Consider the following 57084-nt stretch of genomic DNA (forward strand, 5'->3'; position numbering starts at 1 on the left):
GACGTCGGTGAGCCGGTTGTCGGGAAGCATCGCGGCGATGCCGGCCTCCATCGACAGCCGCGTCGCCTCGCTCAGATCGGCGTCGGCCGGCTCCAGCCGCCACAAAGGCACACCGGCGCGAAGCGCACCGCTACTTCAGGGTGCTGCCTGCATCCACCGTGAGCGTGAGCCCGGTGACGTAGCGGGATTCGTCGGAGGCCAGGAACAACACCGCGTTGCTGATGTCCTCCGGTTCCACCCAGCCGATCGGCAGGACGTGCATCATCTGGGTGACGACCTTCATGTCCTCCGGCCCCGGGTTCTCGAGGTCGGGGCGGAACATCTTCATCGTCTCCTCGTTCATGAACATCGGGGTGTTCACGTTGGTGGGGTGGACGGTGTTGACGCGGATGAAGTGCTGTCCCAGTTCGACGGCGAACGTGCGCATCAGCCCGACCACGCCGTGCTTCGCGGCGATGTACGGCCCCATGGTCGGGTAGGCCTTCAGCCCGCCCACCGAACTGGTCAGGATGATCGAACCACCGTTTCCTGCCGCAATCATGTGCGGCACAGCGGCTTTCACCGATTTCCACACACCGGACAGGTTGATGTCCATCATCTCCTGCCAGTCCACCTCGTCGGTCTGGTCGAGGCTGAAGCCGCCGGTTCCGATCCCCGCATTGGCCGCGACGATGTCGAGCCGGCCCAGCTGTGCGACGCCGTCGTCGACCGCGGCCTTCAGCGCGTCGAAGTCGCGGACGTCCACCTGGGCGCTCACGATGCGACGGTTCAGGCCCTTGACGAGCTCCACGGTCTCGGCCATGTCGTCCGGGGTGGACGGGGCGATCAGCGCGCCTTCCCGGATCGGACCGCAGATGTCGATCGCGATGATGTCGGCGCCTTCCTGCGCCAGCCGCACCGCGTGGCTGCGTCCCTGCCCACGGGCCGCGCCCGTGACGAACGCGACCTTGCCTTCTACTCTCCCTGCCATGGAATGCCTTTCGTGTTGCGCCTCGAGCGGCCGCTCGAAGCGATGCCGGGGGTTTGCCGCTAGTTCGACGGGGTGAACTCGATGTGGAGTTCGGTGAGTCCGCGCAGCAGGAACGTGGGTTCGTAGGTGTACCGGCGGTCGGTCGCCGGCCCGTGCTCGGTTTCGGAGAGCCGGATCTCGCTCATCCGATCGAGCAGGCGATTGAGGGTGATCTGGCCTTCGATGCGGGCCAGCGGTGCCCCCGCGCACGTGTGGAGTCCGCGGCCGAACGCGATGTGGTCGTGGGCGTTCGGCCGGTCGAAGCGGAACTCGTTCGGATCCTCGAACTTGCGCGGATCACGGTTCGCGGCCGCGAGACTCAGCATCACCACGGTCCCGGCCGGGATGTCGACATCACCGATCGTGGTGGTCTTGCGGGCGAGGCGGAAATCGACCTTCGTCGGGCTGTCGAAGCGGAGGGACTCCTCGATGAAGGGCCGGATGAGGCTGCGGTCCTCACGCAGGATCTTCTGGTATTCCGGTCGCTCGCCGAGGACCCGCAGTGCCGAGCTGAGCAGCTTCGTCACGGTCTCCTGACCGGCCGCGAACAGGAAAGTCGCGGGCCGTACGACCTCGATGATCTCGGGGATCGAGCCGTCCGGGTAGGTAGCGGTGGCGAGGCCGCTGAGGATGTCGCCTCGGGGCTCGCGTCGCCGCTCGGTGAGGTAGCCGCTGAAACGATCGTCCAGGTATTCGAGCGGATTGATACCGACCGGCTCGCCGTCGAGGGCGCCGACCCGCGCGCCGGGCCGTGCGTCCGCACCCAGCGCCCGCCGGAACTCGTCGCGGTCCTCCTGCGGGACACCGAGCAGATCGGCGATGGCCAGCGTCGCAAAGGGTTTGGCGTACTCGCCGAGGAATTCACAGCGACCGTTGTCGATGAATTCGTCGAGTTGCTCGTTCGCGAGCGTCCACAGATACTCCTCGTTCTCCTTCAGGCGTTTCGGAGTGAGGAGCCGGCCCAGCAGCGCGCGGGCCTTCGTGTGATCGGGCGGATCCATCGTGACGAGGTGCTCGAAGATCGGGAACTGGTGACGGTGCGCTTCGATCTGCTCCGTGATGTCGTCGCCTTCGGGCATGAACGGTAGCGGGGGGAACGGCCCGCCGATCGAGTTGACCGCCGAGAGGGCGTCGCTGTTCTTGAAAGCCTCGACCACCTCCTGGTGGCCGGTGACGACCACGACGCCGTAGTGCGGTTCGCGGTAGACCGGGTTTCGGTCCCGGAGCTGATCGAAGTACTCGAAGGGGCTTTGTGCGACCTCTCCGTCGGAGAAGTAGTCGACTGATGCGAGATCGGTCATCGGAATGCCGGCCTTTCGATTCGGGCAGTGGCTATGTCTCGGTGAAGCTGATGGCCTGGCGAGGGCAGGCACTGGCGGCGGATTTCACCTTGGGCCACAACGCTTCCGGTGGTGATTCGTCGCAGTGGGCGAGGTCGTCGTCGCCGAGGTCGAAGACCTCCGGTGCGATCTCGGTGCACAGGGCGTGCGCCTCGCAGAGATCGTGATCGACGTGCAGTCGTATCGGTGGCATGGGTGCTCCACAGGGTGAGTGCGGGCTGGAACCGGCGGCGTGGGTGTTTCCGATCGCCCCGTCGCCGCGTCGGAGCCGAGTAACCTTGTTACTGGGCATACGATAACCGGGTTACCACTATGCGGCAAGGAAATTCACAAAATGGAGAATGCTGATGTGGAGGGCGGGGTCGACCGGACCTCGGACCGACTCCTCGACACCGTCGTCGAACTCCTCGAAAGCGGGGGATACGACGCGGTCCAGCTACGCGAGGTGGCGCGGCGCGCCCGCACCTCGCTGTCGACCATCTACAAGCGCTACCCGACGCGCGACGAGCTGATCCTCGCCGCGATCGAACGCTGGATGGCGGAGAACCACTCCGGCATCGTCAAGCAGAGCCGCGATCCCGGCGAGCCGTTGCACCCGGCGATGATGCGGGTGATGCGGGCGATCTTCGAACCGTGGGTGCAGCACCCGGCGATGCTCCTCGCCTACTTCCGGGTGCGGACCGCACCCGGCGGCGAAACCCTCGCCCTGCGGGGTTTCGACGTGGTCGTGCCGGTCGGCCAGGCGGTCCTGTCGGACGTGGACCCCGACTTCGTCGCCGAACTGGAATCGATCCTGTCGAGCCTCGTCTACGGGCTGGTGGGGCGATACCACGACGGGCACATCGCGATCACCGACATCATCCCCACGATCGATCGCACCGTCTTCTGGCTCACGACCGGATACGAATCGACGCTCCGGAACGGGAACCCGGTGCCCACGCGAGCGGAATGACCGCCGGAGCGAACGGGGTCGTGACGGCGGACACTGTGCTCCGACGTCGTGTCGTAGGGGACTCCGGGCACGTCCTACCCTGGTAGCCATGGCAGCACCCGAGCTCGCGCAGCCCGAATCCGAACCCACCTCCGCCCCACGATCGGGCACGACTGCCCTGTATGTCGTGTTCGGCGTCATTTCGGCGATCGTCGCGGCGATCGTGGTCGGACTGTCCGCGTCGCAGGCGCTCGTGCTGCTCGGTATCCCCGATCCCGGCCCGCTCACCACCTACGGGCTGCCGGCGGTCCGGGGTGTCGCGGAGATCGCCGCGGTCGCCACGATCGGTTCGCTGTTCTTCGCGGCCTTCCTCGTGCCCCCGCAACGCAGCGGCGTGCTCGACGTCGACGGCTACCGGTCGGTGCGGACCGCCGGGGCGGCGGCGCTCGTATGGGCCCTGTGCTCGGCGCTGCTGGTGCCGCTGACCCTGTCGGACACCTCCGGGCAGCCGCTCGGGGAGGCGATCAAGCCGGTGAACATGTGGCGGGCCGTCGGGCAGGTCGAGGTCGCGTCGGCGTGGGCGTGGACGCTCGTCCTCACCGTCGTGCTGGCGATGCTGATCCGTTTCGCGGTGCGCTGGGCGTGGGTGCCCTACCTGCTGCTGCTGTCCCTGATCGCGCTCCTGCCGATCGCCCTGACCGGGCACTCCTCCTCGGGCGGCTCGCACGACATGGCCACCAACAGCCTCGTGCTGCACCTGGTGGCGGCCGCGGTGTGGGCCGGCGGCCTGTTCGCGTTGTTCGTTCACGCGCGCCGCGGCGGTGACCACACCGATCTCGCGGCCCGCCGGTTCTCGGTCGTCGCCGGCATCGCGTTCGTGGTGATGGCGCTGAGCGGCATCGTCAACTCCGCCGTGCGGGTGCCGTTCGACGATCTCCTGACCACGACCTACGGACGGCTCGTCATCGCCAAGGCCGTTGCCCTGATCCTGATCGGCATCCTCGGCTGGGCGCAGCGCCGCCGCGCGCTGCCGGCCCTCGAGGCCGACCCCACCAGCCGCGGCGCCCTGGTCCGGTTCGCGGCGGTGGAAACGATCCTGCTCGCGGCGACGGTCGGCCTGGCCGTCGGACTGGGACGCACCCCACCGCCCGCCCCCGCGACGTCGCCGAGCGTCCTCGAGGTGGAACTCGGCTACAACCTCGACGGCCCGCCCACCTTCGCGAACCTGTTCTTCGGCCCGTGGCGGTTCGACCTGATCTTCGGCACCGCGGCCGTCGTGCTCGCCGCCGCGTACGCGCTCGGCATGTGGACGCTTCGCAAGCGCGGCGACTCCTGGCCGGTGGGCCGGGCGATCGCCTGGTTCAGCGGATGCTTCGTGCTGCTGGTCGCGACGTCCTCGGGTGTCGGGATGTACTCGCCGGCGATGTTCAGCGTCCACATGGGCGCGCACATGGCGATGTCGATGCTCGCTCCCGTGCTGCTCGCGCTCGGCGGTGCGATGACGCTCGCGCTGCGCGCGTTCAAGCCGGCCGGCCGCGACGGGGCGCCCGGCCCGCGCGAGTGGATCCTCGAATTCCTGCACAGCCCGCCGTCACGGTTCTTCACCCATCCGCTCGTGGCGTCGGTGATGTTCGTCGGCGGCTTCTACGCGCTGTACCTGGGTGGCATCTTCGAATCCTCCGTCGACAGTCACGCCGCGCACGTGCTGATGAACCTGCACTTCCTGATGAGCGGCTACCTCTTCTACTGGGTGGTGATCGGCGTCGACCCGTCCCCGCGGGACGTGCAGCCGGTGACGAAGCTGGCGATGGTGTTCGGTTCGCTGCCGTTCCACGCGTTCTTCGGCGTCACGCTCATGAGCATGGGCACGGTGATGGCCGAGACGTACTACCGCGGCCTGGCGCTGCCGTGGAACGAAGACCTGTTCTCCGACCAGAAGGTCGGCGGCAGCATCGCGTGGTCCGCGGGCGAGATCCCGCTGGTGCTGGTGATGCTCGCGCTGCTCGTGCAGTGGTCGCGCAGCGACGAACGCGTCGCGCGGCGCGTCGACCGGGCCGCGGAGCGGGACCACGACGCCGAACTCGCCGCGCACAACGCGATGTTCGCCGAACTCGCCCGCCGCGACCGCGAAGGCCGCTGAGAACCGGGCCCCGAACCGGTCCGCGTCTGCCACGCTGAGAGCGGCAGATCGGCGGACACGGGGGTGGGCGATGGGTCGGGTGCGGGTCGGGTTCGCGACGGTTCTGGGCGCGGTGGTCCTCTGTGCGGCGCTGTCACCGACAGCCGGTGCCGACCCGGTCCCCGGCTCGGTGATCGACGTGCGGCCGCTGCCCGCCGAGCTGTCGGTGCCGGGGGCCGCGGTCGCCGAGCGCATCGAATACCGCACGCAGTGGCGGTCCGGCGCCCCGGCCGTCGGGACCGGGGTGCTGTTCCTGCCGCCGGGCCCCGCACCCGCCGAGGGCCGTCCGGTGGTGGCGTGGGCGCACGGGACGTACGGCATCGCCGACGACTGCGCACCGTCGGTGCGACCGCGCGGACCCCGCGACACCGCCTACCTCGATCACTGGCTCGCGCAGGGATACGCGGTGGTCGCGGCGGACTATCCCGGGCTGGGGACCGAGGGCATCCACACCTACCTGGACGGTCCGAGCGCCGCGAACAGCATCGTCGACATCGTCCGCGCGGCCCGCGCGGTCGAACCCTCGCTGTCGGACCGCTGGGTGGTGATCGGCCAGTCCCAGGGCGGGCACGCGGCCCTGCACACCGCGCACGCGGCCACCGCCCGCGCCCCCGAACTGGACTTCCGGGGCATGGTCGCGACGGGCGCGCCGTCGAACCTCGAGCTGCTGTACCCGCTCGGTTTCCCCGGTTTCCCCGACCTCGGTCTCGAGGGGCTGACCGCCTACACCGGCTACCTGTTCGCGGGGCTCCGGGCGGCACGCTCCGACCTGGACGTGAACAGCTTTCTCTCACCTCGCGGTGTCGAGCTGCTCGAGGCCGCCGAGACGCTCTGCTACGAGGAGTTCGACGAGCGGTACGGAGACGTGAAGGTGGGGGAGTTGCTCTCCCGGCCGCTCTGGGACGAACGGTTCCGGTCGGTGTTCGCCGACTACGTGGGGGTTCCGACCCGCGGCTACGACCGTCCCCTGTTCATCGGCCAGGGGGTGCGCGACACGATGGTGCCGCCGCCGCTGTCGGTGAAGCTGGCCGCCGACCTCACCGCGGGCGGCGCCGACATGCGGTTCCGGCCGTATCCGGGCGATCACGACGACACGATGTTCGCGTCGCTGCCGGACACGACGCCGTTCGTGGCGGGGTTGTTCGCCGGATAGCTACTCCGGCCGTGCGTGCGCTCGCGGGCCGGGGAGAAAGTCCAGGATGTGGGTTCCCACGCCCGGCCCGATACGCTGGTACGCATGGCGGAGTTTATCTACACGATGAAGAAGGTGCGCAAGGCGCACGGTGACAAGGTCATCCTCGACGATGTCACCATGAGCTTCTACCCGGGAGCCAAGATCGGTGTCGTCGGACCGAACGGCGCGGGCAAGTCGTCGATCCTGAAGATCATGGCCGGGCTGGATCAGCCCAGCAACGGCGAGGCATTCCTCGACCCGGAAGCGACCGTCGGCATCCTGCTGCAGGAACCTCCGCTCAACGAGGAGAAGACGGTCCGGGGCAACGTCGAGGAGGGTCTCGGCGAGATCAAGGTCAAGCTCGACCGGTTCAACGAGATCGCCGAGCTCATGGCCACCGACTACTCGGACGAGCTGATGGAGGAGATGGGCAAGCTCCAGGAGGAGCTCGACCACGCCAACGCGTGGGACATCGACTCGCAGCTCGAGCAGGCGATGGACGCGCTGCGCTGCCCGCCGCCGGACGAGCCGGTCACCCACCTCTCCGGTGGTGAACGCCGCCGTGTCGCGCTGTGCAAGCTGCTGCTGAGCAAGCCGGACCTGCTGCTCCTCGACGAGCCCACCAACCACCTCGACGCCGAGTCCGTGCTGTGGCTCGAGCAGTTCCTCGCGTCCTACCCGGGCGCAGTGCTGGCCGTCACCCACGACCGGTACTTCCTCGACCACGTCGCGCAGTGGATCTGTGAGGTCGACCGCGGCAAGCTGCATCCCTACGAGGGCAACTACTCCACCTACCTGGAGAAGAAGGCAGAGCGCCTCGAGGTGCAGGGCAAGAAGGACCAGAAGCTCCAGAAGCGCCTCAAGGAGGAGCTCGAGTGGGTCCGCTCCGGCGCCAAGGCCCGGCAGACCAAGAACAAGGCGCGTCTGGCCCGCTACGAGGAGATGGCCGCCGAAGCCGAGAAGCACCGCAAGCTCGACTTCGAGGAGATCCAGATCCCGACGCCGCCGCGCCTGGGCAACGTCGTCGTCGAGGTCGAGCACCTGGACAAGGGCTTCGACGGCCGGGTTCTCATCAAGGACCTGTCGTTCACCCTGCCGCGCAACGGCATCGTCGGTGTGATCGGCCCCAACGGCGTCGGCAAGACCACCCTGTTCAAGACCATCGTCGGTCTCGAGCAGCCCGATTCGGGCACCGTCAAGGTCGGCGAGACCGTCAAGCTCAGCTACGTCGACCAGACCCGCGCGAACATCGACCCCAAGAAGACCGTGTGGGAGGTCGTCTCGGACGGGCTCGACTTCATCGAGGTCGGCCAGAACGAGATGCCGTCGCGCGCGTACGTGTCGGCGTTCGGGTTCAAGGGCCCGGATCAGCAGAAGCCGGCGGAGGTTCTTTCCGGTGGTGAGCGCAACCGCCTGAACCTCGCGCTGACCCTCAAGGAGGGCGGCAACCTGATCCTGCTCGACGAGCCGACCAACGACCTCGATGTCGAAACCCTCAGCTCGCTGGAGAACGCGCTGCAGCAGTTCCCGGGTTGCGCCGTCGTGATCTCCCACGACCGCTGGTTCCTGGACCGCACCTGCACCCACATCCTCGCGTGGGAGGGCAACGTCGAGGAGGGCAAGTGGTTCTGGTTCGAGGGCAACTTCGAGGCGTACGAGGCCAACAAGATCGAGCGTCTCGGCGCCGAGGCCGCCCGCCCGCACCGGGTCACCCACCGGAAGCTGACGCGTGACTGACCCGCGCGTGGCCGACCGGGGCGGCAAGGCGTTCGCCTGCGAGCTCGAGGTGCGCTGGGCCGATTCCGATCGGCTCGGGCACGTGAACAACACCAAGTTCGTCGAGTACATGCAGGAGGCGCGGATCAAGTTCTTCCGATCCGCACCGTTCGAGCCCCTGCCGGTCGTCGTGCGCAAGACCGACGTGGAATTCCTGCGGCCGCTCAAGGACGAGTCGGGTCCGATCACCGTCACGGTGACGGTGCTGCGGCTCGGCACCACGTCCTACACGCTCCGGCACGTCGTCACCGACGTGCACGGCAACGTGTGCGGACTCGGTGACGCGGTGCTGGTCGGGTTCGACCCGGCCACCGACTCCGCCCGGGCGCTCACCGACGACGAGCGCCGGATGCTCGGCGAATACCTGGCCGTAGCCGTCGGCTGACGCTCGTTTCCCTCCTCGGACGCCACGCCGCGGATAGGCTCGACTTCGGGCCTGTCCGCGGCGTTCGCGTTTGCGCAGCAGATCCGAGTGAGGAGGGTCATCATGGCCGAGTCGCCTGCATCGCAGCATGTTTCGTCGGATGTCGAGGTACTGGAACGGGCATATCGACAGGGCGGCGGCGAGCTCACCGATCTGCGCCGTGCGATTCAGGCGCATCTGGAACTGGGCCGGCACCGCCCGTCGGGTACCGCCGTGACGCACGTGTACCGGGCCGGGCGCCGCGACGGGATCGGTCCGGCAGTGCAGATCGTCACCGACGACATGCCGCTGTTGGTGGAGTCGGTGACGTCCCTGCTGGAGCGCCTGGGTGTCACCGTCGGCGAGGTCGTGCACCCGATCTTCGGGGCCCGGCGCGGACCGACGGGGGAGCTGGTCGCGCTGACCACCGTCCCGGCGGGAGCCGACGACGCCACCGCCGAATCGTGGATCCACGTGCAGCTGCACCCCACCACGACCGATTCGGCGCTCGACGCCGTGGACGCCGAGCTTCCGGTGGTGCTCGCCGATGTCCGCCAGGTGGTGACGGACACCGACGCCATGCAGGATCGCAGCCGCGAACTCGAGGCGTACCTGGAGGCGCTCGCCACCGACCCGCCGGGCGCGCGCACCGCCGAGGAGCTGACCGAGACGGCGGCGCTGCTGCGCTGGCTGGGGGAGGGCAACTACGCCCTCCTCGGCTACCGCCAGTACAACCTCGGGGACCCGGACGAGCACGGTGCGCGCCCGATCCACCCGGTACCGGGCAGCGGCCTCGGTCTGCTCCGCGACCAGGTGACACACGATCCGATCGATCTGCCGGCCGTCGCGGAACCGGCGGACCGTCCGCTGCTGGTGCTCACCGAGGGCTCGCTGCCGGCGACCGTGCACCGGTCGGTGTACCCGTACTTCGTGGACGTGGCGAACCTCGACGACGACGGCCGCATCGTCGGCGAGCACCGGTTCCTCGGGGTGCTCACGGTCACCGCACTGCACGAGAACGTCCTCGACATTCCGATGCTGTCGCGCCGGGTACGCGGTGCCATCGCCCGGGCGGGCGTGCCGATGTCCTCGTTCACCGGGCAGGCGATGCTCGAGATCATCCAGTCGATGCCGCGGATCGAGTTGTTCTCGATGAACACCGACAGCCTGTACCGGACCGTGTCCTCGGTCGTGGGGATGCGTCGTCAGGTCCGGCTGTTCGTGCGCGTCGATCCGTTCGGCCGGTACGTCTCGTGCCTGGTGTATCTGCCGCGCGACCGCTACACGACCCGCGTCCGCGTCGCGATGCAGCAGATACTGTTGCGCGAATTCGGCGGGGGGACACTCGATTACACGGCCCGTGTCACCGAGGGTGATCTTGCGCAGCTGCACGTGACGATCCGTTCGGCGGTCGGTGCACCCGACGTCCGGGTCGACACGACCGAAGCCGAACGGCTGCGCATCCAGGGTCTGCTCGCCGAGGCCAGCCGCAGCTGGGACGACCGGCTCGCCGAGATCGCCGCGGACGACCCGACCATCGATCCTGCGCTCGTGAAGCGCTATTCGGACGTCTTTCCCGACGCGTACAAGGAGGACTTCGACCCGGCGCACGCCCTCGCCGACGTGGCGCGCCTCGAGGCGTTGCGGGCGGACTCGATCGACATGCTGCTGTACCGCCCCGACGACGCCGTGCCGCGCCGGTGGCGTTTCGCGCTTTACATCGGCAGCGAGGGCATCACGCTGAGCCGGGTGCTGCCGGCGCTGCAGAGCCTCGGTGTCGACGTCGTCGACGAGCGGCCGTACCAGATCATCCGCGCGGACCGGATGAGTTGCTGGATATACGATTTCGGGCTCGACATGCCGGTCGACGTGGATCCGGAATCTGCGATGCCGCAACGCTTCACCGACGCCTTCGAGGCGGTGTGGCACGGGGCCGTCGTCGTCGACCGGTTCAACGAACTGGTCCTGCGTGCGGGGCTGACCTGGCGCCGGGCCGCGATGCTGCGCGCCTACGCGAAATACCTGAAGCAGGCGGGCTTCCCGTACAGCGAGTACCGCATCGCCGGGGTGCTGCTCGCCGCCCCCGCCACCACCGGTCTGTTCGTCGAACTGTTCGAGACGATGTTCGATCCGGAACTGCTCCCGGCGGTCTCGGCGGCCCGTGAACGCGACCTCGTCGCGGCACTCGAGCGGGCGATCGACGCCGTCACGGGTCTCGACGCCGACCGCATCCTGCGCGGGCTGTTCGCGCTGATCCGGGCCACCCTGCGCACCAACTACTTCGTTCCGGTCGACGACCGGGACGCGATGGGACGCATCCTGACGTTCAAGCTCGATCCCAGCGAGATCGACGAACTACCGCGTCCCCGGCCGAAATTCGAGATGTTCGTCTATTCGCCCGAAGTCGAGGGTGTGCACCTGCGGTTCGGTCCGGTCGCGCGTGGCGGGCTGCGCTGGTCCGACCGCCGCGAGGACTACCGCACCGAGATCCTCGGTCTCGCCAAGGCTCAGGCCGTCAAGAACGCGGTGATCGTGCCGGTCGGCGCCAAGGGCGGCTTCGTGGTCAAGAGGCCCGTCGCCCCCACCGGGGACCCCGCGGTCGACCGTGTCGCCGTCCGCGTGCAGGGCGAACGCTGCTACCGCCGGTTCGTCGGCGGCATGCTCGAGATCACCGACAACCTCGACCGAGGCACCAACCAGGCGATTCCGCCCGCCCGGGTCGTGCGCCGCGACGGCGACGACCCCTACCTCGTCGTCGCCGCGGACAAGGGCACCGCGTCGTTCTCCGACCTCGCCAACGAGGTTGCGCGCGAGCATCGCTTCTGGCTCGACGACGCGTTCGCCTCGGGGGGTTCGGCCGGATACGACCACAAGGCGATGGGCATCACCGCGCGCGGGGCGTGGGAGAGCGTCAAACGCCACTTCGCCGAATTCGGCCTCGACACGCAGACACAGGACTTCACCGTCGTCGGCATCGGCGACATGAGCGGTGACGTGTTCGGCAACGGGATGCTGCTCAGCGAACACATCCGGCTCGTCGCCGCGTTCGACCACCGGCACATCTTCCTCGACCCGGACCCCGACGCGGCCCGCTCCTACGCCGAACGACGCCGGCTGTTCGAACTGCCCCGGTCCTCCTGGGCGGACTACGACCCGAAGCTGATCGGTACCGGCGGTGGGGTGTGGGAACGCACCCGCAAGTCGATTCCGCTCGCGCCGGAGGCCCGGGCTGCGCTGGGCCTACCCGACGAGGTCACCGAACTGCCTCCGCCCGAGCTGATCCGCGCGATCCTGCGCGCCCCCGTCGACCTGCTGTGGAACGGCGGCATCGGCACCTACGTCAAGGCCCACACCGAAACGCACGCGGACGTCGGAGACAAGAGCAACGACGCGGTCCGCGTCGACGGCGACGAGATCCGGGCGCGGGTGGTGGGGGAGGGCGGCAATCTCGGTGTGACCCCCCGCGGCCGCATCGAATACGCCCGCGCCGGCGGCAAGATCAACACCGACGCGATCGACAACTCCGCCGGGGTGGACTGCTCCGACCACGAGGTCAACATCAAGATCCTGCTCGATTCGATGGTCGCCGCCGGGGAACTGCCGGAGTCCGAACGCAATCCGCTGCTCGAATCCATGACCGACGAGGTCGCCCGGCTCGTCCTCGCCGACAACATCGCCCAGAACGGGGTGCTCGGCGTGTCCCGGGCGTCGGCACCGGCGCTCCTCGGGGTGCACCAGCGCCTGATCAACGCCCTCGTCGCCGAACGCGGCCTCGACCGGACCCTCGAGGCGTTGCCGGACAACGAGGAGATCGAACAGCGGCTCGAGGCCGGTGAAGGACTGACCTCACCCGAGTTGTGCACGTTGCTCGCCCACGTCAAACTCGCCCTCGTCGAGGACCTGCTCGAGACCGACCTGCCCGACAGCGAAACGTTCGCCACCCGGCTGCCCGGCTACTTCCCGGAGCCGCTGCGGCAGCGGTTCCGCAACGGAATCAAGGCGCATCCGCTGCGCCGGCAGATCGTCGCGACGATCCTCGCGAACGAGACCGTCGACAACGGCGGCATCACCTACGTGTACCGGCTGAGCGAGGACGCCGGGGCGTCGAGCACGGACGCGATCCGTGCCTACGCGGCCGCCACCGAGATCTTCGGGCTGCCGCAGTTGTGGACGCGCATCCGCAGCGCCGACATCCCCACCGACGTCGCCGACGACCTGCTGCTCGAATCCAACCGGGTGCTGGACCGGGCGTCGCGGTGGCTGCTGTCGAACCGGCCGCAGCCGCTGGCCGTCGGCGCCGAGATCGCCCGCTACCGGGCGCCGTTCGCGCAGCTGGCCCCGCGGGTGGGGGAATGGATGCGCGGCCACGTCCGCGAGGACCTCGGCGACCGGATGGCGCCGCTGCTCTCCCGGGGTGCCCCCCGCGCACTCACCGAGGACGTGTTCCGGCTGCTCGACCAGTTCCCGCTGCTCGACGTCATCGACATCGCCGACATCGTCGAACGCGACGAGGAGATCGTCGCCGAGCTGTACTACGCGATGGACGCGCACCTCGGTGTCGACCGGCTGCTGTCGGCGGTCTCCGAACTCGACCGGGGCGACCGGTGGCATTCGCTCGCGCGGCTCGCGCTGCGCGACGAACTGTACGGATCGTTGCGGGCGTTGACCCGGGACGTGCTCGCCGGCGCCGAACCGGAGGAGACCAGCGTCGAGATGATCGAGGACTGGGAGCTGTCGAACGGGTCGCGGCTCGTGCGTGCGAGGGCGGCGCTCGAGGAGATATTCGCATCTGGAAACCTGGACCTGGCCACGCTGCTGGTGGCGGCACGGCAGATCAGGACCATGGTGCGCGCGGGTGCACCCGATCGGAGGTAGCACGTGAAGGATGCGGCGGAGCAGTTCGGGTTCCGGACCGAGGTGGTGGTGCGCTGGTCCGACATGGACGCCTTCCAGCACGTCAACCACGCGCGGATGGTGACCCTGCTCGAGGAGGCCCGCATCCCGTGGCTGTTCGCCGACGGCCGGCCCACCGTGAACCTGCGCGACGGAGCCGTCATCGCCGACCTGCACGTGCGGTACCGGGGCCAGCTGCGGCACGAGGACAGCCCGCTGGACGTGGTGATGTGGACCGAACAGGTGCGCGCCGTCGACTTCACCATCGGCTACGAGGTGCGGCCCGGTGGCGCGCCCGTCGATACGCCGCCGTCGATCGTCGCGTCGACGCAGATCGCCGCGTTCGACATCGACACCCAGAAGCTGCGCCGACTCACTGCCCCCGAACGAGAATTCCTGCAGCGGTGGCGCCGTGGCTGAGCCGGGACACGCCGAACGGCAGGTCCACATCCCGGACGCGGACGACCGGGCCGACCTGGCGACCTTCCTCGGGCGGGCACTGCGGCTCGACGAATCGACCGTCGTGCGGTTGCACCGCCGGCGCGACGGCCTGCTCGCGGCGTGGGTGCGCACCGGGTTCGACGCCCTGGCCGTGCGAGTGCTGCGCGGTACCGTCACCCCCGCCGACACGTGCGTGGCCGCGGACGGACTGCGTGCGGCACTGACCGCACCCGATGCGGGGGAGAACATCGACCCCGGCTGGGCGGTCGATTCGGCCTGGCGGGGGTCGCTGCCACCGGAGGACGGTTACGTCCACGTCGACGACGTTCCCGCGCGTGTGCTCGTCGATCTCGCCCAGCGCGGCGTCGCGGCGACCCGGGAACAGGGGGCGCAGGGACCGCCGGTGTCGTTGCTCGCGCAGGAGGTGCTCGAGGTCACCGGCGGCGGCCTCACGGTCGGGGTGCCCATGCGGCTGGTGTTCGCGCTCAACGGCATGGGTTTCGTGCCCGTCGGTCCGGCGGGCGCCACCGCGGAGATCGACCTCGCGCGCATCGACCCCGCCGAGGTGGTGCGGGTGCGGGCCACCGCGACGTGGCTGCGGCTCGACGCCCGCTACGGTTCGGTGTACCTGCGACGCGGCGGGGGAATTGGTCTGAACGTGTTGTGACGCAAAGCTTTTCGTAACCGTGGCGGCCGTTCCGGTGTCACAGCAACCAGGCCGCGCTGTTCGGCGGCAGGTGGGTGTCCGCACCCGGTGCGCTGGCGAGCAGCACCGCACCCGGGGGCAGCGGCACCGGATCGTCCGTGGTGTTGAGCGCGCACGTCAGCCCGCCCTGCCGCCGGAACGCCAGGCAGCCGGGTGGGCTTCCGTACCAATCGATCCCGCCGGACAACTCCGGGCGGCGACGGCGCAGCTCGAGCGCCGCCCGGTACAGCGACAGCATCGACGTCACGTCCTCGAGTTGGTGTTCGGCGGTCAGCTCCGCCCAGTCCTCCGGCTGCGGTAACCAGCCCTGCGCGGCCGAGGTGAACCCGAACGGCGGCCGGTCGCCCTCCCACGGCAGCGGAACCCGGCAGCCGTCGCGACCGCGGTCCGTGTACCCGGACCTCTTCCACACCGGATCCTGCAGGGCCTCGTCGGGCAGGTCGACATCGGCGAGCCCGAGTTCGGCTCCGTTGTAGACGAACACCGCCCCCGGCAGCGCCAGTTCGACGAGCAGCATCGCCCGGGCCCGCGCGATCCCGGCCGGACCGCCGCCGAACCTGGTGACCTCCCGGGAGACGTCGTGATTGGACAGCGTCCACGTCGGGGTTCCCTGCACCGGAGCGACCGCGGCGAGCGAACCCTCGATCGCCTCCCGGATCGCGGTCGCGTCCCACGCGGTCAGCGCGAGGTGGAAGTCGAATCCGAGATGCAGCTCGTCCGGGCGCAGGTACTCCGCGAACCGCTGCGGGTCGTGCACCCAGATCTCGCCGATCGCCACTGCGTGCGGGTACTCGTCGAAGACCTTCCGGATCCGCCGGTGGATGTGGTGCACGTTCGGATCGTTGAACCGCGGATCGGTGTCGAAGTGCGAGAGCAGCTTGTTCGACTGCCACCCGTCGTGGTCCGGCAGGCCGTCCGGTTTGGCCATGCCGTGCGCGACGTCGATGCGGAAGCCGTCGACGCCCCGATCCAGCCAGAACCGCAGGGTCCGTTCCAGATCCGCGAAGACCTCTTCGTTGCCCCAGTTGAGGTCGGGTTGTTCGGGGGCGAACAGGTGCAGATACCACTGGCCGGGGGTGCCGTCGGGTTCGGTGATCCGCGTCCAGGCGGGACCGCCGAAGATGCTCGGCCAGTTGTTCGGGGGCTCGTCGCCGCCGGGGCCCCGGCCGTCGCGGAAGTGGTAGCGGGCGCGTTCGCGGCTGCCCGGCGGTGCGGCGAGGGCGGCGCGGAACCACGGGTGCTCGTTGCTGGTGTGGTTCGGCACCAGATCCATCACGACGCGGATCCGCCGGGCATGCGCCTCCCGGACCAGCTCGTCGAAGTCGTCGAGATCGCCGAACAGCGGATCGATGTCCCGGGGATCGGACACGTCGTAACCGTGATCGGCCATGGGGGACCGCATCACCGGGTTCAGCCAGATCGCGTCGACACCGAGCAGTTCGACGTAACCGAGGCGCTCACGGATGCCGGCGAGATCGCCGACACCGTCACCGTTCGCGTCGGCGAACGACCGCGGATAGATCTGGTAGAAGACGGCATCGCGCCACCAGGGCACCGGAACAGGAGGTGCCGGGGACGACGTGCTCTGCGGCCTTGACACGCAAACATGGTGTCAAATCTCGGCCGCGGGTGTCGTGAGAGGCGAGTCACGAGGTCGCGGCCGGGGAACCCCGCGTGATAGGACGATCGGCATGAAACGGACATCCGTGGTGGCTGCCCGGCTCGACGACGTCGAGCTCGCCGACGACCCGATCGACCCCGCCTGGATCATCGCGGGCACCCCCCGCGCGCGCTGCGGCCAGTGGTCGACCAGCACGGATCGGACCACGACGACGCACGTGTGGGACTGCACCGCGGGCCGGTTCAACTGGTATTTCGCCGTGGACGAGATCGTGCACATCATCGACGGCGCCGTCACCGTCTCCGCCGACGACTTCCCGCCCCGCACGTTGCGCGCCGGGGACGCCGCCCTGTTCCGCGCCGGAACCTGGGCGGTCTGGCAGGTCCCGGAATACGTGCGCAAGCACGCGATCCTGCGCCGGAACCTCCCCGCGCCGATCGCGTTCGCGCTGCGCGTCGTGACCAGAATCCGGTCGGTGCTCGGCCGCGGCTGAGCCGCCGAACTGCGCCGGAAGGGGTCAGATCGGCGAGTTCATCAGCGAGTCGGCGGCCATGTCGATGTAGTCGAGCAACTGGCGGCGATGCGCGGCGTCGAGCGTGGTGTCGTCGATCGAGGCGATCGCGGTGTGCATGCACCGCAGCCACGCGTCCCGCTCGATCGGGCCGATCTTGAACGGGTGGTGGCGCATCCGCAGCCGCGGGTGCCCCCGCTCGTCGGAGTAGGTGCGGGGACCGCCCCAGTACTGTTCGAGGAACATGCGCATGCGGCGCTCCGCCGGGCCCAGATCCTCCTCCGGATACAGCGGCCGGACGACCTCGTCCTTGGCGACCTCTTCGTAGAAGCGCGCGGTGATCTTCCGAAACGTCTCGGCCCCACCGATCGCGTCGTAGAAGGTCTGCTCGTCACTCATCGTTGCTCACCATTCCCTCTCGCCCGCCCATTGTGCCTGCTTCCGCAGCAAGGGCGCCGGGGCGGTACGGGACGTTCACCATCCCGACCGCAATATGTCGGCGAATTCGGGGTGCGATGTCGCGGCATCCGTGGTGCACTATTGCCAGTCTTCCGGAGGTCGCATGAAGCACCGCAGCAGCGCACATCGACAACTCCCGCCCGCGGAGACCCTCGACGGGGTCCCGGGGGCCAACACTCTGCGGGTCGTGCGCGACCCCGGTGCCCTACCGGACTGGTTCGCGTTGCGGGTGCTGCTGCTCAACGCCACCTTCGAACCGCTGACCGCGCTGCCGGCGCGCCGCGCGGTGGTGCTCATGACCTGCGGCAAGGCCGACACGGTGCACGAGGACCCGCAGGCACCGGTCGTGCACTCGGCGGAACGGTCCGTGCAGCTTCCGTCGGTGATCCGGCTGCGCACCTTCGTCCGCGTGCCCTACCACGCGCGGGTGCCGATGACCCGGGCCGCGCTCATGCACCGGGACGGCAACCGGTGCGCCTACTGCGGCGCCAAGGCCGAAACCATCGATCACGTCGTTCCGCGCAGCCGCGGTGGCGAGCATTCCTGGGAGAACTGCGTCGCCTGCTGCGCGTCGTGCAACCACAAGAAAGCAGACCGGTTGCTCAGCGAACTGGGCTGGACGTTGCGGGCCTCACTGGTGCCGCCGAAGGGTCGGCACTGGCGTCTGCTGGCCACCCTGCCGGAGCTGCATCCGACCTGGTTGCCGTATCTGGGAGAGGGCGCCGCCTGAGCGCAACGGAGACATCCCGGGCCAAGTGCGCCGGGATGGTACCGGCTGGGCTACCGTTTGCGGTGTGAGCATTCTCGAGACAACCCTGATATTCGTGGGCATCCCGTTGCTGGTGGTCCTGATCGTCGCGGGGCTGGGCTACATCGGGCCGAAGTACGCGACCCCGAATCCGCCCGAGTACAAGCTCGGTGACAAGTGGGATCACGAGCCGGTGCTGTGGAGCGCTGTCGACGAGGTGACCGGACACGGACACCACGGTGGGCACGGACACGCCGGTTCGGCGACGGAACTGATCGGAGGTACCGCAAGTGGCAAGTGGTGACGTGATCCACGCCCCGGCGATCGCGCCGGAGAACCTGCCGTACGCCGCCGCACTGACGGCGAGCGGACGCATCTCGCGGGCCATCCCGGCCGGCCTCGACCACACGTTCGACGAGAACCCGCCGTTCGCCGAGCGGGACCTGATCGCGCTCGACGATGCACTCTCCGAGGCCACCCGCGCCACCAAGGTGCGGTTCAACGCCTACATCGGCGATGCGACGGACCCGGCGGCGGCGACCGACGCGGTCTTCCCGCAGACCCCCGAGGCGGCGCGTTCGGTGCTCATCGCCGTCTACCCGAACCAGCGGTCGATCCAGATCCGCAGCGGCGTCGACGTCGCGGATCGCGTCACGGACCGGGTCGCGCAGCTCGGCGTGACCGCCGCGGTCGCGTCCTTCGGCCAGGGCCACCTTCTCGACGGCCTGGTCAGCGCCGTCCGCGTCATCGCGAACGCGATCGTCGCGCCCTGATCTTCGGCGCTTCCCACTGAGGGGTGTCTCCCTGCTGTTCGGCAGCGGGGAGACACCCCTCAGTGGTTTTCTGGAGACAGCCGCTTTCAGGAGGCGTCGAAGGCGCGGGCCTTCAGCGACCGCACGATGCCAGCGCGGCCCTCGACGACGAGCCGGCGCAGCGCGGGCGGCAGGTCACCGGCGAGGAACTCGTCGGCCGCCGCGACCGACGCCTCCGAGATCGACCACGCCGGGTACAGGCCGACCACGACGGTCTGCGCGACCTCGCTCGATCGCCGCTCCCACACGCCCGGAACGTCCGCGAAGTACCGCGCCACGTACGGCTCGAGCAGTTCGCTCTGGCCGGCCGGGGCGAACCCGCCGATGATCGCGCGGGCGGTGATGTTCGGGACCGTGTCGTCGAAGATCACCGTCTGCCACACCTGTTCCTTGACCGCCGCCTGCGGACGGGCCGCCCGCGCGGCCGCCGCCTGACGGGCACCGGCGGCAGTCGGATCGCGCTCGGCCTCCGCGTCGATCACCGGGGACTCGACACCGTCGGCGTCGATCTCTCCGGCCGCGGCGAGCGCCTGCACGATCCGCCACCGCAGATCCGTGTCGACGACCAGCCCCGGCAACCCCACCGTCGACGGATCGGCGGCGAGCAGCTCGGCGAGCACCTCGGTGTGCCACGCCGACAACTGCGCCGTGGTCAGGGCGTTGACGAAGGCGAGCTGATGATCGGATCCCGGCTCGGCCGCGCGGGCCAGTTCCAGCACTCGGTTCGCGTAGTCCGCCCAGCCCTGGCTGTCCGCCCACGCCGGATCCGCGTAGCTGCCCAGCGCGGTGTGTGCCTGCATGAGCAGCCGTTGCACGACACCCACCTCGCTCTCGGCGGCCACACCGCGCTGCACGAGCGCCACGAACTCGCGGGCCTTGAGCTCGGCCTGCCGCGTCATCTCCCACGCCGCCGACCACACGAGCGTGCGGGGCAGCGGCTCGGCGATGTCGCCGACCCGCTCGATCACCGTGCGCAGCGACTGCTCGTCGAGCCGCACCGAGCAGTACGTCAGGTCGTCGTCGTTGACGAGCACGAACTGCCCGCGCGGCACCCCGACGAGCTCCGGCACGTCGGTGCGGGCGGCGGCATCGACATCGATCTCGACGCGGTGGGTGCGCAGCAGCTTCCCGGAACCGTCGTCGTCGTACACGCCGATCGCCAGGCGGTGCACCCGGAACTCGCCTTCACCCGGCTGCGCTCCCTCCTGCACGACCGTGAACCGGGTGAACTTCCCGTCGGCGTCGACCTCGAAATCGGGGCGCATGATGTTCAGGCCCGTCGTCTTGAGCCACTGCGCGCCCCACCCGGACAGGTCGCGGCCCGACGCCTTCTCGAGCGCGGCGAGCAGATCGTCGAAGGTCGCGTTGTCGTAGGCGTGGTCGCGGAAGTAGTCGCGCAGACCCGCCAGGAACGGTTCCTCGCCGACGTACGCGACGAGCTGCTTGAGCACCGACGCGCCCTTCGCGTAGGTGATGCCGTCGAAGTTGACCTCGACGGCCGCCAGATCGGGGATGTCCGCGGCGATCGGATGCGTCGACGGCAGCTGATCCTGCCGGTACGCCCACGACTTCTCGACGTTCGCGAACGTCGTCCACGCGTTGGTGTACTCGGTCGCGCGGGACTGGCACAGCACCGAGGCGAACGTCGCGAACGACTCGTTGAGCCACAGATCGTCCCACCAGCGCATGGTCACGAGGTCGCCGAACCACATGTGCGCCATTTCGTGGAGCACCGTCTCGGCGCGACGCTCGTACGACGCGCGGGTCACCTTCGACCGGAAGACGTAGTCCTCGAGGAACGTGACGGCCCCGGCGTTCTCCATCGCGCCCGCGTTGAACTCCGGCACGAACAACTGGTCGTACTTGCCGAACGCGTAGGGCACCCCGAAGTTGCGGTGATAGAAGTCGAAGCCCTGCTTCGTCTCGGTGAACAGCCGGTCGGCGTCCATGAACTCTGCGAGCGACGCGCGGCAGTAGATGCCCAGCGGAATCGTGCCGTGCTCGTCGGTGTACGCATCCGTCCACACCGAGTACGGGCCGGCGATCAGCGCGACCAGATAGGTGCTCATCCGCGGTGTCGTGCGGAAGATGTGCTTGCCGGGCGTGGCGGCGACGGTCTGCACCGTCTCGGCGTTGGAGATCACCGCCCAGTCCTCCGGCGCGGTCACCGAGAGGTCGAACGTGGCCTTCAGGTCCGGCTGGTCGAAGCACGCGAACATGCGCTTGGCGTCGGCCGTCTCGAACTGCGAGTACAGGTACACCGCACCGTCGGTGGGATCGACGAACCGGTGCAGACCCTCACCTGTATTCGTGTACAGGCAGTTCGCGTCGACGACCAGTTCGTTACGTTCGGACAGCCCGGACAGCGCCAGACCGGTGTCCTCGGTGTAACCGGACACGTCGATGGGGGAGCCGTTGAGCGTCGCCGAGTTCACCTTCTGCGCGATCAGGTCGATGAACGTCGACGCACCCTCGGTGGCGCCGAACGTGACCGTCGTGATCGAACGGAACGTGGTGGTGCCGGGTGCGCCCGCGCCGTCGGTGAGATCGAGTTCGATGCGGTAGTTGTCGACCGACAGGATCGCGGCCCGTTCAGCAGCCTGCTCACGGGTCAGATTCGGTGGTGCCACGAAGATCTCCTTCTACACGACGGGTTGCGACGAACCAATCCCACCACGTGCGGACGCCGTGGACCCGTCGGACCCGCTGCGGGCGGTGAAGCTCACCCCGCGAGATCGGCCAGCGCCACACCCGGATCGGCGAGCCTCGCCCGATCCACGGCGGTGCCGGAGCCCAGCAGCGCGCGGATCTCGTCGCCGGCATCCCAGATGTTGACGTTCATCCCCGCCCGCACCCGGTCGTCGGAGTCGAGCCAGAACGCCAGGAACTGCAGGCCCGCGACGTCGCCGCGGGTCACGACCGTCGCATCGCGCGGCGCGTGCCCCACGTACTCCATGCCCAGGTCGTACTGGTCGGTGAAGAAGTAGGGGAGCCGCTCGTAGGACGCCGGCCGGCCCAGCATCGTCGCCGCCGCGACCGCCGGCTGGTTCAACGCGTTCGCCCAGTGCTCGACGCGGACCCGGCCGCCGAGCACCGGATGCTCGGCCTCGGCGATGTCGCCGACCGCGACGATGTCCGGGTCGCTGGTGGTCAGCGTGCTGTCGACGAGGACCCCGCCGTCGACGGCGAGCCCCGCCTCCCGGGCGAGCTCGATGTTCGGCACCGCGCCGACGGCGAGCAGCACCGCGTCGGCGGGGACGACACTGCCGTCGCCGAGGCGCACCCCGGTGGCCCGACCCGATTCGACGACGATCTCCTCGACCGACGTCTGCAACCGCAGGTCGACGCCGTGCGCGCGGTGCAGGTCCGCGAACACGGCACCGATCTCGGGGCCCAGCGCGGCCTGCAACGGCTGTGCGGCCGTCTCGAGAACCGTCACCTCCGCGCCGTGCCCGCGGGCGTTCGCGGCGACCTCGAGCCCGATCCAGCCGGCGCCGACGATCACCAGGCGGGCCCCGTCCGCGCGCACCACCGAGAGCAGCGCGTCCGCGTCGTCGACGGTGCGCAACACGTACACCCCCGACGCGTCGGCGCCCGGCAGTGGGATCGTCCGGGGCCGCGAGCCGGTTGCGAGCGCCAGCTTGTCGTAGTGCAGCGCCGAGTCGTCCGGCAGCGTCACCGTGTGTGCGGCCGGATCCAGCGCCGTGACGGTGGTGCCCAGGCGCAGCTCGATCCGGTGGTCGCGATACCAGTCGCCGCGTTGGACGGTGAAGTCCAGCAACCGCTTGTTGCCGGCGAAATACTCCTTCGACAGCGGCGGTCGCTCGTAGGGCAGATGCTCCTCGGTGCCGAGCAGCACGATGTGCCCGGGGAAATCGCGGGCGCGCAGTTCCTCGGCGGTCTTGGCACCGGCCAGTCCGCCGCCGACGATCACGAACGTTTCTTCGCTGGGCATCGCAGTCTCCCGTGTCACGAGTCGTGCGGTTCGATTCGACCGTACGGTGTGCCGCGCGGGCGCTGGTGCGGTTCGGGAAGAATCCGGCTTGCTGCGACGTTGTGCTGTCGACAGCATCGGTTGTCGTCGACGTGTCGACGACGGGACATCTGAGGAGAATTCCGTGAGCGAAGCCACCGCCAAGGACCCCGTGAGCGAAGCGATCACCAAGGACACTGCCGACTTCTGGTTCGACCCGCTCTGCCCCTGGTGCTGGATCACCTCGCGATGGATCCTCGAGGTCACCAAGGTGCGCGACATCGAGGCGCGTTTCCACGTCATGAGCCTCGCGGTCCTCAACGAGGGACGCGACCTGCCCGCCGAGTACGCCGAGAAGATGAAGAAGGCGTGGGGTCCGGTGCGTGTGGCGATCGCCGCCGCCCAGAAGTACGGTGACGAGATCCTGGCCCCGCTGTACACGGCGCTGGGCACGCAGATCCACAACGAGGGCAACGACGACTTCCCCGCCGTGATCGGCAAGGCGCTCGCCGATCTGGGCCTGGACCCGGAACTGGCGAAGGCCGCCGACACCGATGCCTACGACGAGGTGCTGCGCGCGAGCCACGCCGCCGGCATGGACGCGGTGGGCCCCGATGTGGGAACCCCCACGATCCACGTCAACGGGGTCGCGTTCTTCGGCCCGGTGCTCTCGAAGATCCCGCGCGGCGAGGAAGCCGGCAAGGTGTGGGACGGCGTGGTCGCGCTCGCGAGCTACCCGCACTTCTTCGAACTCAAGCGCACCCGGACCGAGGGTCCGAGCTTCGAGTAGATCCGGCAGGCCGGCAGACAGCTCCGAGGATTCGGGCAATCCGTCGGGTGGCTGCCGGCCTCCCACATACGGGGTGCTCCGTGCTGTTCGTCGGCACCGCATCGGGCTCGTTAGACTCTTGACTCATGCGCGTTTACCTGGGTGCCGACCACGCCGGCTTCGAACGTAAGAACCAGATCATCGAACACCTGACCGCCAACGGTCACGAAGCCGTCGACTGCGGCGCACACGAATACGACGCCCAGGACGACTACCCCGCGTTCTGCATCGAAGCGGCCCGCCGCACCGTCGCCGACGAGGGCAGCCTCGGCATCGTCCTCGGAGGCAGCGGCAACGGCGAGCAGATCGCCGCGAACAAGGTGCCCGGCGCCCGCTGTGCCCTCGCGTGGAGCGTCGAGACCGCCAAGCTCGCCCGCGAGCACAACAACGCGCAGCTCATCGGCATCGGTGGTCGCATGCACACGCTCGAGGAGACGCTCGCGATCGTCGACGCGTTCCTGGCGACCCCTTGGTCGAACGAGGAGCGGCACCAGCGTCGCATCGACATCCTCGCCGAGTACGAGAAGACCGGCGTCGCTCCCGCCGTCCCCGGCGCGTAGTCCGGGGGCCCGGTGCCCGAGGGACACATACTCCACAGGCTCGCCCGCCTGCACCAGCGGCACTACGCCGGTGCGGCGGTGCGGGTCTCGAGCCCGCAGGGGCGGTTCTCGGACGGTGCCGCGCTCGTCGACGGGCGGGTACTCACCCACGCCGAAGCGTGGGGCAAGCACCTGTTCCATCACTACGAGACCGGCGCCGTGGTGCACGTGCACCTCGGCATCTACGGCGAGTTCACCGAATCCGCGCTGCCGCTCGGCCCGCCGGTCGGTCAGGTGCGCATGCGGATGATCGGGGTCGAGCACGGCAGCGATCTGCGCGGCCCCGCGGCGTGTGATGTGCTCACCCCCGACGAGGTCGACGCCATCGAGGCCCGGCTGGGGCCCGATCCGCTGCGCGCCGACGCCGACCCGGATCTGGCGTGGGCGCGGATATCCAAGTCCCGCACCGCAATCGGATCTCTGCTCATGAACCAGGCGGTGATCGCCGGGGTCGGCAACGTGTATCGGGCCGAAGTGCTGTTCCGCCACGGCATCAGCCCGGAACGACCCGGAAAGAACCTGTCGCGCACCGAATTCGACGCTATGTGGGCGGACCTGGTCGAACTCATGCAGATCGGGATGGAGCGCGGCCGTATGCACGTCGTTCGGCCCGAACACGATCACGGCGCCCCGGCCTATGCCAAGGACCGGCCCCGCACCTACGTCTACCGCCGCGCCGGTGATCCCTGCCGCGTGTGCGGCACTCCCGTCCTGCATTCGGTCATGCAGGCGCGCAACCTGTTCTGGTGCCCGACCTGCCAGCCCGCCTGACCGTCACGACCCCGCCCGACCGTCACGACACGGATTCGTCCGACTCCTCGCCGAGGACGTCCCGGAACCCGGTGCGGATGCACTCCTCGAACACGGCCCGGTCCGGCACTGCCCCGACGTCGAGCGTGACGCCCAGGCAGCACGTGCCGAGATACGACACCATCGTCACGTTGAACGCCGACCCGAGTGTCGGCCCGAGGGCGTAGTACCGCTCGGCCCGCGCACCCGCCACATACAGCGGGACCGGGGATCCCGGCACGTTCGAGGCCAGGAAGTCGACGTGCTCGAGCATGCTGCCGACCACCGCCGGCGGCAACATGTTCAGCGGAGCGGCGAGCACCTCGCCCATATCGAGCGCCGGTTCCGCCCGCCACGCACGGACGATCGACTCGATCTCCCGCATGAGGTCGTCGACGTCGCCGCCGTGTACCGGAAGCGCGAATCGCGCCAGGTTGATGCGGTTGCCGCCCATCTCGTCGTCCGGTCGGCGCACGCTCAGCGGCATCGTCACCCGCAACGACTCGACGTCGGCGTCGTGAGCGCGGTGATAGTGGTGCAGGCCGACGACCAGTGCCGTGAGGAAGGCGCTGTTGACGGTGCAGCCCGCGCGATGCCCCGCCGCGCGGAGCCCCTCGAGCGGGACATCGAACGAGAACAGCGCCCGGCCCAAGGCGCGTTCGGTCATCACCGGCGACGCGGTCGTCGTGATCGGCCGCAGATAGCGGGCCACCGACGACACCGTGCCGAGCACACCGCGCGCGGCTCCGACCGGGTCGGTGACCACCGCGCGGGTCGCGGGCCACACCGACCGCAGTCCCCGGCCGACCATGCCGCGGGCCTGGGACCCGTAATCCTCGAGCAGTTCGGTCACGAGGTCCCACGAGCCGAGGCGTTCGGGTTCCGGGGGAGCGGGCGGTTCCGGCCGCGGGGTGCCCTCCCGCGTGAAATCGACGATGTGCGCGGTGATCTGCATGCCACCGAGACCGTCGGTGAGCGCGTGGTGCACCTTGAGCAGGATCGCTGCGCCTCCGTCGGCGAGGCCGTCGACGACGGTCAGCTCCCACAGCGGCCGGGCCCGGTCGAACGCCGTCATGGCCGCGATGCGGGCGAGTTCCAGGACGTCGTCGATCGTGCCGGGGGACGGCAGCGCGGTGTGCCGCAGATGCCAGGACAGGTCGAAGTCCGGGTCCGCGACCCAGCGTGGCGCGCCCAGGCCGAACGGGACGGACACGACCCGGTGCCGGAAGTGCGGGACGTCCCGGGTGCCGCGGTCCATCATCTCGACGACGCGGTCCCAGTCGGGGGACGAATCGAGTGTGATGACGGCGACGATCGTCGAGCGCAGCGCGGGGTCCTGCTCCATGCTCCACGTCAGGAAATCGGTCTGCGCCATGCGCCGTCCTGCGGTGCCCATGTTCGGACGATCCCACATTTGCGGGCGCCGCGGCCAGAGTCCACGATCCCGGCCGTTCCGGTCGGAAGTCCCCGAACACCGGTGGCCGCCGATCGGAGCGGCTGCCTACGTCGACAGGATCGACGATTCAGCTGCGCCGGTCAGAAGTCGAACCCGCCCCCGAAGTCGCCGCCACCGAAGTCGAACCCGCTGGAGTCGCCACCGTCGCCGAAATCGCCACCGCCGCCGAAATCGTCACCACCGCTGAAATCGTCACCGCCGCTGAAATCGTCACCGCCGAAGTCCTCACCGCCGCCCACGTCACCGGCGTCCGCGGTGCCGTCGCCGACACCGCTCTCGAACGCCTGCGCGTCGTACGGCACCCCGGCCATGCCCGAGAACATCGCCGAGAACAGCAGCATCGATCCCACGCCCCAGGCGCCCGCGACCAGCGCCGGCTTCCACCACGGTTCCGAGTACCAGCCCGCCGGCACCGGACGGCCCGCGACCCGGCCGCCGGGGTAGTAGTTCGGCGTCCGCGGCGACGGGGACGGGGATGCGGACACCTGCCGGCCCTCGAATTCGATCTGCCGTTCCTCGGTGACGGCGCCGGCCGACTTCTGGCCGTCGAGCGGCGGGATCTCCGGTCCGGGATCCATGCCCATCGCGATGCGGGCCGCCCGGATGTAGTACAGCCCTTCGAGAGCGCTCTGCTTCGCGAGGCGCGCCTGCGCCGGGGTCTGCGCCTGCTCGATTTGCGAGCCGGCCGCGTTGTAGCGCTCGGACGCGTCCGCGAGCGCCTGCTTGGAGGCGTCGTCGGTCCCGGTCAGGTTGTAGATCTGACCGCCGAGACGCTCGATCGCCTGACGGGCGTCCGCCTTCGCATCGTCGAGACGGACCGCGCTGTGGCCGGACGATTTCTTCTGGCTCCGCGACACGAAGTACACGACCGCGCCGACGGCAAGGACGATGAGCAGGAGTTCCACGGCGATGCGCCTTCCGACTGTGCGTGCGGGTACGACGCCCAGCCTACCGACGGTCAGCTCTCGAGGACTGCGAGCAGACCGGCGCGGATGCAGTCGTCGAACATCTCGGCGTCGCGCACCGCGTCGGTGTCGATCGTGAACCCGAGACAGCAGCTGTCCAGGTACGACATCAGGGTCGCGTTGAACGCCGAACCGAGCGTCGGCCCGAAGCCGTAGTACTTCTCGATCTTCGCGCCAGCCACGTACAAGGGCACGTGCGATCCCGGCACCGTGCAGGCGAACACGTCGTCGTGGTCGAGCGGGTCGTCGATCACCGCCGGCAGCAGGTTCGGTGGGGGTGCGAGGTGCCGGCCGGGTTCGGTGGCGGGGCCGGAGTACTCGTCGAGCAGTCGCATGAGCAGCGCCGGATCGTCGGCGGGGACCGGCAGGTCGGCTCGGGCCAGGCTGATACCGGCACCGCCGTTCCCTGTACCACCGTTCTCTGGGGCAAGCGGCATCGCCAGGCTCAGCTCGTCGACGTCGATACCGCAGCGGAACCGGTAATCGGCCAGCCCGAGCAGCACCGCCGCGAGGAACGCGCTGTCCAGGGTGCTGCCCGCGCGCTCGGCGGCCGCCCGCAACTCGGTGAGCGGCACGTCGACCACGTGCAGCCGGCGGGCGCCGGTCCTGGCGGGTTCGGCGGACGACGTGAACCACCGCAGCGGCGCCGCGAGGGACTGCACCAGTCCGCCGATCGACTCGACGAGGGAACCGAACGAGCCGGCTGCCCGATCGGTCGCGTCCTCCGCGGTCGTCGTTTCCGGCTCGGGTTCCGGGTGTTCGTGACCGTGTCGTTCGAGGTCGACGATGCGGGCGGTGATGTGGGTGCCGTCGGCGCCGTCGGCGTACGCGTGGTGAATGCGGATCAGCAGGGCGGACTGGCCGCCGAGCAACCCCTCGACCAGCGTCAGCTCCCACCCGGGATGTTCCGGGACCGCGGCGGCGGAGGTCGTGCGGGCGTAGTCGAGAACGTCGTCGAAGGTCGCGGGGGAGGGCAGGGTCACCCGATCGAGTTGCCACGGCAGGTCCGAGTCGTGTTCGCCGGCCCATCGCGGCGGCGCCAACCCGAACGGCACGTCGAGAACGCGGTGCCGGAACGCCGGCGTTTCGGGGGTTCCACCGGAGAGCATCTCGCCGACCCGATCCCAGTCGGGCGAGGCGTCGAGCAGGACGGCGGCGACGATCGTCGACCGCAGCGCCGTCTGCTCAGAGGGCGCGGCGGGACGGCCGGAAGCGTCGTTCATGCTCGGAACGTTCTCATACCGACACCGGCGGAACCCGTTCGATCTCGGTGTGATGACCGTTTCGAGTCGAAACGGTGACCGGGAGGAACAGGAACGGGGTGCCCGGAAACGACTCACGCCCGCCACCGGAAGTGGTGGCGGGCGTGAGGTCCCGTGGAGGGGATGACGGGAATCGAACCCGCGTAGCCAGTTTGGAAGACTGGGGCTCTACCATTGAGCTACATCCCCGCGAGCAAGCGACTTCTGCCGGGATCGCCGTCTCCGTCGCTGCCGGATGAGACTGTACCGAACCTCGCTTTGGATTTCATAATCGGGGGGCCGTAGGATTCCTCAGCGGGTCCCCGGGCGGTCGACGGGAACCGGTTGGACGACGGGATGTGGCGCAGCTTGGTAGCGCATCCGCTTTGGGAGCGGAGGGTCGCAGGTTCAAATCCTGTCATCCCGACCAGAACGAACGGCGGCGGAGAAATCGGCGCCTGTAGTCAGACCTAGACAAGAGCACGACACAGAAGGAGCATGTCCGTGAAGAGCACCGTCGAGCAGCTCAGCCCGACGCGAGTCCGTATCAACGTTGAGGTGCCCTTCGAGGAGCTCCAGCCTGATTTCGACCGCGCGTTCAAGGCTCTCGCCAGCCAGATCCGCCTGCCCGGCTTCCGTCCCGGCAAGGCTCCCCGCAAGCTGCTGGAGGCTCGTGTCGGCCGCGGCGCCGTGCTCGAGCAGGTCGTCAACGACGCGATCGGCCCCCGCTACAGCGAGGCCGTGACCACCAACGACGTCAAGGTCATCGGCCAGCCCGAGATCGAGCTCACCAAGATCGAGGACAACGTCGAGCTGGCGTTCACCGCCGAGGTCGACGTCCGCCCCGAGATCACCCTCCCCGATTTCTCCGAGATCGCCGTCACCGTCGATCCCGTCGAGATCACCGACGAGGACGTCGCCGAGCAGCTTCTCTCACTGCGCCAGCGCTTCGGCACCCTCAAGGGCGTCGAGCGGCCCGTGCAGGACGGCGACTTCGTCTCCATCGACCTGTCGGCCACCGTCGACGGCGAGCCCGTCCCGGAGGCCGCGACCGAGGGCCTGTCCCACGAGGTCGGCTCCGGCCAGCTCATCGAGGGCCTCGACGAGGCCATCATCGGTCTCGAGGCCGGTGGCTCCACCGAGTTCACCTCGAAGCTCGTCGCCGGTGAGTTCGCCGACAAGGAAGCCGTCGTCACCGTCAAGGTGAACTCCGTCAAGGAGCGCGAGCTTCCCGCCGAGGACGACGACTTCGCGCAGCTCGCGAGCGAGTTCGACACCCTCGACGAGCTGAAGGCCGACCTGCGTGAGCGCGTCGAGCGCGTCAAGCAGGTCGAGCAGGCCGGCCAGATCCGCGACAAGGTTCTCGAGGCTCTCCTCGAGGCCGTCGAGGTCCCGCTGCCCGAGGCCGTCGTCCAGGCCGAGATCGACAGCGCGCTGCACGACGCCATCCACGCGCTCGACCATGACGAGACCAAGCTCAACGAGCTGCTCGAGGAGCAGGGTTCGAGCCGCGAGGAGTTCGACAAGGACGCCCGCGAGTCCGCCGAGCGTTCCGTCAAGACCCAGCTGCTGCTGGATGCGATCGCCGAGGCCGAGGGCACCACGGTCGAGCAGCAGGAGCTCACCGAGCGCATCTTCTTCCAGGCGCAGCGCTACGGCATCCCGCCGGAGCAGTTCATCCAGCAGATCAGCCAGGCGAACCAGCTCGGCGCGATCTTCGCGGACGTGCGTCGCGGCAAGGCGCTCGGCAGCGTCGTGAACAAGGCGACCGTGACCGACACCACCGGTGCGACCGTCGACACCGAGACGCTGTTCGGTTCGAAGACCGAAGAGGGCGCCGAGGCCGAGGCCGAGGGCGCGGAGAACGAGGCTGCGGCCGACGAGTCGGCCGAGTAGAACACGCTGATCGTTCCGCTGTAAGCGAATTGGGGCGGCACCGGGCATCCGGTGCCGCCCCGCTTTCGTTAGTGTCTGTGTCAGCAATCCACGATTGACGAGAAGGCAGGTACCGTGACTCCTCAGAATCCGGCGACATCCATCGGTCCGACGATGACCTCGGCCACCGCTGGGCTGAACCTCAGCGACTCGGTCTACGAGCGCCTGCTCCGCGAGCGGATCATCTTCCTCGGTACCCAGGTCGACGACGACATCGCCAACAAGCTCTGCGCCCAGATCCTCCTGCTCGCGGCCGAGGATCCGGAGCGCGACATCTCTCTCTACATCAACTCCCCGGGTGGTTCGGTGACCGCCGGTATGGCGATCTACGACACCATGAAGTTCGTCGAGTGCGACGTCGCGACGTTCGGCATGGGCCTGGCCGCCTCGATGGGACAGTTCCTGCTGTCCGCCGGTACCAAGGGCAAGCGGTACGCCCTTCCGCACGCGCGGATCATGATGCACCAGCCGTCCGCGGGCATCGGTGGTACCGCCAGCGACATCGCGATCATGGCCGAGCAGTTCGCGCACACCAAGCGGGAGATGGCCGAGCTCATCGCCGAGCACACGGGTCAGACGGTCGAGCAGATCACTGCCGACTCCGACCGGGACCGTTGGTTCACCGCGGCCGAGGCGCTCGAGTACGGCTTCGTCGACCACGTCGTGTCCCGGGCCACGCAGGCCGGCGGCACCGGCAACTAGCCGACCCCGACGATCCGTCCCCCGCATCACGAACTTCTTGGAGAAGCGATGACCAACCTTTTCGATCCCCGCGCTCTGGGCGGAGCCGCACCGGCCGGCCCCTCCTCGCGCTACATCCTTCCGTCGTTCATCGAGCACTCGAGCTACGGCGTCAAGGAATCCAACCCCTACAACAAGCTGTTCGAGGAACGCATCATCTTCCTCGGCGTGCAGGTCGACGACGCGTCGGCGAACGACGTCATGGCGCAGCTGCTGGTTCTCGAGTCGCTCGACCCGGACCGCGACATCACCATGTACATCAACTCGCCGGGTGGCTCGTTCACGTCGCTGATGGCGATCTACGACACCATGCAGTACGTGCGCGCCGACATCACCACCGTGTGCCTCGGCCAGGCCGCCTCGGCCGCGGCCGTGCTGCTCGCCGCCGGCACCCCCGGCAAGCGTCTCGCGCTGCCGAACGCCCGCGTGCTCATCCATCAGCCCGCCACCGGCGGTATCCAGGGCCAGGTCTCCGACCTGGAGATCCAGGCCGCCGAGATCGAGCGCATGCGTCGTCTCATGGAGACCACGCTCGCCAAGCACACCGGCAAGGATCCCGACCAGATCCGCAAGGACACGGACCGCGACAAGATCCTCACCGCGGCCGAGGCCGTCGAATACGGCCTGATCGACAACGTGCTCGAGTACCGCAAGCTCTCGGCACAGAAGTGACCGGCACGGCCCGGTCCGAGGCACCGCCACCGCGGGCTTCCGGACCGGGCCGGTCCACACGCGGCGGAACGAAATCCCGGTGCGCCGCACGAAGAAAACTGCGCCGCACGAAGAAAACACTGTGCGCCGCATGAGGAAACCACAGTGCACCACACAAATATGACCTTCGAAACGCGGACAACAGGTCGACCTGCGTGGTGATCTCCGGGTACGGTCGAACCGAGGCGCGCTCGCCGGACCGGCACTGTCGGCGGTCCCGGGGTCGGTTGCACGCACACGAGGAAGTAGGGGACCTGACAGATGGCACGTATCGGTGATGGCGGAGATCTGCTCAAGTGCTCGTTCTGCGGAAAGAGCCAGAAGCAGGTCAAGAAGCTCATTGCAGGCCCCGGTGTCTACATCTGCGACGAGTGTATCGATCTCTGCAACGAGATCATCGAGGAAGAACTGGCCGAATCCAGTGAGGTCAAGCTCGACGAGCTGCCCAAACCGGCCGAGATCCGGGAATTCCTCGACAACTATGTGATCGGCCAGGACTCCGCGAAGCGAACCCTCGCGGTCGCGGTCTACAACCACTACAAGCGCATCCAGGCGGGCGACAGGACCCGCGACGCGCGCGGCGAGACCGTCGAACTCGCCAAATCCAACATCCTGCTGCTCGGCCCCACCGGCTGCGGCAAGACCTATCTCGCGCAGACGCTGGCGAAGATGCTGAACGTGCCGTTCGCCATCGCCGACGCCACCGCCCTCACCGAAGCCGGCTATGTCGGCGAGGACGTGGAGAACATCCTCCTCAAGCTCATCCAGGCCGCGGACTACGACGTCAAGCGGGCCGAGACCGGCATCATCTACATCGACGAGGTCGACAAGATCGCCCGCAAGAGCGAGAACCCCTCGATCACCCGCGACGTGTCGGGGGAGGGCGTGCAGCAGGCGCTGCTGAAGATCCTCGAGGGCACGCAGGCGTCGGTGCCGCCGCAGGGCGGACGCAAGCACCCGCACCAGGAATTCATCCAGATCGACACCACCAATGTGCTGTTCATCGTGGCCGGTGCGTTCGCGGGCCTCGAGCGGATCGTGTCCGATCGCGTCGGCAAGCGAGGAATCGGTTTCGGCGCCGAGGTGCGCTCGAAGGCCGAGATCGACACCACCGACCATTTCGCCGAGGTCATGCCGGAGGACCTGATCAAGTTCGGTCTGATCCCCGAGTTCATCGGCCGCCTGCCCGTCGTGGCGTCCGTGACGAACCTCGACAAGGACTCGCTCGTCCAGATCCTGTCCGAGCCGAAGAACGCCCTCGTCAAGCAGTACGTCCGCCTGTTCGAGATGGACGGTGTGGAACTCGAGTTCACCACCGACGGACTCGAAGCGGTCGCGGACCAGGCGATCCTGCGAGGCACCGGTGCCCGCGGCCTGCGCGCGATCATGGAGGAAGTGCTGCTGCCGGTGATGTACGACATCCCGAGCCGCGACGACGTCGAGAAGGTCGTGGTGACCGCGGAGACCGTCACCGACAACGTGCTGCCGACGATCGTGCCCCGCAAGCAGGACCGCGAGCGTCGCGACAAGACCGCCTAGGCTCCGAACTTCGACGGCTCCGAACTTCACGACCACGGCCCCCGGCATCCGCCGGGGGCCGTGGTCGTTGCCGGGACTCAGCGAAGCTTGACGCTGCCGCCGTCGACCATCAGCGTCTGACCGGTCATGTACGAGGCGTCCTCGCTGGCGAGGAACACCGCGACCCGGCCGATGTCCGACTCCGGGTCGCCGAAGCGGCCCAGCGGCGTCTTCGACAGCAGCGCCCGCTCGACGCCGGGGTTCGCCCCGATGTAGGCCTGGACGCCCTCGGTGAGCGCCAGCGGGGAGATGACGTTGACGTTGATGTCGTCGGCGGCCCACTCGTTGGCCGCGACCCGGCTGATCGCGCGGATCGCCTCCTTGGCCGCGGCGTAGGAACTCTGCGTCACGTTGCCCTCGATGCCGGCACCGGACGCGAAGTTGATCACCGAACCGCGGTTCGCGGCCAATTGAGCGTGCGCGGCCTTCATCAGCCGGAAGGTCGGGTAGAAGCCCGTTCCGAAGGACAGGTCGAGCATTTCCTGCGTGGTCTCGAGCAGCGGTGCCTGCCTCGACGCGTGCGCGTTGTTGACCAGCACGTCGACCTTCCCGAACGCGTCGACCGCAGCCGCCACGATCCGGTCGGCGCTCGCCTCCTCGGAGATGTCCGCTTCGAGGAATCGCGCTGTGCTGCTTCCCAGTTCGCCTTCGAGCGCGGCACCCGCGGTCGCGTCGACGTCGACGAACAGCACCTTCGCACCCTCCTTGGTGAACGCGCGGACGATGCCTCGTCCGATACCACCGGCGCCGCCGGTGACGATCGCAACCTTGCCTGCAAGCCTCATGTCGTGCGTCTGCTTTCGGTCTCGGATCCGGTCAGTCGATGGCGAGTGCGGGCTTCTCCAGCTCGGCCACGCTGTACGCCGAGTACGTCTCGTACCTGCCGCGGCCGGTGAAGTAGGTGGAGAGCTGCTCGTCGAGTTCGTTCACCGTGAACTCGGATCCCGCTGCGTCGAAACGGTTCTCGACCTTCGGCGACGCCATGAGCGCGACCATCTTGCCGTACACGACGAAGACCTGGCCGGTGATCTCGTGGGAGGCGGGCGATGCCAGGTAGGACACAAGGGTCGCGACGCGCTCGGGTGCGAGGGGATCGAGTCCGCCGTTCGGGTTCTCGTTCTCGCCGAACGTCCCGGCGGTCATCGCGGTCCGGGCGCGCGGGCAGATCGCGTTCGCCGTGACACCGTAGCGGGCCAGGCCCTGTGCGGTGGACAGGGTCAACGCGGTGATTCCCGCCTTGGCCGCCGAGTAGTTGGGCTGCCCGGCCGAACCGAACAGGAATGCCTCGGAGGAGGTGTTGACGACCCGGCCGTAGACGGGGGCGCCGGCGGCCTTGCTCGCATTGCGCCAGTGCACGGCGGCGGCGTGCGAGGTGGCGGCGTGGCCCTTGAGGTGGACGCGGATCACGTCGTCCCAGTCGGACTCGGACAGGTTGAAGATCATCTTGTCGCGCAGGATGCCCGCATTGTTGACCAGGATGTCGAGGGAGCCGAACGTGCTCACGGCCTCGTCGACGAGACGGCCGCCGAGCGACCAGTCGGAGACGTCGCCGGTGACGGCGACCGCCCGGCCTCCTGCCGCGGTGATCTCGTCGGCGACGTCGTGCGCGGCCGGGCCCATGTCGTTGACGACGACCGCGGCGCCTGCGGCGGCGAGAGCGAGCGCCTCGGCGCGGCCGAGACCCGCGCCGGCTCCGGTGACGACGGCGGTGCGGCCGGCCAAGCTGACTGATTCGCCCATGCGATCTCTCCCTGTGTACGGCTGCCACGGGGAGAACGAACCCCGGGACAGAACTAGTATTGGCTCTAGTTTGTGAGGCCGGTGGGTCGGCCGGTCCGGAGCTGTCCCACTGGCCGGGAGTGACAGGAATCGCCGGGGTGACAGATGTCACGGTGTCGCGACGGTTTCCACCACTGTGTCAGAAGGAATCTCGATGTCGCTGAACCTCGCGGACCTGTTCGAAGCCATCGCCGACGCCGTCCCCGATCGCACCGCGATCATCTGTGGGGACAGCCGCCTCACCTACCGCGAACTCGATGCCGCAGCCAACCGGCTCGCTCACCATCTGGCCGGGGCGGGGATCTCCGCAGGTGAGCACGTCGGTCTCTACATGCGCAACAGCACCGAATTCGTCGAAGCGCTCCTGGCGATCCTGAAGATCCGGGCTGTCCCGATCAACATCAACTACCGCTACGTCGACGCCGAGCTGGCCTACCTGTTCGCCAACGCCGAACTCGCCGCCATCGTCGCCGACGGTGAGTTCGCGACCAGGACGGCCGCGGTCCTGCCGCGCACGCCGACGGTCCGGCACATCGTCACCGTGGGACCGGCCGACGACGTCGACTGGAGGACGGTCACCACCGCCGACTTCCACAAGGCGGTCGCCGCGGAGTCCGACGCGCGCGACTTCGCACCGCGCAGCGGCGACGACCAGTTCATCATCTACACCGGTGGCACCACTGGCATGCCGAAGGGCGTGATGTGGCGCGCCGAGGACTTCTTCTTCGCGGCACTGTCCGGCGGCAACTCGATGGGGGAGCCGCACTCGGACATCGCATCGGTTGCGAACCAGGCCGCGAACATGCCGGAAATGACGTGGCTGCTCACCGCGCCGCTCATCCACGGCGCCGCGATGTACAGCATGTTCAGTGCCTTCTGCCTGGGCGTCTCGCAGGTCGTGCTCCCGGCGTTCGACGCGAAGGAGGTGCTCGCGGTCGTCGAACGCGAACGCGTGATGACGATGACGATCGTCGGCGACGCGATGGCCCGTCCGCTCGCCGACGCGATCGCCGAACACGGCTCCGAGTACGACCTGAGTTCGCTGTTCGTCGTCGGGTCCGGCGGCGCGCTGTTCTCCAAGCAGGTCCGCGAGCAGCTCGTCTCGCTGCTGCCGAACGTCATGGTGCGCGACGGATTCGGATCCTCCGAGTCCGGCATCGACGGCGATCTGTCGATCGGCGAGGACGGCCGGATGCGGATCGCCGCGAAGCCGACCGTCAAGGTCGTCGACGAGCGGATGCGCCCGATCGAGCCGGGTTCCGGCGAGATCGGCTACATCGCCCGCGCCGGCCACGTGCCGCTCGGGTACTGGGGCGACCCGGAGAAGACCGCGGCGACCTTCCCGGTCATCGACGGGGTCCGCATGTCGGTCCTCGGGGACATGGCCGAAGTCGAGGAGGACGGCACGATCGTGCTGCTCGGACGCGGCTCGCTGTGCATCAACACCGGTGGGGAGAAGGTGTATCCCGAAGAGGTGGAGATGGCCATCAAGAGCCACCCGGCCGTGATGGATGTGCTCGTCGCGGGAGTCGAGGACGAACGCTACGGGCAGCGCGTCGGAGCCGTCGTGCAGCCGCGCGAGGGCCACGCGGTGCCCGAGCTCGACGAGCTGATCGCGCATGTCGCCGACCGGATCGCCGGCTACAAGGTGCCGCGGCTGGTCGTCGGCGTCGACACGATCGTGCGTTCTCCCGCGGGCAAGGCCGACTACCGGTGGGCCAAGGCAACTCTCGAAGCCGCGAAGTAGTCCCTGTACCGGTCGCGGTCGCGGGTGCGCTACCCGTGACCGCGACCGGGTCCGGTTCCGGGCGCAAGGGCGTCGGCAGCGAATCGTGCTGCCCGGTCGAAGCTCTCGGTGCCGTCGTCGTCCGGGTTCTGACGCCAGTGCCGCAGCGTCGAGACGTACACGGCGCCGACCATCTGCGCGAGGAACGGCAGCGGGTAGTCGGTGCGGACCTCGCCGCGCTCGACACCGGGCTCGACGATGCGCAGCATCTGCTCGTCGAATCGCTGCGTGCGTTCGCGGGCGGTATCGGGTGTGCCGAGATCCCTTTCGATCTCGCCGGTGACCGCCCGCATGTAACCGGGATACCGCCGCGATTCACGCGCGAAGTCGGCAAAGACGCCCGCGATCCGTTCCGCGGTGGTGAGGTCCTGCGCGAGCAGCTGGTCGATCAGGGTTGTCAGCGCGTCCATGTGACTCGCGTGCAGCGCCGTGATCAGGTCGTCCTTGCTGGGGAAGTAATTGAAAACCGTTGCGCGCGAGACGCCGGCGAGATCGGCGATGTCCTCGATCGTCGAACCGTCGACGCCGCGTTCGGCGAACAGCCGTCTGGCCGCGTCCAGCATGCGCTGCCGGGTCCGCAGCTTGTTCCGCTCGCGGCGACCGAGTGCCGTGGGCTCGCTCATGGTGTCCGCACTTTCCTCGTCGGGCCTCTCGTTCCGCCGTACGCGTGGGCGAGGCGCTGAGTCGTTGTCAGCGTAGAAGGTTCGCCCGGAGTTGCGAGAATTCCTGGAACGGGTTCCAAGAAGTTGGACCAGCGTCTATCTTTGTCCCCAGGGGGTCGGCAACGGGGGTGACTACATGGGACAAGGCGCTCCCGTCGCAGGGCGGATCGAAAATGCTTACGCAGCACGAGATCCGCCACGATCGCGACCCTCATCCGAACACCCCGCTTCGACGCGAACGATTTCCGGCAACCGCAGCGCGTCGCACGGGCTCACTTCGTCGACGAACGGGAGGTACGGGCATGACCGCCGAGAGCGTGGTGCCTGAAGGCGCGGAGCAGGAGATCAAGACCAGCGAGACCGACCTGGACGAGCTGCGCGGCCGGCTCGAAGGCCGGCTCGGCGAGCGTCTCGGCGCCGACGCGCCGCCGCGTGTCCACAACCTGACGCGACCGGAACACTCCGGAATGTCCAGCATCTCGGTCCTGTTCGATCTCGACTGGACGAAGGACGGTGCGGAGCAGACAGCACAGCTCGTCGCCCGGCTCGCCCCCGAGGAGGACGCGTATCCAGTGTTCCCCGGCTACGACCTGCAGCGCCAGTTCGACGTCATGACCGCCGTCCGCGAACACGGTGGCATCGCGGTGCCGAAGGTGCGGTGGGTCGAGACCTCCGCGGGCCCGCTCGGCCGGCCGTTCCTCGTGATGGATCGCGCCGAAGGTGTCGTGCCCGTGGACAACCCGCCGTACGTGTTCACCGGATGGCTGCTCGACGCCGACGACGACACCCGCAGGGCCGTGCAGAGCGCGAGCGTGAAGGTTCTCGCCGACATCCACGCGATCGCCGATCCCGCGTCCAAGTTTCCCGCGCTGGTCGCTCCGGACGGGCAGTCGAGCCTGCGTCGGCACTTCGAGAACGAGTGCGCCTACTACGAATGGACCCGCCGCGAGGACGGGATTCGTATCCCTGTGCTGGAGAAGGCATTCGACTGGCTCGAGGAGAACTGGCCGGCCGAGCCGTCCGCGGACGTGCTGTGCTGGGGCGACGCGCGCATCGGCAACATCATGTACCGGGGCACCGACGTCGCTGCGGTCCTCGACTGGGAGTCGGCTGCGCTCGCTCCCCGCGAACTGGATCTGGGCTGGTTCATCTTCTTCCATCGTATGTTCCAGGACATCGCCGACCAGTTCTCGATCCCCGGCCTGCCGGGATTCCTCCGGCGCTCGGACGTCGTGGCGGAATACGAGAGGATCTCCGGCGTCGAGGTCCGCGACCTCGACTTCTACCTCGTGTACGCCGCACTGCGCCACGGCATCGTGATGTCGCAGATCATGCGGCGCCGCGTGCACTTCGGGGAAATGGAGATCCCCGCCGACCCCGACCAGCTGGTGCTCCACCACGCGATGCTCGCGCAGTTGATCGACGATTCCTACGATTGGGAGAAGTGACACCGATGAAACCGGTTCAGCTCGACGAATATCCGATTCACCAGTCGCCGCTGTCGCTGGGTCGTGTGTCCTCCACGGACCGAAATTTCTACGACCGCAACTACTTCAACGCCCACGACCGCACCGGTGACATCTTCCTGATCACCGGTTTCGGGGTTTACCCGAACCTGAGTGTCGTCGACGCGTTCGTCACCGTGCGGCACGGTGACTCGCAGGTCGCAGTCCGGTTCTCGGACGCGCTCGACGAGCGTTCGATGGAGAGCAAGGTCGGCGGCTATCGGCTCGAGGTCGTCGAGCCCCTGCAGAAGATCCGGGTGATCTGCGAGCACGACGACCTCTCGTGCGACATCACGTGGGACGGCTCGTTTCCCGCCGTGCTCGAGGAGGCGCACATCCTCATGTCCGGTCCGCGACCGATCCTCGACGCGTCCCGCTTCGCCCAGGTCGGTAGCTGGTCCGGCACCTTGTCGGTGCAGGGCAAGGACTTCGCCGTCGATCCTGAGATCTGGATGGGCACGCGCGACCGCTCCTGGGGGATCCGTCCCGTCGGCGAGCCGGATCCGCAGGGTCGCTGGACCTACGAGAACCGCGGCGGCCACTACTGGACCTACGTCCCGCTGCGCTTCGACGACTTCGCGCTCGTCGTCATCGTGCAGGAGTCGCAGGACGGGCACCGCACCCTCAATCACGCCACCCGCGTCTTCGCGGACGGCCGGGTCGAGCAGTTGGGCTGGCCCCGCGTCGAGGTGAACTACCGCAGCGGCACACGGCATCCCGAGTCGGCGCGGTTGCACCTGACCACGCCCAAGGGCGAGCCCGTCGTCGTGGACATCGAGCCCCTCGGGTTCATCTCGCTGAGTCACGGCGCCGGCTACGGCGGTGACCCGGAGTGGACGCACGGCGAGTGGAAGGGCGAGAACTGGTCGTCGTCGTCCTTCGTGGACACCACCAGCCGGGACTTTCTGGGCCGGCTCCCGTTCTCCACCATCGACCACGTCGCGAAGGCGACCATCGACGGCCGGGTGGGCTGGGGCATGTTCGAGCACGCGGTCATGGGACGCCACGATCCGTCGGGCTTCACCGGCTGGCTGGACATGGCGCCGTAGGAAGACGAAAACGCAAGGGGTGGTGCGGTGATCGATGGGCTGCCCCTTGCGGACCGCCCTCAGTTCTCCGTGGTCTGGGCGGCCGGCGCCGGTGCGATGAACGTGCGGTGCACGTATGCGCCGAACCCGCCGTCGACCGGAAGATCCGCGCCGCTGATCCAGGTGGACTCCGACGACGCGAGGAACAGCAGGGCGTCGGCGATCTCCTCGGGGCGACCGTGCCGGCCCGCCCACGCCGCGGCGCCGTTGATGGTGTCCTCACCCATCGTCGCGGTGAAGTCCTTCAGCAGCGGCGTGCCGATCGTGCCGGGGGAGACGCTGTTCGAACGCAGCCCGGTGGCCTTGCCCTCGACGGCCAGGTTCTTCGACCAGATGATGACGGCCTCCTTGGAGAGGCTGTAGCACGCGCCTTCGATGCCGGGATGGTCCGCGAACGTGTCGAGCGCGGCATCCCAGTCGTCGACGGCGAGGAACTCGTTGAGTAGGTCGTAGTGCTGCTGCCACATGAATCCGGCCTGCGAGGCGGTCGTGACGACGGTGGGCTCCGGCGTGAACTTCGGGGTCAGCGCGCGCGTGAGGTCGCGCGGTGCGAGGGTGTTGATCGACAGCACGGTCCGCCACGGCAGGGTCGCGGCGACACCGGCGTTGTTGATGAGCGAGTCGACGGGACCGGCGATCTGCTCGGCGATGTCCAGGACGCCGGCGTGTGTCGACAGATCACCCACCACCATCCGGGATATCGCGGGATCGGTGCTCTCGACTCGGTCGACGCCGATCACGGTGGCGCCCCGGGCGGCGAGCTTGGTGACGGTGGCAGCGCCGACGCCGGACGAACAGCCGGTGACGACGACGGTCTTGCCGGAGAAATCGGGCATGGAGCCCTCCTCGTGACAGCGGGCGCCGGTCTCCGTTCCCGGCGCAGTGCGTCGATTCGTTCGAACTGGATACGGGTGTGGGCACTGTAACACCGGTGAGCTGGTCGTGAAGGCAATTTGCCCAGCGCTACAGGCGATCTCGTGCCCCGGTGTGTCTCCGACATCGGCGCTGAGCAGTGTGGTCCCGCTCGGTGGGATGGACGGGGGAGCGGCCCGTCGGCGGAATAGAATAAATTTCAGTATTCGGGGAGCAGGGAGTGGACATGAGCAACGTCGTCATCGTCGAGGCCGCGCGGACGCCGATCGGCCGTCGTCGCGGGCAACTGTCCGGAGTGCATCCGGCTGTGTTGCTGGGCGCCGCCCAGAAGGCCGTCCTCGACCGGACCGGCCTGACCGCGGACCGGATCGGGCAACTCGTCGGTGGCGTCGTCACCCAGGCGGGGGAGCAGTCCAACAACGTGACCCGCCAGGCATGGCTGCACGCCGGGTTCCCGTACCGCACCGCCGCCACCACCATCGACTGCGCGTGCGGATCGTCGCAGCAGGCCGTCCACATGGTCGCCGGGCTCATCGCGTCCGGGCAGATCGACGCCGGAATCGGCTGCGGCGTCGAGGTGATGAGCCGCGTGTTCCTCGGCCAGGCCAACACACCCGGCACCGGCAATCCCTACCCGGACGACTGGACCGTCGACATGGGCGACCAGTTCACCTCCGCCGAACGGATCGCCGCCCACCGGGGGATCGCCCGCGCCGACGTCGACGCGTTCGGGCTGGAATCGCAGCGACGCGCCGCGCTGGCGTGGAGCGAAGGCCGTTTCGACCGTGAGATCGTCCCGGTGGTCGCGCCCGTCGTCACCAAGGACGGCGAACCCACCGGGGAGGTCGCGACCGTCACCACCGACGGCGGCCTCCGGGACACCACCGCGGAGGCGCTGGCCGGCCTGAAACCGGTGATGGACGGCGGAATCCACACCGCCGGCAACTCGTCCCAGATCAGCGACGGCGCGGCCGCGGTGATGCTCATGAACGAGGACAAGGCGCGCGCGGCAGGCCTGCGCCCGCGAGCCCGGATCCTCGCGTCCACCCTCGTCGGCTCCGACCCGTACTTCCATCTCGACGGCCCGATCGACTCCACCCGGGACGTTCTCGAACGCACCGGAATGTCGCTGTCGGACATCGACATCGTCGAGATCAATGAGGCGTTCGCGTCGGTCGTCCTGTCGTGGGCGCAGGTTCTCGATGCCGACATGAGCAAGGTCAACGTCAACGGCGGCGCGATCGCGCTGGGACATCCGGTCGGTTCCACCGGTGCCCGGCTGATCACCAGCGCCCTGCACGAACTCGAACGCTCCGATCGTTCCACCGCGTTGATCACCATGTGCGCGGGCGGGGCGCTGTCCACCGCCACGATCATCGAGCGCATCTAGACCGTTCCACCTGTACCCGCGCCATCCCGGCTGTGCACCCCCCACCCGCCGAATCCCCCGCCCCTATCCGAGCGAATGTATCGTTCGTCTCCTTGGATCGAGCGAACGGTACATTCGCTCGGAAGGCGGAGGGGTGGCGAAACTTTCCCGAGCTTCCGACCTAAGGACCCGTTCATGACCATCGGACTGAGTGACGAGGACCGCGAACTCCGCGATTCCGTGCGCGGATGGGCTGCGCGCCACGCGACCCCCGCGGTGATCCGCGACGCCGTCGAGGCCAAGACCGAGACGCGACCGCAGTACTGGGGTTCGCTCGCCGAACTCGGCATGCTCGGACTGCACCTGCCGGAAGAGGTCGGTGGCGCCGGGTTCACCCTCCTCGAAACCGCAATCGTCGCAGAGGAACTCGGTCGAGCGATGGTGCCCGGCCCGTTCCTGCCCACCGTGATCGTCTCCGCCGTCCTGCATGCCGCCGGTCGCACCGGCGAACTCGCGGGGCTGGCCGACGGCGCGCTGTCCGGCGCGGTGTCCCTGCAACCCGGCGGTCTGCGCATCACCCGCGACGGCGGCACCGCCACCCTGTCCGGTACCTCGGGCTATGTGCTCGGCGGTCAGGTCGGCGACGTGTTCCTGCTCGCCGCCGACGACGCGAGCGAACTCGCCTTCGTCACCCTGCATCGCGACCGTCTCGACGTCACCGACCTGCCCAGCCACGACGTGGTCCGGCGCAACGCCGAGATCACCGTCGACGGCGTGGTTCTCGCTGCCGGCGACCTGCTGACGCTCGACGCGCAGCGGGTCCTCGATCTCGCCGCCACCCTCTTTGCGGCCGAGGCGGCCGGCCTGGCCGACTGGGCCACCACGACCGCCGCAGACTACGCCCGCGTGCGTCAGCAGTTCGGGCGGGTCATCGGCCAGTTCCAGGGCGTCAAGCACAAGGCGGCCCGCATGCTGAGCCTCACCGAGCAGGCCCGCGTCACCGCGTGGGACGCCGCGCGGGCGCAGGGCGAGGACATCCCGGCCGACGAGGCGTCGCTCGCCGCCGCGGCGGCCGCGGCGGTCGCGCCCGAGACCGCGTTCCAGGTCACCAAGGACTGCATCCAGATCCTCGGAGGCATCGGCTACACGTGGGAGCACGACGCGCACCTGTATCTCCGGCGCGCGCAGTCGCTGCGGATCCTGTCGGGCTCCACCGCATCCTGGAAGCGCCGGGTCGCGACGCTCACCCTCGGCGGCGCCCGCCGCGTCCTCGGTGTCGACCTGCCCGCCGAAGCCGAGCAGATCCGCGCCGACGTCCGTGCCGAACTCGCACCGGCCGTCGATCTCGAGGGTGCCGATCGGACGAGGTACCTCGCCGAGAAGGGCTATACCGCACCGCATCTGCCCGCGCCGTGGGGCAAGGGCGCCGATGCCGTCACCCAGCTCGTGATCGCCGAGGAACTGCGGTCCGCGGAGCTCGAACCGCACGACATGATCATCGGGAACTGGGTGGTGCCCACGCTCATCGCGCACGGCAGCAACGAGCAGCTGCGGCGCTTCGTTCCGGCGTCGTTGCGCGGCGACATCGTGTGGTGCCAGCTGTTCTCCGAGCCCGGTGCCGGCTCCGACCTCGCCGGGCTGTCCACCAAGGCCACGAAGGTCGACGGGGGCTGGAAACTGCAGGGCCAGAAGGTGTGGACGTCGATGGCCCGCGTCGCGGACTGGGGAATCTGTCTGGCGCGCACCGACTCCGGTGCGGCCAAGCACCAGGGCCTGTCGTACTTCCTGATCGACATCAAGAACTCCGAGGGTCTCGATATCCGTCCGCTGCGGGAGATCACCGGTGAAGCGCTGTTCAACGAGGTGTTCCTCGACGACGTCTTCGTTCCCGACGAATGCCTCGTCGGCAAGCCTGGCGACGGCTGGAAACTCGCTCGCACCACACTCGCCAACGAGCGGGTGTCGCTGTCGAACGACTCGTCGCTCGGAGCGGGTGGCGAAACCCTGCTGTCCCTGGCGGAGAACGTCCCAGGTGGACTCGACGACGAACAGCTGACGGTCCTGGGCAAGATGCTGTGCGACGCGCAGATCGGTGGCCTCATGGCACTGCGGTCGACGCTGCGTTCGCTGACCGGCGCGCAGCCCGGCGCGGAGTCGTCGATCGCGAAACTGCTCGGCGTCGAGCACATCCAGCAGGTGTGGGAGGTCGCGATGGAATGGATCGGCCCCACCGCACTGCTCGGCGGGCAGGACCGTCGGTCCCCGACGCAGATGTTCCTCAATGCGCAGTGCCTGTCCATCGCCGGAGGAACGACCAACGTCCAGCTGAACATCATCGGTGAGCGGCTTCTCGGTCTGCCGCGCGATCCCGAACCCGGAAAGTGAGCACGCCCTCAAGGGGCGGTCGGCACGTGTTCACCCACGCAACCACGGAGGTCCGATGAAGGTCGATCCGGATACACACCCCATCGTCGGGAAGGCGCCCGACGGCACGGTCCTGACGTCGGCGCCGCAGGACACCCCCGTCGACCGCGCGACCGCCGCGGCCCGCCGGGTCGTGAACGCACTGCTGCGCACCGATCGCGGCAACGCCAACCTCGAACGCGTCGCCGAAGAACTGAACAGCATCGCCGAGCACCTCGAGGAGCATGCTCCCGAGGTCGAGGAACGCCTGGTCGACATGTGGAACGGGGAGGGCGTCACCCGGCACGACCCCGTCGCCGGACCGGAGAACGCGGTGGCCCCGCCGCTGGTCCTGACCGGTCGCGACGACGGCTCGGTCGAGGGCGTCGTGAGGTTGACGCTGCCGTACCAGGGCCCGCCCGGGCACGTGCACGGCGGTGTGTCCGCGTTGCTGCTCGATCACACCCTCGGGGTCGCGAACGCGTGGGCCGGGCGCAGCGGCGCGACGGCCCAGCTCAACGTGCGGTACCACCGCCCGACCCCGCTGTTCGTGCCGCTCACCGTCCGCGGCCGGTTGGTGTCCCAGGACGGCGCGAAGATCAACACGGTCGGTGACATCAGGACCGCGGACGGCACGGTGTGCGTTTCGGTCGAAGCGTTGTTCGTCGACAAGACGGTCCCGCGCCCGCGCCGGAGCTGACCGCCCCCTGCTTCCGAGCGCCCCCTGCTTCCGAGCGAATGTACCGCTCGTCTCCTTGGATCGAGCGAACGATACATTCGCTCGGAAAAGACGGGGGGTGACGCGGCTGCCGTCGCCGACCGTTCACCGCCGACCGCCGACCGTCGGTCAGCCGCCGGCCTTGATGCGATCGGCGCCGGTGTAGACGTTCATGGATCCGCCGCGCAGGAATCCGACGAGCGCCAGACCGGCGTCGGCCGCGAGGTCCACCGCCAGCGACGACGGCGCGGACACCGCCCCGAGCATCGGGACCCCGGCCATCACGGCTTTCTGGGCGAGTTCGAACGACGCGCGGCCGCTGACGATGAGCACCGACTCCGCGAGCGGGACCCGGTCCTCGATCAGTGCCCAGCCGAGCACCTTGTCGACGGCGTTGTGCCTGCCGACGTCCTCCCGGACCGCGAGCAGCACGCCGTCCGGGGTGAACAGCCCCGCGGCGTGCAGTCCACCGGTGGTGTCGAAGATCTTCTGCCGCCTCCGCAGCGCGTCGGGCATCGAGGCCAGCGCGTCGGCGGTGACCGCGGGTCCGTCGGTCGCGAGCGGGAAGCGGGTGCGGGTGCGGACCTGGTCCAGCGACTCCTTCCCGCACACCCCGCACGCCGAGGACGTCAGGAAGTTCCGGGTGCCGACGCCGTCCGCGACGTCGACACCGGCGGCGAGCGCGACATCGAGCACGTTGTAGGTGTTGGCGCCGGATTCGTCGACACCGTTGCAGTACCGCACCGCGACGATGTCCTCGCGGCTGCCGATGATGCCCTCGGCGAGCAGGAAACCGTGCGCGAGTTCGACGTCGTGGCCGGGCGTGCGCATCGTGACCGTCAGCGACCGTCCCGCGAGCCTGATCTCGAGGGGTTCCTCGACGGCCAGGGTGTCGGGCCGGCGGACGTTCCCCTCGGGGGTGATCCGCAGGACCGGTCGTCGTGCCGTGACGCGTCCCATCAGGCCGACCCCGACTTCTCCAGCCGAACCGTGATCGCCTTGGACACAGGGGTGTTCGACTTCGCGGCGACGTGATCGAGCGGCACGAGCGGGTTCGTCTCGGGGTAGTAGGCGGCCGCGTTGCCCCGCGGTGTGCTGTACAGCACGATGCGGAAGTCGTGGACGCGACGCTCCTCGACGGTCCCGTCCGCCGCCGTCCACTCCGACACCAGATCCACGAGATCCCCGTCGGCGAAACCGAGTTCGACGACGTCCTCCGGGTGCAGGAAGATCACCTTGCGTCCGTTGCTGACCCCGCGATAGCGGTCGTCGAGACCGTAGATGGTGGTGTTGTACTGGTCGTGGCTGCGCAGGGTCTGCAGGATCACCCGGCCGGGAGGCGTCGACACCCATTCGAGCGGATTCACCGAGAAGTTGGCTTTGCCTGTGCTCGTGGTGAATTCGCGCGCGTCACGCGGCGGATGCGGCAGCTGGAAGCCGTCCGGCCGGCGCACCCGGGTGTTGTAGTCCTTGCACCCGGGCACGACCCGCGCGATCGAATCGCGGATCAGGTCGTAGTTGCCCTCGAATGCCGTCCAGCGCACCGGATGATCGGGCCCGAACAGTGCCCGGGCGAGACCGCAGACGATCGCGACCTCGCTGCGCAGATGTTCGGAGACCGGGTGCAGTCGGCCGCGCGACAGGTGCACCATCGACATCGAATCCTCCACCGACACCATCTGTTTGCCGCTCGCCTGCACATCGAGATCGGTGCGGCCGAGCGTCGGGAGGATCAGCGCGGTGCGACCGTGCACGACGTGGCTGCGATTGAGCTTGGTCGACACCTGGACCGTCATCGCGCAGTTGCGCAGCGCGGCCTCGGTGGCCGCGGTGTCCGGGGTCGCGGAGACGAAGTTGCCACCCATCCCCATGAAGAACGATGCGCGGCCGTCGCGCATCGCCCGGATCGCCTCGACCGTGTCGTAGCCGTGCCGGCGGGGGCTGGTGATCCCGAACTCGGTGTCGAGTGCCGCCAGGAACCATTCCGGCATCTTCTCCCAGATACCCATGGTGCGGTCGCCCTGCACGTTCGAATGCCCGCGCACCGGGCACACCCCGGCCCCGGGCTTGCCGATCATGCCGCGCACGAGCAGCAGGTTCACGGCTTCGCCGATCGTCGCGACCGCGTGGGTGTGCTGGGTCAGGCCCATCGCCCAGCAGATCACCGTCCCCTTCGACGCGACGAGGTCCGCCGCGGTGGCACGCAGCTGCTGCTCGGTCAGGCCGGTGGCTTCCATGACCACATCGAGATCGACTGCACGGATGTGCTTTTCGTACTCGTCGAATCCGGCGCAGTACCGGTCGACGAACGCGCGGTCGACGACGGTGCCGGGCGCGGCGTCCTCGGCCTCGAGCAGCAGCCGGCCCAGACCTTGGAACAAGGCCATGTCGCCGCCCAGCCGGATCTGCAGGAACTCGTCGGCGATGTCGACGCCGTGCCCGAGGACGCCGTTGACCTTCTGCGGATCCTTGAACCGGCGCAAGCCGGCTTCCGGCAGCGGATTGATCGCGATGATCTTCGCGCCGTTGTGCTTGGCCTTCTCGAGCGTCGACAGCATCCGCGGATGGTTGGTCCCCGGATTCTGCCCCGCGATGAGGATCAGATCGGCCTGCTCGAGGTCGGGCACCGACACCGACCCCTTGCCGATGCCGATCGCCTCGATCAGCGCACTGCCGGACGATTCGTGGCACATGTTCGAACAGTCCGGCATGTTGTTGGTGCCGTAGCTGCGGATGAGCAACTGGTAGAGGAACGCGGCCTCGTTGCTGGTACGCCCCGAGGTGTAGAACACGGCGTCGTCTGGGGAGGGGAGGCCACGCAGTTCGTCGGCGATCAGCTCGAACGCGGCGTCCCAGGAGATCGGCTCGTAGTGGCTGCCACCGGCCCACAGCACCATCGGATGGGTGATCCGGCCCTGCTGACCGAGCCAGTAGTCGGTCTTTCCGGCCAGCTCGTCGACGGAGTGCTGCGCGAAGAACTCCGGGGTCACCGTCCGCAGGGTGGCTTCCTCGGCGACCGCCTTGGCGCCGTTCTCGCAGAACTCGGCGGGCTTGCGGTGGCCGGGCGTCTCGGGCCAGGCGCAGCCGGGGCAGTCGAATCCGTGGCGCTGGTTCAGGCGGGTCAGGGTCGAGACGGTGCGGGCCGCCCCCATCTGCGCGTACGCGCGCTGCAGCGACACGAGCACTGCCGGAACCCCGGCGGCGTGGTCCTTTGCCTCCGTGACCTCGAGCGTCGATTCGTCGATGTCGTCCACAGGTGCGCGTCTCGTCATGAGTCCATAGTGACCCGGCTCATGTTGCCTCGGCCACTCGGGTGCTTAACGAAATGTTCACCGCGGGCGAGGCCGCGTTTTACACGGACCGTTCACTCTCGGGGAACGGTGATGAACGACATAAGACGATCGCCGGTAAACGTTGGAGGGATTTCCCTCAGGACTGAACAAGGTGGACACGTATGGAAGAGGCAATCGCTGCCGCCGACACTGCCTGGGTTCTCGCGGCATTCACGGCGGTCGCCCTCATGGTCCCGGGGCTTGCGCTGTTCTACGGCGGCATGCTCGGGGTCAAGAGCGCACTCAACATGATCATGATGGTTCTCGGGGGCTTCGCCGTCGCCGGGGTGGTGTGGGTGTTCTTCGGCCCGGCCGCGGTGCTCGGTGACAGTGTCGGAGGCCTCGGACTCATCGGTAATCCGTTCACCGACATCGGACTCGGCTCGCTGCTCGAGCCGTCGGACGGGCTGCCCGCCGCATTGACTGCGGCGTTCCACCTGCTGTTCGCGGGCATCACCGTCGCGATCATCGCGGGTGGCGTCGCCGACCGCATGAAGTTCTCCGCATGGATGATCTTCTCCGGGATCTGGGTCGTGCTGGTGTACTTCCCGGTTGCGCACTGGGTGTTCGCATTCGACGACGAGGACGCCGGCACCAAGGGGGGATGGATCGCCAACGTGCTCGGCGCGCAGGACTTCGCCGGCGGCACCGCCGTGCACATGAACGCCGGCGTCGCCGCGCTGGCACTCGCGATCGCGCTGGGGAAGCGCCGCGGGTTCCCGCACGTCCCGCGTCCGCACAGCCTGCCCCTCGTGGTGCTCGGCGGCGGCATCCTGATGTTCGGCTGGTTCGGATTCAACGGTGGTTCCGCGGGCGGTGCCAACCACACCGCGGGCGTGGTCGTGCTGAACACGATGATCGCCGCGGTCGCGGGCCTGCTCGGCTGGCTGCTCGTCGAACGCATCCGGGAGAAGCACGCCACGACGCTCGGCGCGGTGTCCGGCATGATTGCCGCGCTCGTCGGCATCACCCCTGCCGCGAGCCTCGTCTCCCCGCTCGGCGCGCTGCTCATCGGTTTCGCCGCGGGCGCGGTGTGCTTCCTGACCGTGAGCCTGAAGTTCAAGCTCGGGTACGACGACTCGCTCGACGTCGTCGCCATCCACCTCATGGGCGGTGTCGTCGGCACCCTGCTCATCGCGTTCGTGGCCACTGCCGCGGCGCCGGCCGGTGTCGACGGACTGTTCTTCGGCGGTGGCATCGACCTGCTGGGCCGTCAGATCCTGGCCATGGCCGCGGTGTTCACCTACAGCTTCGCGGTGACCTGGCTGATCGCCAAGGCCATCGACAAGACCATCGGCCTGCGCGTCGACAAGGAAACCGAGATCATGGGTATCGACGTCCCGGTGCACGGCGAAACCGCCTACGTCATGGACAGTTTCGGAGCCAGCGCGCCGTCCAAGATGCGTCCGGAGGAATTCGCGGCGGACCGGGAGGTGGTCGTTCCCACCGTGAAGTGAACCGCTGATGGGTTCCCTCCTGCCGTTGCCGTGGCAGGAGGGAACCCGCGCGTTTCGGGCACACGGCAGTGACCGGACGGGCATAATCGGACGGCAGTCGACGAGGAGCCCACATGAGCACACCGGACGCGAAGCCACTGGCCGGAAAGACCATGATCATGTCGGGCGGCAGCCGGGGCATCGGCCTGGCGATCGCGCTCCGCGCGGCGCAGGACGGCGCGAACATCACGCTGATCGCCAAGACCGACACACCGAACCCGAAACTGCCGGGCACCATCTACACCGCGGCCGCCGAACTCGAGGAGGCGGGCGGCCGGGTACTGCCCTTCGTGGGGGACATACGCAACGACGAGGCGGTCGCCGAGGCCGTGCGCCGGACCGTCGAACAGTTCGGCGGAATCGACATCGTGGTGAACAACGCGTCCGCGATCGACCTGTCGCCGACCGACCGGATCTCCATGAAGAAGTACGACCTCATGCAGGACATCAACTGTCGCGGCACGTTCCTGCTCTCGAAGCTGGCGATTCCGTCGCTGCGGCAATCCGCGAGCGCGGGGCGTAATCCGCACATCCTGACGCTGTCGCCGCCGCTGAACCTGAATCCCAAATGGGCGGGCGGAGCGCTCGCGTACACCATCGCGAAGTACGGCATGAGCCTGACGACGCTCGGGCTCGCCGAGGAGTTGAAGGGCGACGGCATCGCCGTGAACTCGCTGTGGCCGCGCACCACCATCGCGACCGCCGCGGTGCGGAACCTGCTCGGCGGCGAGCAGATGGTGAATTCGTCCCGGACGCCGGAGATCTACGCGGATGCTGCGTATCTGGTGCTCACGTCACCGAGCACGGAGGCGACCGGGAACTTCTACATCGACGACGAGGTGCTCGCCGCGGCGGGGATCACCGACCTCGACAAGTACCGGGCCGGCGACGGCGAACTCCAGCTCGACCTGTTCCTGGACTGAACGCCGCTCTACCCCTGGTGATTGTCGGGGTACGCGGTGACCGCAAGGAACCGGATGGGAAGCGTCACGAGCTCGTTCGGTCCGTGCAGGCCCTCGCCGTCCAGAAGCAGGGCGTCACCGGGTTGCAGGTGGTACTCGGAATCGCCGTGCCCGTAGACCATTTCACCCTCGAGCATGTACAGCAATTCGGTGCCGGGATGCTGGAAGAGAGGGAAGACGTCGCTCGCGTCGGTGAGCGTGACGAGCACCGGTTCGAGCCGCTTGTGCTGTCCGCGCAGTGCCCCGAGCAACTCGTAGTGGTGGCCGACGCGCGTACCGCGGCCGACGATCTCGGCGCCCTGGCCGTTTTTCGTGAACACGGCCTCACGACGGGTGTCGGCGCCGCGGAACAGGGAGGTGACGGGAACGTCGAGGCCGGCCGCGAGCCGGGCGAGGGTCGACAGGCTGCACGACGTCTGCGCGTTCTCGATCTTCGAGAGCATCGCCTTGGAGATCCCCACCTTGGCGGCCATGTCCCCGACGGACAGCCCGCTGGCCAGGCGCAACGACCGCACCTGGTGGGCGATCGCCCGTTCGAGATCCACACCCGTGGGGGTGCCGCGGGGGACTTCGCGTCCGGAATCGTCGTAGAGGACGGGACGGTCGGGGCTGGCCATGTCAGCAGCGTAGCGTTTGTTCACCGGTAGTGGACACCCTCTCGCGGTGGGTATTTCGGTGACGGGCGAGCCCTCCGCGGCTGCGAGTGCATCCGCGGAGGGCGCAGGGCCGTCGGAGGTGCCGGGATCAGCGCATCTCACCGGCTCCTTCGTAGGGATTGAGGCTCAGGAGCAGGTCGCCCTCCTCGAAGCGGGAGAATCGGAAATCGTCCGGATTCACGTTCGGCAGGTCGGTCTTGCCGTCGATGAGCAGGTCGGCGACCAGCTTGCCCACGGCCGGGGAGATCTTGAAACCGTGCCCGGAGAAGCCGGTCGCCAGGAACAGGCCCTCGACCGGCGACGGGCCGATGACGGGGTTGTAGTCCTCGGTGACGTCGTAGGCGCCGACGTACGAGCTGGTGATCCGGGGATCCGGCATGTCGGGCAGGCGGTTGCCGAGCTTCATGATGTTCTTCTCGATCGTCGAGTCGTCGGCGCGGTTGACGTACTTGTCGGGATCGATGTACTCCGGTGCCTGATGATCGGAGTTGCCCACCAGCAGTTCGCCGTTCGGCTCGCGGCAGATGTACTGCAGGCCCGCCAGATCGGACAGCACGGGGACCTCCGGGGTCGGGACGCCCTGGTCGACGAGGACCAGCTGGGCGCGCTGCGCCTTGACGTCGATGTCGACGCCGACTCCGGCGACGAGCGCCGGCGTCCAGGGGCCCGCGGCGACGATGACCTGCTCGGCGTGCACCTCGGAACCGTCGGCGAGCGTGACGCCGTAGACCCGGCCGGCGGCGTTCTGCAGCAGCGACACCACCGGGGTGCTCTGCCGGATCTTCACGCCCATCCGACGTGCTGTCGCCCCGAACGCCATTCCGGCCATGTAGGCCTCACCCCGGCCGCCGAGCGGTTCGTAGGCGAACAGTGCGAAGTCGTCGAGGTTCAGGCCCGGCCACAGCTCCGCCATCTTGTCGTGCGCGATGAGTTCGGTGGCGATCCCCAGGCCCTGCATCATCTCGATGTTCGCCTCGAGCGGCTTGACGTTGTTCTCCGCGACCCCGACGACGTAGCCGCACTGGCGGAATGCCATGTCGTCACCGAAGATCTCGGTCGCGCGCGTGAAGATGTCGACGCCGTACCAGGACATCGCCGCCAGGGAGGGGGTGCCGTAGTGGCACCGGACGACGCCGCTGGATTTGCCGGTCATGCCCGAGCAGAGGGTGTCGCGTTCGAGCACCAGGACGTCGGTCTCGCCGCGGTCGGCGAGGGAGTAGGCGATGGCCAGGCCTTCGAGGCCGCCACCGACGATCAGGAACTTTGTCGTGTCCGTCACCTGAGGATCCTTTGTTCGGACGGACGTCCCGAGGGAGGTCCGTGGGGAAGTCGATGTCGATGGGGAGAGATCGGTTCTACGGGAGGGAAGCAGGGGTCGGACGGATCTGCACCAGCAGTCCGGTGGTGGAGGTTCCTCGCAGCGTGATCGCCTCGTTGCGGATCAGGATGCAGTCGCCGGCCTCGGCGTGCTCGGTGCCCGCGTGGACGGTGCCCGACCGCACGTACAGGGCGGTGATTCCGTCGGGCCGGGAGACGAATTCGGTGTCGAGCGGCAGGTACGTGACGGTGGCGCCGGCACCCCCGCGATCGGTCATGACGTTGAACGCGCGGGTGGCGCCCTGTGGGATGCAGCGGGGCGCATCCTCCCCGGCGAACGGGTGGGGGCTCCACGGCTTCACCGACTCGGATCCGTGGCCCGCGTCGAGTTCGACACCGTGCTCACCGACGACGGTGAAGATGCGGTCGGTGCCGGGGAAGGCGGAGAACTCGCTCGGTTCCGACCCCAGATCGGCCAGACTGATCCGCCACAGGGGTCGGTCGTCACCGCCGGAGGGACCGGCGGCGATCTCCTCGGTCGTCCCGGCGCCGTTGCGCCAGGGCACCCGACGTCGGTCGCCGGCCCGGACCACCTGTACCGCCATCTAGCTGCCCGCCGTCCAGTCGGCCATGATGTCGGCCAGGGCCTGCGCGCCGATGTTGCAGTCGCCGGGCTCGGCGAACTCGTGCGGGGAGTGCGACACTCCGGTCGGGTTGCGCACGAACAGCATTGCGGTGGGGACCTTCTCGGACAGGATGCCGGCGTCGTGTCCGGCCTGGGTGGGGAGCACCGGAATGTCTCCGAGATGGGACAGTGCCCGGCGCAGCCGTTCGCGGGGTCCGGCGGGGAATTCGACGATCGGGGTGATGGATTCGGCGAAGACGTCGAGTCCGATCTCGTCCGGCAGGCAGTGCCGGCGGGCCTCGGCCTCGATCTCGGCGACCAGTTTCGTCAGGGTCTCCTCGTCCGCGGCACGAGCGTCCAGCCACGCCTTGATCTCCGAGGGGATCGCGTTGGCGCCGTTGGGCAATACCTCGATCTTGCCGAAGGTGGCGACCGCGCCGACCGACGCGGCACACGAGCGGGCACTGTGCACCGACGACGCGTAGGCCAGCATCGGGTCGTGGCGGTCCACCAGGCGCGTGGCACCGGCGTGGTTGGCTTCGCCGGTGAAGGTGAACTGCCAGCGGCCGTGCGGCCAGATCGACGACGCGACCGCGACCGGCGCGTCCACGAGGTCGAGTGCCCGGCCCTGTTCGACGTGCAGTTCGACGTACACCCCGACCCGGTCGACGAGAGCCGGGTCGGCGCCGATGTGTTCGGGCACCCGGCCGGCGCGGGTCATCGCTTCGGCCAGGGTGATTCCGTCGCGGTCCCGCAGACCGAGCGCGCGCTGCGGAGCGAGTGCTCCGGTGGTGAGCTGGCTGCCGACGCACGCGACTCCGAAGCGAGCCCCCTCCTCGTCGGAGAACGCGGTGATCGCGATCGGGACGGTCGGGACGATGCCGCGCTCGCGGACGATGTCCACCGCGGAGAAGGCGGAGACCACGCCGAGGGGACCGTCGAACGCGCCGCCGTCGGGCACCGAGTCCAGATGCGAGCCGGTGACGAACGCACCGGTCGGATCGCCCACCCAGCCTTCGGGTAGCCACCAGGCCCAGAGATTTCCGTTGCGGTCCTCTTCGACGTCCATGCCGCGTTCGGCGGCACACCCGCGGAACCACTCCCGAAGGGTGAGATCGGCGTCGCTCCAAGCGAATCGACGGTAGCCCCCGGTCGTCGGATGCTTGCCGACGTCCAGGATCGATGCCCAGAGCGAGTCGAAGGCGGTCATCTGTCGTGTCCTCTCGAGAATCGGCTGTGGCAGGCCCGTTCGTGTCGTGCTCGGGCGAGCCACCGGTGACGAATCAGTTCCGTGGGTGTCAACCCGCCCCAGACCCCGTGTGTCTCACCGGCCAGTGCCGCGTGGTCGCGGCACGGTTCCAGCACGGGGCAGGAGGCGCAGACGGACTTGGCGCGGGCGACGGCCTCGGGTGCGTCGTCGAAGAAGTCGACGTCCCGGGACCGGCAGACGGCCTGTGCCTGCCAGTCCCGGAGGTCGTCGAGCAGGGCTGCGGGGGTCGTCACGGGGTCAGAAGCTGCTGCGGCCGGGGATCCAGTCGGTGCCGGCCAGGGGAACCCGAGCCATGGCGGCGGCTTCCATCGTGACGGCGACGAGATCCTGCGGTTCGAGATTGCGCAGGTGCGACTTGCCGCACGCCCGGGCAATCGTCTGTGCCTCCATGGTGAGCACGCGCAGGTAGTTCGCGAGCCGGCGGCCTCCCTCGACCGGATCGAAGCGGGCCTGCAGCTCGGGATCCTGCGTGGTGATGCCGGCCGGGTCCTTGCCGTCCTGGAAGTCGTCGTAGAAGCCGGCGGCCGAGCCCAGCTTCTCGTACTCGGCCTGGTACTTCGGGTCGTTGTCGCCGAGGGCGATCAGGGCGGCCGTGCCGATGGCGACGGCGTCGGCGCCCAGGGCCATCGCCTTGGCGACGTCGGCGCCCGAGCGGATGCCGCCGGAGACGATCAGCTGCACGCCGCCGGGGGTGCGGTGCACACCCATCTCCTGCAGGGCCTGCACGGCCTGGGGGAGTGCCGCCAGGGTCGGGATACCGACGTGCTCGATGAAGACGTCCTGGGTGGCGGCGGTGCCGCCCTGCATGCCGTCGACCACGACGACGTCGGCGCCGGACTTCACGGCGAGCTTGACGTCGTAGTAGGTGCGGGTCGCGCCGACCTTGACGTAGATCGGCTTCTCCCAGCCGGTGATCTCCCGGAGCTCGAGGATCTTGATGGCGAGGTCGTCCGGTCCGGTCCAGTCGGGGTGCCGGCACGCGCTGCGCTGATCGATGCCCACCGGCAGGGTGCGCATCCCCGCGACGCGTTCGGTGATCTTCTGGCCGAGCAGCATGCCGCCGCCGCCGGGCTTGGCGCCCTGCCCGAGCACGACCTCGATCGCGTCGGCCTTGCGCAGGTCGTCGGGGTTCATGCCGTACCGGGAGGGAAGGTACTGGTAGACCAGGTGCTTGGACTGTCCGCGTTCCTCCGGGGTCATGCCGCCGTCACCGGTGGTGGTGGACGTGCCGACCTCGCTGGCACCACGTCCGAGGGCCTCCTTCGCGCGACCGGAGAGAGCGCCGAAGCTCATACCGGCGATGGTCACCGGAATATCCAGGTGCAGGGGGTATTTCGCGTTGCGGTCGCCGAGGACGACGTCGGTCTCGCACTTCTCGCGGTAGCCCTCGAGCGGGTAACGCGACATCGACGCGCCGAGGAAG

Annotated in this window: 49 protein-coding genes, 2 tRNA genes and 1 pseudogene (1 of these 52 only partly in view); 28 read left to right on the top strand and 24 right to left on the bottom strand. The window is 68.7% G+C overall.

Annotated elements, in window-relative coordinates; all coding sequences use genetic code 11:
- The 4 genes and pseudogenes from ACWDUD_RS11875 to ACWDUD_RS11890 all read right to left on the bottom strand — a co-directional run.
- A pseudogene (locus ACWDUD_RS11875) lies at positions 1-90 on the bottom strand (type I methionyl aminopeptidase); the annotation flags it as partial.
- A 40-nt stretch (positions 91-130) separates the two neighbouring features.
- Positions 131-970, bottom strand: coding sequence for a mycofactocin-coupled SDR family oxidoreductase (locus tag ACWDUD_RS11880; protein WP_197256794.1), 840 nt, complete (start codon positions 968-970; stop codon positions 131-133).
- Between the two features lie 59 nt (positions 971-1029).
- A complete protein-coding gene (locus ACWDUD_RS11885) occupies positions 1030-2310 on the bottom strand; it encodes a cytochrome P450 (protein ID WP_450109442.1) in 1281 nt (426 codons plus the stop codon).
- 31 nt (positions 2311-2341) lie between these two features.
- Positions 2342-2542: a ferredoxin gene (locus tag ACWDUD_RS11890; protein WP_450109443.1), complete on the bottom strand. Its 201-nt coding sequence runs from the start codon at positions 2540-2542 to the stop codon at positions 2342-2344.
- Between the two features lie 141 nt (positions 2543-2683).
- Between ACWDUD_RS11890 and ACWDUD_RS11895 the strand changes: the two genes are divergently transcribed.
- From ACWDUD_RS11895 to ACWDUD_RS11930, 8 genes are all read left to right on the top strand, one after another.
- Positions 2684-3301 (top strand): TetR family transcriptional regulator, encoded by a 618-nt coding sequence (locus ACWDUD_RS11895; protein WP_450109444.1) that lies wholly within the window; start codon positions 2684-2686, stop codon positions 3299-3301.
- Between the two features lie 88 nt (positions 3302-3389).
- Entirely contained in the window at positions 3390-5420 is a 2031-nt protein-coding gene (locus ACWDUD_RS11900) for a cytochrome c oxidase assembly protein (protein WP_450109445.1), read from the top strand.
- A gap of 70 nt (positions 5421-5490) precedes the next feature.
- The gene (locus ACWDUD_RS11905) at positions 5491-6612 is read left to right on the top strand and encodes a lipase family protein (protein WP_450109446.1); all 1122 of its coding nucleotides are present in this window, start codon (positions 5491-5493) and stop codon (positions 6610-6612) included.
- A gap of 84 nt (positions 6613-6696) precedes the next feature.
- Positions 6697-8370, top strand: coding sequence for an energy-dependent translational throttle protein EttA (gene ettA, locus ACWDUD_RS11910; protein WP_450109447.1), 1674 nt, complete (start codon positions 6697-6699; stop codon positions 8368-8370).
- On the top strand, positions 8363-8794 hold the full coding sequence (locus tag ACWDUD_RS11915; protein WP_450109448.1) for an acyl-CoA thioesterase: 432 nt from the start codon (positions 8363-8365) through the stop codon (positions 8792-8794). The genes ettA and ACWDUD_RS11915 overlap by 8 nt, the downstream gene beginning before the upstream one ends.
- A 102-nt stretch (positions 8795-8896) precedes the next feature.
- Entirely contained in the window at positions 8897-13687 is a 4791-nt protein-coding gene (locus tag ACWDUD_RS11920) for an NAD-glutamate dehydrogenase (protein ID WP_450109449.1), read from the top strand.
- Between the two features lie 3 nt (positions 13688-13690).
- Positions 13691-14125 carry an acyl-CoA thioesterase gene (locus tag ACWDUD_RS11925; protein ID WP_420752208.1) on the top strand — a complete coding sequence of 145 codons (435 nt, stop codon included), beginning with the start codon at positions 13691-13693 and terminating at the stop codon, positions 14123-14125.
- Positions 14118-14813, top strand: coding sequence for a hypothetical protein (locus tag ACWDUD_RS11930; RefSeq protein WP_450109450.1), 696 nt, complete (start codon positions 14118-14120; stop codon positions 14811-14813). The genes ACWDUD_RS11925 and ACWDUD_RS11930 overlap by 8 nt, the downstream gene beginning before the upstream one ends.
- Positions 14814-14850: 37 nt before the next feature.
- Here ACWDUD_RS11930 and ACWDUD_RS11935 read toward each other — a convergent pair whose 3' ends face one another.
- On the bottom strand, positions 14851-16452 hold the full coding sequence (locus ACWDUD_RS11935) for a glycoside hydrolase family 13 protein (protein WP_450109451.1): 1602 nt from the start codon (positions 16450-16452) through the stop codon (positions 14851-14853).
- Positions 16453-16543: 91 nt separating this feature from the next.
- On the opposite strand from ACWDUD_RS11935, the gene ACWDUD_RS11940 reads away from it, so the two are divergent.
- Positions 16544-16966 (top strand): cupin domain-containing protein, encoded by a 423-nt coding sequence (locus tag ACWDUD_RS11940; protein WP_450109452.1) that lies wholly within the window; start codon positions 16544-16546, stop codon positions 16964-16966.
- Positions 16967-16990: 24 nt separating this feature from the next.
- Here the strand turns inward: ACWDUD_RS11940 and ACWDUD_RS11945 are convergent, their stop codons facing one another.
- Positions 16991-17383, bottom strand: coding sequence for a globin (locus ACWDUD_RS11945; RefSeq protein WP_197251994.1), 393 nt, complete (start codon positions 17381-17383; stop codon positions 16991-16993).
- 163 nt (positions 17384-17546) lie between these two features.
- On the opposite strand from ACWDUD_RS11945, the gene ACWDUD_RS11950 reads away from it, so the two are divergent.
- From ACWDUD_RS11950 to ACWDUD_RS11960, 3 genes are all read left to right on the top strand, one after another.
- Entirely contained in the window at positions 17547-18173 is a 627-nt protein-coding gene (locus ACWDUD_RS11950) for an HNH endonuclease (RefSeq protein ID WP_197251993.1), read from the top strand.
- Between the two features lie 64 nt (positions 18174-18237).
- Positions 18238-18495: an aa3-type cytochrome oxidase subunit CtaJ gene (gene ctaJ / locus ACWDUD_RS11955; protein ID WP_450109453.1), complete on the top strand. Its 258-nt coding sequence runs from the start codon at positions 18238-18240 to the stop codon at positions 18493-18495.
- Positions 18482-18964: a DUF5130 family protein gene (locus tag ACWDUD_RS11960; protein WP_450109454.1), complete on the top strand. Its 483-nt coding sequence runs from the start codon at positions 18482-18484 to the stop codon at positions 18962-18964. The genes ctaJ and ACWDUD_RS11960 overlap by 14 nt, the downstream gene beginning before the upstream one ends.
- An 86-nt stretch (positions 18965-19050) precedes the next feature.
- Here ACWDUD_RS11960 and pepN read toward each other — a convergent pair whose 3' ends face one another.
- Both pepN and ACWDUD_RS11970 read right to left on the bottom strand, forming a co-directional pair.
- Positions 19051-21633 carry an aminopeptidase N gene (gene pepN, locus ACWDUD_RS11965; RefSeq protein WP_450109455.1) on the bottom strand — a complete coding sequence of 861 codons (2583 nt, stop codon included), beginning with the start codon at positions 21631-21633 and terminating at the stop codon, positions 19051-19053.
- A 92-nt stretch (positions 21634-21725) separates the two neighbouring features.
- Entirely contained in the window at positions 21726-22958 is a 1233-nt protein-coding gene (locus ACWDUD_RS11970; protein WP_450109456.1) for an NAD(P)/FAD-dependent oxidoreductase, read from the bottom strand.
- Between the two features lie 190 nt (positions 22959-23148).
- Between ACWDUD_RS11970 and ACWDUD_RS11975 the strand changes: the two genes are divergently transcribed.
- The 3 genes from ACWDUD_RS11975 (at position 23149) to ACWDUD_RS11985 (ending at position 25175) form a co-directional block, all read left to right on the top strand.
- Positions 23149-23766, top strand: coding sequence for a mycothiol-dependent nitroreductase Rv2466c family protein (locus ACWDUD_RS11975; protein ID WP_197252001.1), 618 nt, complete (start codon positions 23149-23151; stop codon positions 23764-23766).
- A gap of 125 nt (positions 23767-23891) precedes the next feature.
- Positions 23892-24365 carry a ribose-5-phosphate isomerase gene (locus tag ACWDUD_RS11980; RefSeq protein ID WP_248673946.1) on the top strand — a complete coding sequence of 158 codons (474 nt, stop codon included), beginning with the start codon at positions 23892-23894 and terminating at the stop codon, positions 24363-24365.
- A 12-nt stretch (positions 24366-24377) separates the two neighbouring features.
- Complete coding sequence (locus ACWDUD_RS11985; protein ID WP_450109457.1) at positions 24378-25175, top strand: Fpg/Nei family DNA glycosylase; 798 nt, start codon at positions 24378-24380, stop codon at positions 25173-25175.
- 22 nt (positions 25176-25197) lie between these two features.
- Here ACWDUD_RS11985 and ACWDUD_RS11990 read toward each other — a convergent pair whose 3' ends face one another.
- The 4 genes from ACWDUD_RS11990 to ACWDUD_RS12005 form a co-directional block, all read right to left on the bottom strand.
- Entirely contained in the window at positions 25198-26568 is a 1371-nt protein-coding gene (locus ACWDUD_RS11990) for a wax ester/triacylglycerol synthase domain-containing protein (RefSeq protein WP_450109458.1), read from the bottom strand.
- A 161-nt stretch (positions 26569-26729) separates the two neighbouring features.
- Entirely contained in the window at positions 26730-27554 is an 825-nt protein-coding gene (locus ACWDUD_RS11995) for a DUF1542 domain-containing protein (protein ID WP_450109459.1), read from the bottom strand.
- Between the two features lie 53 nt (positions 27555-27607).
- A complete protein-coding gene (locus ACWDUD_RS12000) occupies positions 27608-28837 on the bottom strand; it encodes a wax ester/triacylglycerol synthase domain-containing protein (RefSeq protein WP_450109460.1) in 1230 nt (409 codons plus the stop codon).
- Between the two features lie 154 nt (positions 28838-28991).
- Positions 28992-29065, bottom strand: a tRNA-Gly gene (locus ACWDUD_RS12005).
- A gap of 143 nt (positions 29066-29208) precedes the next feature.
- Between ACWDUD_RS12005 and ACWDUD_RS12010 the strand changes: the two genes are divergently transcribed.
- The 5 genes from ACWDUD_RS12010 (at position 29209) to clpX (ending at position 33781) form a co-directional block, all read left to right on the top strand.
- A tRNA-Pro gene (locus ACWDUD_RS12010) sits at positions 29209-29285 on the top strand.
- A 74-nt stretch (positions 29286-29359) separates the two neighbouring features.
- Entirely contained in the window at positions 29360-30751 is a 1392-nt protein-coding gene (gene tig / locus ACWDUD_RS12015; protein ID WP_197251983.1) for a trigger factor, read from the top strand.
- A 114-nt stretch (positions 30752-30865) separates the two neighbouring features.
- Positions 30866-31492 (top strand): ATP-dependent Clp protease proteolytic subunit, encoded by a 627-nt coding sequence (locus tag ACWDUD_RS12020; RefSeq protein WP_450109461.1) that lies wholly within the window; start codon positions 30866-30868, stop codon positions 31490-31492.
- 48 nt (positions 31493-31540) lie between these two features.
- Positions 31541-32203, top strand: coding sequence for an ATP-dependent Clp protease proteolytic subunit (locus ACWDUD_RS12025; protein ID WP_197251981.1), 663 nt, complete (start codon positions 31541-31543; stop codon positions 32201-32203).
- A gap of 300 nt (positions 32204-32503) precedes the next feature.
- A complete protein-coding gene (gene clpX / locus ACWDUD_RS12030) occupies positions 32504-33781 on the top strand; it encodes an ATP-dependent Clp protease ATP-binding subunit ClpX (RefSeq protein WP_197251980.1) in 1278 nt (425 codons plus the stop codon).
- A 77-nt stretch (positions 33782-33858) separates the two neighbouring features.
- Here clpX and ACWDUD_RS12035 read toward each other — a convergent pair whose 3' ends face one another.
- Together ACWDUD_RS12035 and ACWDUD_RS12040 are read right to left on the bottom strand one after the other, a co-directional pair.
- Positions 33859-34605 (bottom strand): SDR family NAD(P)-dependent oxidoreductase, encoded by a 747-nt coding sequence (locus ACWDUD_RS12035; protein ID WP_450109462.1) that lies wholly within the window; start codon positions 34603-34605, stop codon positions 33859-33861.
- A 31-nt stretch (positions 34606-34636) separates the two neighbouring features.
- Positions 34637-35560 carry a 3-oxoacyl-ACP reductase gene (locus ACWDUD_RS12040; protein WP_450109463.1) on the bottom strand — a complete coding sequence of 308 codons (924 nt, stop codon included), beginning with the start codon at positions 35558-35560 and terminating at the stop codon, positions 34637-34639.
- A 193-nt stretch (positions 35561-35753) separates the two neighbouring features.
- Between ACWDUD_RS12040 and ACWDUD_RS12045 the strand changes: the two genes are divergently transcribed.
- Positions 35754-37346, top strand: a complete 1593-nt coding sequence (locus ACWDUD_RS12045) for an acyl-CoA synthetase (RefSeq protein ID WP_450109464.1) — start codon at positions 35754-35756, stop codon at positions 37344-37346.
- Positions 37347-37375: 29 nt separating this feature from the next.
- Here ACWDUD_RS12045 and ACWDUD_RS12050 read toward each other — a convergent pair whose 3' ends face one another.
- Complete coding sequence (locus tag ACWDUD_RS12050) at positions 37376-38008, bottom strand: TetR/AcrR family transcriptional regulator (protein WP_450109465.1); 633 nt, start codon at positions 38006-38008, stop codon at positions 37376-37378.
- A 341-nt stretch (positions 38009-38349) separates the two neighbouring features.
- Here ACWDUD_RS12050 and ACWDUD_RS12055 point away from each other — a divergent pair, with 341 nt between their 5' ends.
- Both ACWDUD_RS12055 and ACWDUD_RS12060 read left to right on the top strand, forming a co-directional pair.
- A complete protein-coding gene (locus tag ACWDUD_RS12055; protein WP_450109466.1) occupies positions 38350-39495 on the top strand; it encodes a phosphotransferase family protein in 1146 nt (381 codons plus the stop codon).
- A gap of 5 nt (positions 39496-39500) precedes the next feature.
- Entirely contained in the window at positions 39501-40601 is a 1101-nt protein-coding gene (locus ACWDUD_RS12060; RefSeq protein WP_450109467.1) for a hypothetical protein, read from the top strand.
- Between the two features lie 59 nt (positions 40602-40660).
- Here ACWDUD_RS12060 and ACWDUD_RS12065 read toward each other — a convergent pair whose 3' ends face one another.
- Positions 40661-41476: an SDR family oxidoreductase gene (locus ACWDUD_RS12065; RefSeq protein ID WP_450109468.1), complete on the bottom strand. Its 816-nt coding sequence runs from the start codon at positions 41474-41476 to the stop codon at positions 40661-40663.
- 263 nt (positions 41477-41739) lie between these two features.
- Between ACWDUD_RS12065 and ACWDUD_RS12070 the strand changes: the two genes are divergently transcribed.
- From ACWDUD_RS12070 to ACWDUD_RS12080, 3 genes are all read left to right on the top strand, one after another.
- Positions 41740-42903 carry a steroid 3-ketoacyl-CoA thiolase gene (locus tag ACWDUD_RS12070; RefSeq protein WP_450109469.1) on the top strand — a complete coding sequence of 388 codons (1164 nt, stop codon included), beginning with the start codon at positions 41740-41742 and terminating at the stop codon, positions 42901-42903.
- Between the two features lie 174 nt (positions 42904-43077).
- Positions 43078-45267 (top strand): acyl-CoA dehydrogenase, encoded by a 2190-nt coding sequence (locus tag ACWDUD_RS12075; protein WP_450109470.1) that lies wholly within the window; start codon positions 43078-43080, stop codon positions 45265-45267.
- Positions 45268-45322: 55 nt separating this feature from the next.
- Positions 45323-45985: a PaaI family thioesterase gene (locus tag ACWDUD_RS12080; RefSeq protein ID WP_450109471.1), complete on the top strand. Its 663-nt coding sequence runs from the start codon at positions 45323-45325 to the stop codon at positions 45983-45985.
- Between the two features lie 147 nt (positions 45986-46132).
- Here the strand turns inward: ACWDUD_RS12080 and fdhD are convergent, their stop codons facing one another.
- Together fdhD and ACWDUD_RS12090 are read right to left on the bottom strand one after the other, a co-directional pair.
- Positions 46133-46963 (bottom strand): formate dehydrogenase accessory sulfurtransferase FdhD, encoded by an 831-nt coding sequence (gene fdhD, locus ACWDUD_RS12085; protein WP_450109472.1) that lies wholly within the window; start codon positions 46961-46963, stop codon positions 46133-46135.
- Complete coding sequence (locus tag ACWDUD_RS12090) at positions 46963-49275, bottom strand: FdhF/YdeP family oxidoreductase (protein WP_450109473.1); 2313 nt, start codon at positions 49273-49275, stop codon at positions 46963-46965. The genes fdhD and ACWDUD_RS12090 overlap by 1 nt, the downstream gene beginning before the upstream one ends.
- Positions 49276-49457: 182 nt before the next feature.
- Between ACWDUD_RS12090 and ACWDUD_RS12095 the strand changes: the two genes are divergently transcribed.
- Both ACWDUD_RS12095 and ACWDUD_RS12100 read left to right on the top strand, forming a co-directional pair.
- A complete protein-coding gene (locus ACWDUD_RS12095) occupies positions 49458-50792 on the top strand; it encodes an ammonium transporter (protein ID WP_197250804.1) in 1335 nt (444 codons plus the stop codon).
- Positions 50793-50905: 113 nt separating this feature from the next.
- A complete protein-coding gene (locus ACWDUD_RS12100) occupies positions 50906-51754 on the top strand; it encodes an SDR family oxidoreductase (RefSeq protein ID WP_197250803.1) in 849 nt (282 codons plus the stop codon).
- Positions 51755-51762: 8 nt separating this feature from the next.
- On the opposite strand, the gene ACWDUD_RS12105 is transcribed toward ACWDUD_RS12100, so the two are convergent.
- The 6 genes from ACWDUD_RS12105 to ACWDUD_RS12130 all read right to left on the bottom strand — a co-directional run.
- Positions 51763-52410 (bottom strand): helix-turn-helix domain-containing protein, encoded by a 648-nt coding sequence (locus ACWDUD_RS12105; RefSeq protein WP_197250801.1) that lies wholly within the window; start codon positions 52408-52410, stop codon positions 51763-51765.
- Positions 52411-52537: 127 nt separating this feature from the next.
- Positions 52538-53728 carry an NAD(P)/FAD-dependent oxidoreductase gene (locus ACWDUD_RS12110; RefSeq protein ID WP_197250799.1) on the bottom strand — a complete coding sequence of 397 codons (1191 nt, stop codon included), beginning with the start codon at positions 53726-53728 and terminating at the stop codon, positions 52538-52540.
- A gap of 76 nt (positions 53729-53804) precedes the next feature.
- Positions 53805-54371 (bottom strand): HutD/Ves family protein, encoded by a 567-nt coding sequence (locus tag ACWDUD_RS12115; RefSeq protein WP_450109474.1) that lies wholly within the window; start codon positions 54369-54371, stop codon positions 53805-53807.
- Positions 54372-55601 carry an allantoate amidohydrolase gene (locus ACWDUD_RS12120; protein WP_450109475.1) on the bottom strand — a complete coding sequence of 410 codons (1230 nt, stop codon included), beginning with the start codon at positions 55599-55601 and terminating at the stop codon, positions 54372-54374.
- Positions 55598-55894, bottom strand: a complete 297-nt coding sequence (locus tag ACWDUD_RS12125; RefSeq protein WP_197250794.1) for a WhiB family transcriptional regulator — start codon at positions 55892-55894, stop codon at positions 55598-55600. Before ACWDUD_RS12125 ends, ACWDUD_RS12120 begins: the two co-directional genes overlap by 4 nt.
- 4 nt (positions 55895-55898) lie before the next feature.
- A protein-coding gene (locus ACWDUD_RS12130) for an FMN-binding glutamate synthase family protein (protein ID WP_197250793.1) crosses the window boundary here: on the bottom strand, positions 55899-57084 show its 3' portion. 143 nt of this gene lie beyond the right edge of the window; the window shows 1186 of its 1329 coding nt (coding positions 144-1329); the start codon falls outside the window, past its right edge — the gene reads right to left on this strand; the stop codon is at positions 55899-55901.

The organism is Rhodococcus sp. NPDC003382 (genome assembly GCF_053589135.1).

What these genes read in the sequence shown, in the direction of transcription:
- ACWDUD_RS11880 (WP_197256794.1), bottom strand. Translation starts at nt 970, where the DNA reads ATGGCAGGGAGAGTAGAAGGCAAGGTCGCGTTCGTCACGGGCGCGGCC.
- ACWDUD_RS11885 (WP_450109442.1), bottom strand. Translation starts at nt 2,310, where the DNA reads ATGACCGATCTCGCATCAGTCGACTACTTCTCCGACGGAGAGGTCGCA.
- ACWDUD_RS11890 (WP_450109443.1), bottom strand. Translation starts at nt 2,542, where the DNA reads ATGCCACCGATACGACTGCACGTCGATCACGATCTCTGCGAGGCGCAC.
- ACWDUD_RS11895 (WP_450109444.1), top strand. Translation starts at nt 2,684, where the DNA reads ATGGAGAATGCTGATGTGGAGGGCGGGGTCGACCGGACCTCGGACCGA.
- ACWDUD_RS11900 (WP_450109445.1), top strand. Translation starts at nt 3,390, where the DNA reads ATGGCAGCACCCGAGCTCGCGCAGCCCGAATCCGAACCCACCTCCGCC.
- ACWDUD_RS11905 (WP_450109446.1), top strand. Translation starts at nt 5,491, where the DNA reads ATGGGTCGGGTGCGGGTCGGGTTCGCGACGGTTCTGGGCGCGGTGGTC.
- ettA (WP_450109447.1), top strand. Translation starts at nt 6,697, where the DNA reads ATGGCGGAGTTTATCTACACGATGAAGAAGGTGCGCAAGGCGCACGGT.
- ACWDUD_RS11920 (WP_450109449.1), top strand. Translation starts at nt 8,897, where the DNA reads ATGGCCGAGTCGCCTGCATCGCAGCATGTTTCGTCGGATGTCGAGGTA.
- ACWDUD_RS11940 (WP_450109452.1), top strand. Translation starts at nt 16,544, where the DNA reads ATGAAACGGACATCCGTGGTGGCTGCCCGGCTCGACGACGTCGAGCTC.
- ACWDUD_RS11945 (WP_197251994.1), bottom strand. Translation starts at nt 17,383, where the DNA reads ATGAGTGACGAGCAGACCTTCTACGACGCGATCGGTGGGGCCGAGACG.
- ACWDUD_RS11950 (WP_197251993.1), top strand. Translation starts at nt 17,547, where the DNA reads ATGAAGCACCGCAGCAGCGCACATCGACAACTCCCGCCCGCGGAGACC.
- ACWDUD_RS11970 (WP_450109456.1), bottom strand. Translation starts at nt 22,958, where the DNA reads ATGCCCAGCGAAGAAACGTTCGTGATCGTCGGCGGCGGACTGGCCGGT.
- ACWDUD_RS11980 (WP_248673946.1), top strand. Translation starts at nt 23,892, where the DNA reads ATGCGCGTTTACCTGGGTGCCGACCACGCCGGCTTCGAACGTAAGAAC.
- ACWDUD_RS11990 (WP_450109458.1), bottom strand. Translation starts at nt 26,568, where the DNA reads ATGGCGCAGACCGATTTCCTGACGTGGAGCATGGAGCAGGACCCCGCG.
- ACWDUD_RS12000 (WP_450109460.1), bottom strand. Translation starts at nt 28,837, where the DNA reads ATGAACGACGCTTCCGGCCGTCCCGCCGCGCCCTCTGAGCAGACGGCG.
- ACWDUD_RS12025 (WP_197251981.1), top strand. Translation starts at nt 31,541, where the DNA reads ATGACCAACCTTTTCGATCCCCGCGCTCTGGGCGGAGCCGCACCGGCC.
- clpX (WP_197251980.1), top strand. Translation starts at nt 32,504, where the DNA reads ATGGCACGTATCGGTGATGGCGGAGATCTGCTCAAGTGCTCGTTCTGC.
- ACWDUD_RS12035 (WP_450109462.1), bottom strand. Translation starts at nt 34,605, where the DNA reads ATGAGGCTTGCAGGCAAGGTTGCGATCGTCACCGGCGGCGCCGGTGGT.
- ACWDUD_RS12040 (WP_450109463.1), bottom strand. Translation starts at nt 35,560, where the DNA reads ATGGGCGAATCAGTCAGCTTGGCCGGCCGCACCGCCGTCGTCACCGGA.
- ACWDUD_RS12045 (WP_450109464.1), top strand. Translation starts at nt 35,754, where the DNA reads ATGTCGCTGAACCTCGCGGACCTGTTCGAAGCCATCGCCGACGCCGTC.
- ACWDUD_RS12050 (WP_450109465.1), bottom strand. Translation starts at nt 38,008, where the DNA reads ATGAGCGAGCCCACGGCACTCGGTCGCCGCGAGCGGAACAAGCTGCGG.
- ACWDUD_RS12055 (WP_450109466.1), top strand. Translation starts at nt 38,350, where the DNA reads ATGACCGCCGAGAGCGTGGTGCCTGAAGGCGCGGAGCAGGAGATCAAG.
- ACWDUD_RS12060 (WP_450109467.1), top strand. Translation starts at nt 39,501, where the DNA reads ATGAAACCGGTTCAGCTCGACGAATATCCGATTCACCAGTCGCCGCTG.
- ACWDUD_RS12065 (WP_450109468.1), bottom strand. Translation starts at nt 41,476, where the DNA reads ATGCCCGATTTCTCCGGCAAGACCGTCGTCGTCACCGGCTGTTCGTCC.
- ACWDUD_RS12070 (WP_450109469.1), top strand. Translation starts at nt 41,740, where the DNA reads ATGAGCAACGTCGTCATCGTCGAGGCCGCGCGGACGCCGATCGGCCGT.
- ACWDUD_RS12075 (WP_450109470.1), top strand. Translation starts at nt 43,078, where the DNA reads ATGACCATCGGACTGAGTGACGAGGACCGCGAACTCCGCGATTCCGTG.
- ACWDUD_RS12080 (WP_450109471.1), top strand. Translation starts at nt 45,323, where the DNA reads ATGAAGGTCGATCCGGATACACACCCCATCGTCGGGAAGGCGCCCGAC.
- fdhD (WP_450109472.1), bottom strand. Translation starts at nt 46,963, where the DNA reads ATGGGACGCGTCACGGCACGACGACCGGTCCTGCGGATCACCCCCGAG.
- ACWDUD_RS12090 (WP_450109473.1), bottom strand. Translation starts at nt 49,275, where the DNA reads ATGACGAGACGCGCACCTGTGGACGACATCGACGAATCGACGCTCGAG.
- ACWDUD_RS12095 (WP_197250804.1), top strand. Translation starts at nt 49,458, where the DNA reads ATGGAAGAGGCAATCGCTGCCGCCGACACTGCCTGGGTTCTCGCGGCA.
- ACWDUD_RS12100 (WP_197250803.1), top strand. Translation starts at nt 50,906, where the DNA reads ATGAGCACACCGGACGCGAAGCCACTGGCCGGAAAGACCATGATCATG.
- ACWDUD_RS12105 (WP_197250801.1), bottom strand. Translation starts at nt 52,410, where the DNA reads ATGGCCAGCCCCGACCGTCCCGTCCTCTACGACGATTCCGGACGCGAA.
- ACWDUD_RS12115 (WP_450109474.1), bottom strand. Translation starts at nt 54,371, where the DNA reads ATGGCGGTACAGGTGGTCCGGGCCGGCGACCGACGTCGGGTGCCCTGG.
- ACWDUD_RS12120 (WP_450109475.1), bottom strand. Translation starts at nt 55,601, where the DNA reads ATGACCGCCTTCGACTCGCTCTGGGCATCGATCCTGGACGTCGGCAAG.